General features: G+C 44.4%; 59 protein-coding genes and 3 pseudogenes (1 of these 62 cut by a window edge). 24 read left to right on the plus strand and 38 right to left on the minus strand.

The window, feature by feature from the left end; all coding sequences use genetic code 11:
• The 15 genes from M1B78_RS06055 to M1B78_RS06125 form a co-directional block, all read left to right on the plus strand.
• A partial coding sequence (locus M1B78_RS06055; RefSeq protein ID WP_257940181.1) for a UpxZ family transcription anti-terminator antagonist occupies window positions 1-312 on the plus strand: 312 nt, incomplete at its 5' end.
• Window positions 313-508: 196 nt separating this feature from the next.
• The gene (locus M1B78_RS06060; RefSeq protein ID WP_148356368.1) at window positions 509-874 is read left to right on the plus strand and encodes a hypothetical protein; all 366 of its coding nucleotides are present in this window, start codon (window positions 509-511) and stop codon (window positions 872-874) included.
• Window positions 875-1,586: 712 nt separating this feature from the next.
• On the plus strand, window positions 1,587-2,243 hold the full coding sequence (gene ispD / locus M1B78_RS06065) for a 2-C-methyl-D-erythritol 4-phosphate cytidylyltransferase (protein WP_136011437.1): 657 nt from the start codon (window positions 1,587-1,589) through the stop codon (window positions 2,241-2,243).
• 7 nt (window positions 2,244-2,250) lie between these two features.
• Window positions 2,251-2,943, plus strand: a complete 693-nt coding sequence (locus M1B78_RS06070) for an SDR family NAD(P)-dependent oxidoreductase (RefSeq protein ID WP_257930579.1) — start codon at window positions 2,251-2,253, stop codon at window positions 2,941-2,943.
• Window positions 2,930-4,225 (plus strand): CDP-glycerol glycerophosphotransferase family protein, encoded by a 1,296-nt coding sequence (locus M1B78_RS18745; RefSeq protein WP_136011435.1) that lies wholly within the window; start codon window positions 2,930-2,932, stop codon window positions 4,223-4,225. The genes M1B78_RS06070 and M1B78_RS18745 overlap by 14 nt, the downstream gene beginning before the upstream one ends.
• Window positions 4,226-4,227: 2 nt before the next feature.
• Window positions 4,228-5,658, plus strand: coding sequence for a lipopolysaccharide biosynthesis protein (locus M1B78_RS06080; RefSeq protein WP_257940182.1), 1,431 nt, complete (start codon window positions 4,228-4,230; stop codon window positions 5,656-5,658).
• A 75-nt stretch (window positions 5,659-5,733) separates the two neighbouring features.
• A complete protein-coding gene (locus tag M1B78_RS06085; RefSeq protein WP_257930577.1) occupies window positions 5,734-6,711 on the plus strand; it encodes a glycosyltransferase family 2 protein in 978 nt (325 codons plus the stop codon).
• Window positions 6,711-7,928 (plus strand): hypothetical protein, encoded by a 1,218-nt coding sequence (locus M1B78_RS06090; RefSeq protein ID WP_257930576.1) that lies wholly within the window; start codon window positions 6,711-6,713, stop codon window positions 7,926-7,928. Before M1B78_RS06085 ends, M1B78_RS06090 begins: the two co-directional genes overlap by 1 nt.
• Window positions 7,925-8,962 carry a glycosyltransferase gene (locus M1B78_RS06095; protein ID WP_257930575.1) on the plus strand — a complete coding sequence of 346 codons (1,038 nt, stop codon included), beginning with the start codon at window positions 7,925-7,927 and terminating at the stop codon, window positions 8,960-8,962. Before M1B78_RS06090 ends, M1B78_RS06095 begins: the two co-directional genes overlap by 4 nt.
• Before the next feature lie 17 nt (window positions 8,963-8,979).
• Entirely contained in the window at window positions 8,980-9,822 is an 843-nt protein-coding gene (locus tag M1B78_RS06100; protein ID WP_257940183.1) for a glycosyltransferase family 2 protein, read from the plus strand.
• 122 nt (window positions 9,823-9,944) lie between these two features.
• Window positions 9,945-10,841 carry an NAD-dependent epimerase/dehydratase family protein gene (locus M1B78_RS06105; protein ID WP_257930573.1) on the plus strand — a complete coding sequence of 299 codons (897 nt, stop codon included), beginning with the start codon at window positions 9,945-9,947 and terminating at the stop codon, window positions 10,839-10,841.
• Between the two features lie 97 nt (window positions 10,842-10,938).
• Window positions 10,939-11,889, plus strand: coding sequence for an MraY family glycosyltransferase (locus tag M1B78_RS06110; protein ID WP_257930656.1), 951 nt, complete (start codon window positions 10,939-10,941; stop codon window positions 11,887-11,889).
• Window positions 11,890-12,235: 346 nt separating this feature from the next.
• On the plus strand, window positions 12,236-13,798 hold the full coding sequence (locus tag M1B78_RS06115; protein WP_136010736.1) for an ATP-binding protein: 1,563 nt from the start codon (window positions 12,236-12,238) through the stop codon (window positions 13,796-13,798).
• Window positions 13,799-13,977: 179 nt separating this feature from the next.
• A complete protein-coding gene (locus M1B78_RS06120) occupies window positions 13,978-14,478 on the plus strand; it encodes an HU family DNA-binding protein (RefSeq protein ID WP_136010735.1) in 501 nt (166 codons plus the stop codon).
• Between the two features lie 32 nt (window positions 14,479-14,510).
• Entirely contained in the window at window positions 14,511-14,606 is a 96-nt protein-coding gene (locus tag M1B78_RS06125; protein WP_168354333.1) for a smalltalk protein, read from the plus strand.
• Window positions 14,607-14,693: 87 nt separating this feature from the next.
• Here M1B78_RS06125 and M1B78_RS06130 read toward each other — a convergent pair whose 3' ends face one another.
• Both M1B78_RS06130 and M1B78_RS06135 read right to left on the minus strand, forming a co-directional pair.
• A complete protein-coding gene (locus M1B78_RS06130; RefSeq protein WP_176469147.1) occupies window positions 14,694-15,308 on the minus strand; it encodes a LuxR C-terminal-related transcriptional regulator in 615 nt (204 codons plus the stop codon).
• A complete protein-coding gene (locus M1B78_RS06135; protein ID WP_136010733.1) occupies window positions 15,298-16,002 on the minus strand; it encodes a hemerythrin domain-containing protein in 705 nt (234 codons plus the stop codon). Before M1B78_RS06135 ends, M1B78_RS06130 begins: the two co-directional genes overlap by 11 nt.
• A 211-nt stretch (window positions 16,003-16,213) precedes the next feature.
• On the opposite strand from M1B78_RS06135, the gene M1B78_RS06140 reads away from it, so the two are divergent.
• The 3 genes from M1B78_RS06140 to M1B78_RS06150 all read left to right on the plus strand — a co-directional run bounded on the left by M1B78_RS06140 (window position 16,214) and on the right by M1B78_RS06150 (window position 19,415).
• Window positions 16,214-16,576 carry a BlaI/MecI/CopY family transcriptional regulator gene (locus M1B78_RS06140; protein ID WP_136010732.1) on the plus strand — a complete coding sequence of 121 codons (363 nt, stop codon included), beginning with the start codon at window positions 16,214-16,216 and terminating at the stop codon, window positions 16,574-16,576.
• A 256-nt stretch (window positions 16,577-16,832) separates the two neighbouring features.
• A complete protein-coding gene (locus M1B78_RS06145; protein WP_257940184.1) occupies window positions 16,833-18,914 on the plus strand; it encodes a M56 family metallopeptidase in 2,082 nt (693 codons plus the stop codon).
• A 12-nt stretch (window positions 18,915-18,926) separates the two neighbouring features.
• The gene (locus M1B78_RS06150; protein WP_257940185.1) at window positions 18,927-19,415 is read left to right on the plus strand and encodes a TlpA family protein disulfide reductase; all 489 of its coding nucleotides are present in this window, start codon (window positions 18,927-18,929) and stop codon (window positions 19,413-19,415) included.
• 30 nt (window positions 19,416-19,445) lie between these two features.
• Here the strand turns inward: M1B78_RS06150 and miaA are convergent, their stop codons facing one another.
• The 6 genes and pseudogenes from miaA to M1B78_RS06180 all read right to left on the minus strand — a co-directional run.
• The gene (miaA, locus tag M1B78_RS06155; protein WP_257940186.1) at window positions 19,446-20,330 is read right to left on the minus strand and encodes a tRNA (adenosine(37)-N6)-dimethylallyltransferase MiaA; all 885 of its coding nucleotides are present in this window, start codon (window positions 20,328-20,330) and stop codon (window positions 19,446-19,448) included.
• 111 nt (window positions 20,331-20,441) lie between these two features.
• Window positions 20,442-20,996: a plasmid pRiA4b ORF-3 family protein gene (locus tag M1B78_RS06160; protein ID WP_136010728.1), complete on the minus strand. Its 555-nt coding sequence runs from the start codon at window positions 20,994-20,996 to the stop codon at window positions 20,442-20,444.
• A 56-nt stretch (window positions 20,997-21,052) separates the two neighbouring features.
• The gene (gene lpxA, locus M1B78_RS06165) at window positions 21,053-21,829 is read right to left on the minus strand and encodes an acyl-ACP--UDP-N-acetylglucosamine O-acyltransferase (RefSeq protein ID WP_257940187.1); all 777 of its coding nucleotides are present in this window, start codon (window positions 21,827-21,829) and stop codon (window positions 21,053-21,055) included.
• 130 nt (window positions 21,830-21,959) lie between these two features.
• Window positions 21,960-23,345, minus strand: a complete 1,386-nt coding sequence (locus M1B78_RS06170) for a bifunctional UDP-3-O-[3-hydroxymyristoyl] N-acetylglucosamine deacetylase/3-hydroxyacyl-ACP dehydratase (protein WP_136010726.1) — start codon at window positions 23,343-23,345, stop codon at window positions 21,960-21,962.
• A gap of 3 nt (window positions 23,346-23,348) precedes the next feature.
• Window positions 23,349-24,389: a UDP-3-O-(3-hydroxymyristoyl)glucosamine N-acyltransferase gene (gene lpxD, locus M1B78_RS06175; protein ID WP_257940188.1), complete on the minus strand. Its 1,041-nt coding sequence runs from the start codon at window positions 24,387-24,389 to the stop codon at window positions 23,349-23,351.
• A gap of 84 nt (window positions 24,390-24,473) precedes the next feature.
• Window positions 24,474-24,638: pseudogene (locus M1B78_RS06180) on the minus strand (HD domain-containing protein); the annotation flags it as partial.
• Between the two features lie 233 nt (window positions 24,639-24,871).
• On the opposite strand from M1B78_RS06180, the gene M1B78_RS06185 reads away from it, so the two are divergent.
• Complete coding sequence (locus M1B78_RS06185) at window positions 24,872-25,927, plus strand: DUF7309 domain-containing protein (RefSeq protein WP_257940189.1); 1,056 nt, start codon at window positions 24,872-24,874, stop codon at window positions 25,925-25,927.
• Window positions 25,928-26,165: 238 nt separating this feature from the next.
• Here M1B78_RS06185 and M1B78_RS06190 read toward each other — a convergent pair whose 3' ends face one another.
• From M1B78_RS06190 to M1B78_RS06305, 24 genes and pseudogenes are all read right to left on the minus strand, one after another.
• The gene (locus M1B78_RS06190; RefSeq protein ID WP_136010722.1) at window positions 26,166-26,624 is read right to left on the minus strand and encodes a DUF6078 family protein; all 459 of its coding nucleotides are present in this window, start codon (window positions 26,622-26,624) and stop codon (window positions 26,166-26,168) included.
• A gap of 9 nt (window positions 26,625-26,633) precedes the next feature.
• Complete coding sequence (pyrF, locus tag M1B78_RS06195; RefSeq protein ID WP_136010721.1) at window positions 26,634-27,458, minus strand: orotidine-5'-phosphate decarboxylase; 825 nt, start codon at window positions 27,456-27,458, stop codon at window positions 26,634-26,636.
• A gap of 95 nt (window positions 27,459-27,553) precedes the next feature.
• A pseudogene (prfA, locus tag M1B78_RS06200) lies at window positions 27,554-28,456 on the minus strand (peptide chain release factor 1); the annotation flags it as partial.
• A 1-nt stretch (window position 28,457) separates the two neighbouring features.
• Window positions 28,458-28,850 (minus strand): annotated as a pseudogene (gene pyrF / locus M1B78_RS06205) (orotidine-5'-phosphate decarboxylase); the annotation flags it as partial.
• A gap of 95 nt (window positions 28,851-28,945) precedes the next feature.
• A complete protein-coding gene (prfA, locus tag M1B78_RS06210) occupies window positions 28,946-30,058 on the minus strand; it encodes a peptide chain release factor 1 (protein WP_257940190.1) in 1,113 nt (370 codons plus the stop codon).
• Entirely contained in the window at window positions 30,045-30,326 is a 282-nt protein-coding gene (locus tag M1B78_RS06215) for a hypothetical protein (protein ID WP_257930566.1), read from the minus strand. Before M1B78_RS06215 ends, prfA (M1B78_RS06210) begins: the two co-directional genes overlap by 14 nt.
• Window positions 30,327-30,328: 2 nt before the next feature.
• Window positions 30,329-31,498, minus strand: coding sequence for an AIR synthase-related protein (locus M1B78_RS06220; protein ID WP_257940191.1), 1,170 nt, complete (start codon window positions 31,496-31,498; stop codon window positions 30,329-30,331).
• A gap of 86 nt (window positions 31,499-31,584) precedes the next feature.
• Window positions 31,585-32,829, minus strand: coding sequence for an acyloxyacyl hydrolase (locus M1B78_RS06225; RefSeq protein ID WP_430732562.1), 1,245 nt, complete (start codon window positions 32,827-32,829; stop codon window positions 31,585-31,587).
• A gap of 50 nt (window positions 32,830-32,879) precedes the next feature.
• On the minus strand, window positions 32,880-33,848 hold the full coding sequence (locus tag M1B78_RS06230) for a hypothetical protein (protein ID WP_257930564.1): 969 nt from the start codon (window positions 33,846-33,848) through the stop codon (window positions 32,880-32,882).
• Between the two features lie 176 nt (window positions 33,849-34,024).
• The gene (locus M1B78_RS06235; RefSeq protein ID WP_136010715.1) at window positions 34,025-34,606 is read right to left on the minus strand and encodes a LemA family protein; all 582 of its coding nucleotides are present in this window, start codon (window positions 34,604-34,606) and stop codon (window positions 34,025-34,027) included.
• A gap of 141 nt (window positions 34,607-34,747) precedes the next feature.
• Entirely contained in the window at window positions 34,748-35,647 is a 900-nt protein-coding gene (locus M1B78_RS06240) for a TPM domain-containing protein (protein WP_257940192.1), read from the minus strand.
• Window positions 35,648-35,687: 40 nt separating this feature from the next.
• The gene (locus M1B78_RS06245) at window positions 35,688-36,683 is read right to left on the minus strand and encodes an alpha/beta hydrolase (protein WP_257940193.1); all 996 of its coding nucleotides are present in this window, start codon (window positions 36,681-36,683) and stop codon (window positions 35,688-35,690) included.
• Complete coding sequence (locus tag M1B78_RS06250) at window positions 36,683-37,429, minus strand: shikimate dehydrogenase family protein (protein WP_257940194.1); 747 nt, start codon at window positions 37,427-37,429, stop codon at window positions 36,683-36,685. The genes M1B78_RS06245 and M1B78_RS06250 overlap by 1 nt, the downstream gene beginning before the upstream one ends.
• Before the next feature lie 64 nt (window positions 37,430-37,493).
• A complete protein-coding gene (locus tag M1B78_RS06255) occupies window positions 37,494-38,153 on the minus strand; it encodes a hypothetical protein (RefSeq protein WP_257940195.1) in 660 nt (219 codons plus the stop codon).
• 95 nt (window positions 38,154-38,248) lie between these two features.
• Entirely contained in the window at window positions 38,249-38,986 is a 738-nt protein-coding gene (gene ubiE, locus M1B78_RS06260) for a bifunctional demethylmenaquinone methyltransferase/2-methoxy-6-polyprenyl-1,4-benzoquinol methylase UbiE (RefSeq protein ID WP_257940196.1), read from the minus strand.
• A 70-nt stretch (window positions 38,987-39,056) separates the two neighbouring features.
• Window positions 39,057-40,001 carry a phosphoribosylaminoimidazolesuccinocarboxamide synthase gene (locus M1B78_RS06265; RefSeq protein ID WP_148356415.1) on the minus strand — a complete coding sequence of 315 codons (945 nt, stop codon included), beginning with the start codon at window positions 39,999-40,001 and terminating at the stop codon, window positions 39,057-39,059.
• Window positions 40,002-40,027: 26 nt separating this feature from the next.
• Window positions 40,028-41,029 (minus strand): PhoH family protein, encoded by a 1,002-nt coding sequence (locus tag M1B78_RS06270; RefSeq protein ID WP_257940197.1) that lies wholly within the window; start codon window positions 41,027-41,029, stop codon window positions 40,028-40,030.
• Window positions 41,030-41,038: 9 nt separating this feature from the next.
• The gene (locus M1B78_RS06275; RefSeq protein ID WP_176469164.1) at window positions 41,039-41,761 is read right to left on the minus strand and encodes a M23 family metallopeptidase; all 723 of its coding nucleotides are present in this window, start codon (window positions 41,759-41,761) and stop codon (window positions 41,039-41,041) included.
• 9 nt (window positions 41,762-41,770) lie between these two features.
• Window positions 41,771-42,436: a B3/B4 domain-containing protein gene (locus M1B78_RS06280; RefSeq protein WP_257940198.1), complete on the minus strand. Its 666-nt coding sequence runs from the start codon at window positions 42,434-42,436 to the stop codon at window positions 41,771-41,773.
• Window positions 42,436-43,263 (minus strand): peptidoglycan editing factor PgeF, encoded by an 828-nt coding sequence (gene pgeF, locus M1B78_RS06285; protein ID WP_257930556.1) that lies wholly within the window; start codon window positions 43,261-43,263, stop codon window positions 42,436-42,438. The genes M1B78_RS06280 and pgeF overlap by 1 nt, the downstream gene beginning before the upstream one ends.
• Entirely contained in the window at window positions 43,260-44,441 is a 1,182-nt protein-coding gene (gene obgE / locus M1B78_RS06290; RefSeq protein ID WP_136010705.1) for a GTPase ObgE, read from the minus strand. The genes pgeF and obgE overlap by 4 nt, the downstream gene beginning before the upstream one ends.
• A 14-nt stretch (window positions 44,442-44,455) precedes the next feature.
• Entirely contained in the window at window positions 44,456-45,028 is a 573-nt protein-coding gene (locus M1B78_RS06295; RefSeq protein WP_136010704.1) for an adenylate kinase, read from the minus strand.
• Between the two features lie 42 nt (window positions 45,029-45,070).
• On the minus strand, window positions 45,071-45,607 hold the full coding sequence (gene hpt / locus M1B78_RS06300; RefSeq protein ID WP_136010703.1) for a hypoxanthine phosphoribosyltransferase: 537 nt from the start codon (window positions 45,605-45,607) through the stop codon (window positions 45,071-45,073).
• A 41-nt stretch (window positions 45,608-45,648) separates the two neighbouring features.
• Window positions 45,649-47,187 carry a peptide MFS transporter gene (locus M1B78_RS06305; protein ID WP_257940199.1) on the minus strand — a complete coding sequence of 513 codons (1,539 nt, stop codon included), beginning with the start codon at window positions 47,185-47,187 and terminating at the stop codon, window positions 45,649-45,651.
• 368 nt (window positions 47,188-47,555) lie between these two features.
• Here M1B78_RS06305 and M1B78_RS06310 point away from each other — a divergent pair, with 368 nt between their 5' ends.
• Window positions 47,556-49,067, plus strand: coding sequence for an NAD(P)H-hydrate dehydratase (locus M1B78_RS06310; RefSeq protein ID WP_257940200.1), 1,512 nt, complete (start codon window positions 47,556-47,558; stop codon window positions 49,065-49,067).
• Window positions 49,068-49,095: 28 nt separating this feature from the next.
• On the opposite strand, the gene M1B78_RS06315 is transcribed toward M1B78_RS06310, so the two are convergent.
• Window positions 49,096-49,779, minus strand: a complete 684-nt coding sequence (locus M1B78_RS06315) for a DUF5715 family protein (protein ID WP_257940201.1) — start codon at window positions 49,777-49,779, stop codon at window positions 49,096-49,098.
• 204 nt (window positions 49,780-49,983) lie between these two features.
• Between M1B78_RS06315 and truA the strand changes: the two genes are divergently transcribed.
• The 4 genes from truA to M1B78_RS06335 all read left to right on the plus strand — a co-directional run bounded on the left by truA (window position 49,984) and on the right by M1B78_RS06335 (window position 52,905).
• Window positions 49,984-50,757 carry a tRNA pseudouridine(38-40) synthase TruA gene (truA, locus tag M1B78_RS06320; RefSeq protein ID WP_257940202.1) on the plus strand — a complete coding sequence of 258 codons (774 nt, stop codon included), beginning with the start codon at window positions 49,984-49,986 and terminating at the stop codon, window positions 50,755-50,757.
• Between the two features lie 110 nt (window positions 50,758-50,867).
• Window positions 50,868-51,767, plus strand: a complete 900-nt coding sequence (locus M1B78_RS06325; protein WP_257930551.1) for a DMT family transporter — start codon at window positions 50,868-50,870, stop codon at window positions 51,765-51,767.
• Between the two features lie 11 nt (window positions 51,768-51,778).
• Window positions 51,779-52,249 (plus strand): GAF domain-containing protein, encoded by a 471-nt coding sequence (locus M1B78_RS06330; RefSeq protein WP_257930550.1) that lies wholly within the window; start codon window positions 51,779-51,781, stop codon window positions 52,247-52,249.
• Window positions 52,246-52,905, plus strand: a complete 660-nt coding sequence (locus tag M1B78_RS06335; protein WP_257930549.1) for a DUF3256 family protein — start codon at window positions 52,246-52,248, stop codon at window positions 52,903-52,905. Before M1B78_RS06330 ends, M1B78_RS06335 begins: the two co-directional genes overlap by 4 nt.
• Here the strand turns inward: M1B78_RS06335 and M1B78_RS06340 are convergent.
• The 5 genes from M1B78_RS06340 to M1B78_RS06360 form a co-directional block, all read right to left on the minus strand.
• Entirely contained in the window at window positions 52,892-53,782 is an 891-nt protein-coding gene (locus M1B78_RS06340) for a YitT family protein (RefSeq protein ID WP_136010694.1), read from the minus strand. The genes M1B78_RS06335 and M1B78_RS06340 overlap by 14 nt on opposite strands.
• A gap of 168 nt (window positions 53,783-53,950) precedes the next feature.
• Complete coding sequence (locus M1B78_RS06345; RefSeq protein ID WP_257940203.1) at window positions 53,951-55,105, minus strand: acyltransferase family protein; 1,155 nt, start codon at window positions 55,103-55,105, stop codon at window positions 53,951-53,953.
• A gap of 99 nt (window positions 55,106-55,204) precedes the next feature.
• The gene (locus tag M1B78_RS06350) at window positions 55,205-55,768 is read right to left on the minus strand and encodes a Crp/Fnr family transcriptional regulator (RefSeq protein ID WP_257940204.1); all 564 of its coding nucleotides are present in this window, start codon (window positions 55,766-55,768) and stop codon (window positions 55,205-55,207) included.
• A gap of 333 nt (window positions 55,769-56,101) precedes the next feature.
• Entirely contained in the window at window positions 56,102-56,782 is a 681-nt protein-coding gene (locus tag M1B78_RS06355) for a hypothetical protein (RefSeq protein WP_257931419.1), read from the minus strand.
• A 75-nt stretch (window positions 56,783-56,857) separates the two neighbouring features.
• Window positions 56,858-56,932, minus strand: partial view of a site-specific integrase gene (locus M1B78_RS06360; RefSeq protein ID WP_257931418.1) — the 3' portion only. Its footprint extends 1,140 nt past the window's final position; the window shows 75 of its 1,215 coding nt (coding positions 1,141-1,215); its start codon lies beyond the right edge, outside the window; the stop codon is at window positions 56,858-56,860.

Consider the following 56,932-nt stretch of genomic DNA (forward strand, 5'->3'; position numbering starts at 1 on the left):
CAGGCCAATGTTTGTCTCGCTCTTTTGATGGGTTACAGCGCCTCGTTTGTCGACCACGGTGAGAAACAGCAGCATGTTCAGGAGGTTCTGAACCGTTGTTGGGATGTTCTTGATACTCTTCCCGCATCTTTGCTGAAACTTCGTCTGCTCACTGCTTGTTATGGAGAGGTTTTCGATGAGCCTTTGGCTGAGGAAGCCCGTTCCATCATTGCCTCTTGGGATGCTCCATTGCTGACTGCCGAACAGCAGGAGGCTGTTGATGAGTTTCAGAATGTGGTGGAGAATCCTTATCCGTGGGAGGAAGTGGAATAAAAATCTTCATGTAAGTATTCATTTTGTTTCTTTTCCAGAACGGTCTATCTGTCTTTACAATGATTATTTGGTAGTATAGTGATTTGTTTAGAGTAGAAAGCAAATGATAAGCACTTGTTTTAAGGCTAATAAATAAAAAATACTTTTTGGAACCTCATTCGTAAATTGAATACTTGCAAGTTTAAATATATTGAAAGTGATAAATGTAGTGAAAAATGAGCATGTTCGTGATTCTAATATGGAGTTATTGCGCATTATAGCAATGCTTTTGGTCATGGTAGTACATGCAGATTTTAGAGCATTGGGTATACCTGTTTTTGAAGAAGTACAAACGAATCCATTTTCTTCTAGCTTTCGTTTTTTAACGGAAAGCTTCTCTATTATAAGTGTTAATGTTTTTGTTTTACTTTCAGGTTGGTATGGTATTAAATTTAAATTGGATAGACTTTGGGAATTCTTGTTTCAAGTATTTTTCTTTTCAATCTTTCTTTTTGTCGTGTATTCGTTGGTTAATCCGGAAGAATGTCTGACATTGTCGGGGGGGCAAGCATATTGCTATTGAAACAATGGGACTATTGGTTCGTTAAAGCCTATATGGGATTATATTTATTTGCTCCCGTTATTAATTCTTTTATTGAAAATGCTTCAAAGAAACAAGTTCAAATATTTCTGATATCTTTTTATCTGTTTCAGACAGTTTATGCATGGATTTCTCCTAATGGTGCAGCTTTTTTTCAGACAGGATATTCATCAATTTCATTTATAGGATTGTATATGTTGGCACGTTATATACGATTATATCCTTTACCAATTTGGAGGTTGGCATATTATTGGGATTTGATGATATATATTATAATTGCATTGTTTACCACATTTGTAGTTTTGATACTTGTTTATTGTAATATCTCATTGGTAGGTCATTTGTATAATTATACTTCACCTTTGGTGATAATTTCTGCAATATATTTCTTTTTATTTTTTACGAAAATCCAGTTGAAAAGTCGGTTTGTGAATTGGATTGCATGTTCTTGTTTTGCTGTTTATTTGTTGCATTCTAATCGTTTTGGTGCGGCAACTTATGATGGTCTTATTTTTGAATGGTTTCATAATCTATCAACATGTTCCTTTCTATTACATGTTACATTGTTTATACTATTTGTTTTTTTTCTTGCTATTTTCTTAGATAAAGTGCGTATGTGTATTTGGTGTAGATTGTATAGAAAGAATGTTGAAAAACTATGATTTTCTAACAACTCTTATATAAAATGTAAATTATGGATGTAATTTTATTAGCTGCTGGTAATGGCACACGTACTAGATTAGGGTATCCCAAACAATTTATGAAAATTAAGGGAAAACCTATTTTTATCTATTCATTGGAAATCTTTTCTGCAATACCAGAAATTGATCAATTGATAATTACTTGCAATCCTGATTGTTTAGATGTATATAAGAAATATATTGATATGTATCATATACCTAATGTGGTTTATTCTATTGGTGGAGAAACCAGACAAGAATCTGTATCTAAGGCAATGAGTTATGTAAAAACTGATAGAGTATTGATTCATGAAGCAGCTCGCCCTCTTATATCTAAAGAGTTTGTGGCTGAAATATTGAATACGGAAATGGCAGATGCAATAATACCTACTATTCCTGTTAAGTTTACGGTAGTACAAGGAACAGATGTCATGACTGGAGAATTGAATCGTTCGTTTTTGCATAATGTTCAATTACCTCAATTATTTAAAACTTCAGTTTTGAAAGATGTGCATGAGAAGGCTATAGCTGATAATTATCAGGCAACAGAAGATGGAATGATGGCTTTTCATTATGGTTATGTGGTAAAATTAGTGAAAGGTCGGGAATCTAATATAAAGATAACTACGCAATTAGACATTGAAATGGTCAATAGACTTTTAAATTTATAAAGTAAAGATGGGTAAAAAAGTAATAGTGATTACAGGTGCCAGCTCTGGTATTGGATATCAAACTGCTTTGAAGTTGCAGCAAGAAGGCAATATTGTTGTTTGGACAAGCCGTACTATTGAGTGTAATCAAGCTGTCTTATCGGTATTGTCAGAACAATCTGTTTGCAAAAATGTAGATGTAAGTTCCGAAGAATCAGTAAAGGATTTATTGTGTTTTATTAATGAGAAATTCGGACATATTGATGCTTTGATTAATTGTGCAGGTTATGTTGACCCGGAGCCAATTTTTTCTACAACCTTAGAGAACTGGGAAAAGACGATTTCTATAAATCTGACAGGAACTTTCTTATGTGTAAAATATATGGGATTGTTAATGAAAAAAACAGGTGGTAAAATTGTAAATATTGCATCTACAGCTGGGCTTACCCCAAGACCGGGATGGAGTGCGTATGCTGCTGCTAAAAGTGGTGTAATTAATTTTTCATCGGCAATTGCTGAAGAGTTGGCTGAGTATAATATAAAAGTTTTTGTTATCGCTCCGGGAAGAACTGCTACTCCGTTAAGAAAAATATTGGCTCCAGATGAAAATCCTCGTTCAATAATGCAGCCTGATGTGGTTGCAAATATGATATCTTTCTGTTTGAAACCTGAAGCTGATTGTATTGAGGGGCAACCAATCTTAGTACGTGAGAGATTTTGAGGACATGAAACTGGGGTGTTTTTGGGAAAAGCTTCGTTTTTGCTGTAAAAAGCAATGTTATATCCTCTTTGGACGAATCATGGAATATAGGCATGAAGTTTGCGTGCGTCGTTTACAAAAGGAGAATCAAGTTACAGTTGTTTTTTTTGCAATGTGTCTTTCAATGTGGCGTTATCAGTCGCTTTATGAAAGAATGATGCAAAATCGTCATTTTCGTGTATATATAGTATTAGCTCCTTGCATATCGTTTACAGATGAACAACAAAGAAAAGATATCCAAGTATTAAGAGATTATTTTAAGAAACATGGAGTTTGTTATATAGATTATGATTTTGCATCAGAAAGGTGTATTGATATTCGTAAGGATTTGAGGCCGGATATTCTTTTTTACCCTCAACCGTACAAGAGCTTGTTTAGACCGGAATATGATAGTGCTAATTTTTATGATAAATTATTATGCTATTATCCATATGCCTTTTGGACTGTCTTGGGGGAATGGTCGTATAATATGGCTTTCCATAATTTTGCGTGGAAATTATATTATTCGACAGAATTACATCGGCAGGATGCAATACAATTGTCTTTTAATCGTGGTAGAAATGTGGTTGTTGTGGGGTATCCCAATGCGGATATATTTTTGAATGAACCGCCTATTGATGTCTGGAAACCGCAGAAGAGCAAGAAGAAGCGCCTTATCTGGGCACCTCATTTTACTATTTCTCAAGAACGTAGTTTTGTGTGCCATTCTAATTTTTTGTGGATGGCAGATTTAATGTTGGACATTGCGTTTCGTTATTCTGACTGTTTACAATTGGCGTTCAAACCACATCCTCGTTTGTTGACGGAATTATATTTGCATCCGGAATGGGGAAAAGAAAGAGCGGATGCATATTATTCAACTTGGCATACATTGGAAAACACCCAATTGGATGAAGATGAGTTTAAGGATCTTTTTATGACTTCTGATGCGATGATACACGATTGTGGATCTTTTGCTGTGGAATATCACTATTCTTTAAAACCTGTAATGTATGTGCTTCAAGACAAGCAGGCTTATACAGACACTTTATCACAATTTGGTAGGAAGGCAATTGAGGCTCATTATATAGGAAAATGCCAAGATGATATTATTAATTTCATAAAAGATATTGTACTTGATGGACAAGATGTGATGTTGTCTATGCGTCAGAAGTTTTATCAGGAATATCTTTTGCCTCCTAATGGAAAACAAGTTGCAGATAATACAATAGATGACCTTTTAAAATCTTTGGGGAGGATTTGAGTGTGAGTTTGAAATCACAAACTGTACATGGGGTTGTTTGGAGTTTTATTGAGCGTTTCTCAGTACAAATTGTTCAGTTTGTATTAGGAATTATTATAGCTCGCTTGTTGTCTCCTGATGAATATGGATTAATAGGGATGTTGGCCATATTCATTTCGATTTCTCAAGTATTCATTGATGGTGGTTTCTCAACGGCTCTTATTCAGAGGCAAGATAGAGATGAAGTCGATTTTTCTACTGTTTTCTATATTAATCTTGCTATCAGTTTTTTTTGCTATTTTTTGTTGTTTTGTGGAGCGCCTCTTATTGCTTCATTTTATAATCAGCCGTTGTTGATCGCTATTACGAGAGTTTATTCTATAACCTTAGTAATAAATTCTTTAGCTGCTGTGAATAAAGTAAAACTTGTAATAGCACTTGATTTTAAGACTCAGTCTAAAATTTCTTTTGGAGCAGCTTGTATTTCAGGGCTTATTGGAGCTTTATGTGCTTGGAAAGGATTAGGAGTTTGGGCTTTGGTTATCCAAATGTTTATTTCATCTTTGGTGAATGTTTTCTTGAGTTTTTATTATGTAAAATGGTTTCCTTCTTGGATCTTTTCACTCAGTTCTTTTAATAAACTATTTTCTTTTGGCTCTAAATTGCTGATTGCTTCATTAATCAGCAATGTATATACTAATCTTTATACATTGGTTATAGGAAAGAAATTTTCTACGTTTAGTTTAGGACTTTATTCAAGAGCAGATCAGTTTGCCCAGTTTACGAGTTCGAATATTGCAGGCATATTGTCAAGAGTTTCTTTTCCGATATTAAGTCAGATACAAAATGACGATGAGCGTTTGATTAATGTATATAAGAAATATATACAAATGTCTGCTTTAATAGTTTTTCCTCTAATTTTGGGACTATGTGGCATAGCTAAGCCATTGATATTATTATTGTTGACTGAGACTTGGATAGATTGTGTTTTACTGTTGCAAATTTTATGTTTTTCATATCTGTGGAATTGTGTCGTAACAGTGAATCTGAATTTGTTGAATGTGAAGGGACGTTCAGACTTGGTGTTGAAATTAGAAATAGTGAAAAAAAGTATTGCTTTTATAATCTTGGCAATATCGCTATTTTTTAATTTGGTGCTTATTTGTATAGGGCTAGTGGTTTATTCATTTATAGCTTTATATATGAACACTTATTACACAAAAAAACTTTTAAACTATGGTTTTAAAATGCAATTGAAAGAATTGTTGCCTTATTTATTGCTTGCATTACTTATTATGTGTGAAGCTTTATTCTTTAGTTGTTATGTTAGCAATTCACTGCTTTCTATTGTAATTTCTCTAATTGTTTGCCCTATAACGTATATTGTTATTTGTTATAAAACACGATTGGATGCATTTGTTGAGTTGGAAAATATGATTAAAAAGAGCAACTGAAGATTAGAGATGTTTTAATCTGATAATAGTAGAGTGTTATATCCTTTTTAATGAATTAATAAATAAAATTTGCCGATGACAAAACCGTTGGTCTCTATTATAATCCCAGTGTATAATGTTGAAAAATATCTTCAGAAATGCTTGGATAGTTGTTTTTCTCAGAGCTATGAGAATATTGAAGTAATTGCGGTAAATGATGGGAGTAAAGATGCATCGGAGGATGTGTTGATTAGATATACTCAAAAGGAACATCGTTTAAAATTTGTGACACAGATAAATCAGGGGGTAGTGATAGCTCGTAAAAAGGGGATAGAACTTTCAACAGGAAGTTGGATTATGTTCGTTGATGCAGATGACTATTTGATGAATGATGCTATTGAAACTCTTTATAATAGTGTAATAAAGTATACCGCTGATATCGCGGTTGCAAATTTTATAAATATTTCCAAAAGAGGATGTTTGACATATAGCCAACTTATGGATTTTAGTGTGAAGAGTTCTTCTGTGGAATTGGCATCTATGCTTTTAAATGAGAAACTTCCTTTTTCTTTGTGTGCCAAATTATTTTCAAAAGATTTATTTAAGAATGTAATACATCAAAATACATTAATGATGGGGGAAGATGCGTATGTGACATTACAATTAATAAATGAAGCTAAAAAGGTTGTTATTTTACCCCATATTGTTTATGGCTATTTACAACATTCATCTTCTGTAACTCATAGTCCGTCTCAAATGGCTTTAGAATCAAGAATTGATTTTATAAATAGAACGATTGAATATTATAAAAGACAACAATACTATGGAAATGAGAATTTTATCCATTGTCTGAATTATTTTATAATGAAGGAATATTTTACATATTTGCGTTTTGGAGGAAATTATTCTTATAATAAAATTCATAATTTAGTAAATATAGTGTGTTTGCAAGATAAAGTAGCTTGTTCATTAATGCCTTTTTGGAGAATAATGATGCTTAGAGCGTATCGTACAAATGTTAAACTCGGCAATCTTATTCGTGATTTAATAGTCTTTTTGAGAAAGTTCAAGTGATGAAAGTAAGAGTTGCCCCACATACGTTTTTTTTTCTGCTATTATCATTCTCATATGGCATTCCTGTGATTTTGACTTTATTTTATAATATCAATAAGGAATATACTTATGTAAGTGATAATATTTTGGCAGAATATAGCCATACTGCTTGGACTTTGCTATCTATATATGTAATAGCTATTGTTAGCTTTTTATTAGGAAGTAAGTTGACTCACGATTCGATAAAACGTGTAAAAATATCAAGTATCTCCCAAGATTTAATTGGCAATTCCTCATCTTTATTACCACTAAACTTTTGGCAAAAAAATGTAATGTATGGTTTTATATGCCTTGGTCTTGCAATGCTTTTTAAAATGTTCCGAGCTGGTACTTTTTCATCAGACTATATTGAATCTTTTGGGGCAGGATTTGAATCTCAGAATGTATATACGATGCTTTGTGATGTTTTTTTCTTCTTTTTTCTCTATTTGTATTTAAATTATCAAAATAGTTACAATAAAAGTAAGTTGCTTTTGTTGGTAATGATTTTTGTAACTTTACTTAGAGGTTCTCGTATGTTTACCATTCCACTTATTTTCTTTTTATTATATAAAATGGTGTATATTGATGGTCTGACTAGAAAAAAAATTGGATTTATTTTATTAGGTGGAGTGGTGGTTTTATTAGGTCTATGCTTAGTTTTCTTTTTAAGGCATGGGGCATCGTTTGAAAATGTGGATATATTAGGAATGATTTTTTTATTAATTCAATATGAATCATGCGGTGTACATGTACCATTGATGAAAGAAATAATGATGGGGTGGCATCTTTCTTTTGCTCCAATGTTTACTTATGTAACAGACACCTTTCTTTTTGTGATACCTCGAATTGTTTTTCCAGAGAAAAATGAATATCTTTTTTTTGATAGAGTGGTAAGTGAGTATAATTTGAGTCCATTTGGTGGAATCAATGGAGAGGCCTCTGTTATTTTATATTTTGGAATATTGTTTCCTTTCTTTTTCTTTTTAGTAGGAGGCTTTCTGTCTTATCTTTATAATCTTGTTAAAGAATCTTCTAATACTTCGATAAAAGTTCTATATACTTTTATTTGTTGTTCATTAATGTTTACATTTTTGAGAAATGGCATTTTGATTGCAACTAAAAGTATGATTGTAGTTTGGATTATATTGGCTTTTTTCGTTTTTGTTCGCCGCATATCATTGAGTTTGAAAGGATGAAAGTTGCATTTATTGTCCCATCGCTTCAAAATTTGGGACCTACTATTGTTGTTAATACTATAATTAAGCATTTGTGCTATAATGGAGTAGAAACGTCAGTGTATTATTTCGATGAATCGGAAGCAATGGATTTTATTTGTCCTGTCTATAAAATCGTTAATAATTCCCCTATTGATTTTGATTCTTTTGATATTATTCACTCAAATATGTATCGTCCGGATAAATATGTTTATCATTGGAAGCATAGAATAAGAAAAGCCAAAATAGTAACAACAATACATCAAGATATATTTAGAAATTTGAGGTATAATTATAATTGTATCATATCGGTTTGTTTCACTCCTTTATGGATAAAATATATAAAAAAATTTGATAGGAAAATCTTTATTTCTAATACAATAAAGAATCTGTATTCTTTTGAGAACTCTTTAGTTATTCATAATGGAATTGACATTGAATATGATTCTCAATCGGCTGACCAATTGTATGTAGAAAAAATTTGGAAGTTAAAGCAGCATGGTTATACACTATTGGGGACTTATGCTGCAATAAATAGAGGTAAGGGCATAGATCAACTAATAGAGTTAGCAAGAATAAGAAAAGATTTAGGAATAGTAATTATTGGTAATGGCAAAGAAAAGCATGCATTGCAGTTGTTAGCAAGACGCTATAATGTTAATGAACAAATATTGTTTCTTCCATATCTTCAGTCCCCATATAATTACTTGCAACACATTGATATATATGTTATGCCAAGTCGTAATGAAGGTTTTGGACTAGCTATGATTGAGGCTGCAATGGTTGGTGTTCCTGTTATTTGTTCTAATATTCCAATTTTTCATGAAATATTTAATGAAAATCAAGCCGTTTTTTTTGATTTAGAAAACATTGGTTCGTTAAGTGAAGCAGTTAATATCATTTTGAGTAAGTATAAATACTATAAGGATAGTATTTATTCGTATGTGATGAATCATTTTACAGGTGAAATTATGGCAAAGAAATATCTGAATTTATATAATTCAATTGTTGATTAATATTTTGTTATGAGCCTATGGACATATTAAAAAGAAAACATGAAGTTTCAGTTTCCATTGTCGTGTATGAAAATGATAAAAATTTATTGCTCAGAGTTGTTTCTTGTGTGTTAGAATCTCAATTATTGACTTCTTTATATATAATAGATAATTCTTCTACAAATAGGCTCAGAGAAATATTCCCACAAGATTCTCGTCTTGAATATATTTTTATGAATTCCAATAATGGTTTTGGTGCTGGTCATAATGTGATATTAAGACATCCGGAAAAAATGGGCAAATATCATTTGGTGTTAAATCCTGATGTTTCTTTTGCTCCTGGAACTTTGGAAAAACTTTATGATTATATGGAAAACAATTCTGATGTAGGAAATGTGATGCCTAAAATTATCTATCCTAATGGGGATTTACAATATTTGTGTAAACTATTGCCCACACCTATGGATTGGATAGGACGTATGTTTATTCCCTTTAAAAGCATAAAAAGGAGGATAAATGATAAATTTGAAATGCGTTTTGCTGATTATGAAAGTGAAATGAATGTTCCTTATTTGTCCGGATGTTTCATGTTTCTCCGTAAGTCTGTTATTGAAGAAGTTGGAGTGTTTGATGAAGGAATATTCATGTATGGCGAAGATACGGATTTGAATCGCCGTATTTATCAGAAAAACAGAACGATGTATTATCCGGAAGTGACTATTACTCATGCTTTTGAAAAAGGATCACACAAGAGTTTTCGTTTGTTTTGGATACACGTAAAGGCGGCTATTTATTATCTGAATAAATGGGGATGGTTTTTTGATAAGGAACGACGTGGCATAAATAAAAAAACAAAATTGGCATATACAAGTTTGAAGTAATCTGTTCTTGTCTATTACATATTTTTACGAAAATGTAGTAAAGGAAGTAATTTTGTTATGACTCCGGAACAGCGTTTTAATATTACTTTTCTTTTGAATTAATTTTTTCTACTTGATTATTCATGAAACTTTTATTCACAGGGGCCTCCGGGTTCTTGGGTAACAACGTGCGTCCTCTTTTGGAAGCTATGTATGAGGTTACCACTGTAGGTCTGTTGCCACAGGATGACTATACTGTGAATATCGCACAGGAAGTACCAGAGTTACGTGAGCGGTATGATATAGTTCTTCATGCAGCTGGAAAAGCACATGTTGTACCCAAGACGGAAGCAGAGAAACAAGCTTTCTTTGATGTAAACCTGCAAGGTACAAAGAATCTTTGTGCGGCATTGGAAAGGAGAGGGTTTCCCCGGGCTTTTATCTTTATTTCTACAGTGGCCGTGTATGGTTGCGAGTATGGAGAAGAGATTACAGAAGGGCATCCTTTGGATGGGACAACTCCGTATGCCATGAGCAAACGTCTGGCCGAAGAGTTCTTGCAGAAATGGTGCTACAAACACAACGTTATTTTGGGTATTATTCGTCCTTCCTTGATTGCTGGGTGTAATCCTCCGGGAAATTTAGGAGCGATGATTCAAGGCATACGCAATGGAAGATATTTAGGTATTGCCGGAAGTCGTGCGCGGAAGAGTGTGTTGATGGTACAGGATATAGCAAGTCTGGTTCCTTTGTTGGCAGAAAAAGGAGGTGTCTATAATGTGTGTGACAGTTACCATCCTTCTTTCAGAGAGTTGGAAGCGGTTATTTGCAAACAGCTGAATAAAAAAATGCCTTTCTCAATACCTTATTGGGCAGCTAAATGTATGGCTTTGGTAGGAGATTGCTTAGGGAAGAGAGCGCCTGTCAATTCTTTGAAACTGAAGAAAATCACAGAATCGCTTACCTTTAGTAACGAAAAGGCGATGCGTGAATTGGGATGGAAACCGACCCATGTATTGGAAAACTTCAAGATAGAATGAATGTATATTTAGATGTCATATCGATAGGGCTGGGTATTGTATCTTTAGGATTTACATGTATTCAGCTTTGGTTTTACTGGATAATCAAAAACGGATGATGTATTATTTGATGGTTTTGGTTCTGCTGTTTTTGGCAGAACTTTTTTATTTTGGGGTGGCTGACAGGTGCAATATCATCGACAAGCCCAATGAACGGAGTTCCCATACGAAAGTGACTTTGCGCGGTGGTGGGATTATCTTCTATTTCGGGGCGTTGGCCTATTTCCTGACGAGTGGCTTTGAATATCCCTGGTTCCTGCTTGCCTTGACACTGGTGACGTCCATCAGCTTCGTGGACGATATAAGATCCACCGGGCAGATGACACGGCTGCTTTTTCATTTCTCTGCCATGGCTATGATGTTTTATCAGTGGGGACTGTTCTCCTTGTCGTGGTGGTGGATAGTCATAGCCTTGATAGTCTGTACGGGCATCATCAATGCCTACAACTTTATGGACGGGATTAACGGCATAACCGGCGGTTATTCTCTGGTCATTCTTGCTGCTTTGGCTTATGTCAATAAGGAGGTGGTTACTTTTGTGGAAGCGGATTTCATCTATACCGTTATCTGCTCCGTTCTTGTCTTCTGTTTCTTCAACTTCCGCAAACGTGCCAAGTGCTTTGCGGGTGATGTGGGTTCGGTGAGCATTGCCTTCATCCTTCTTTTCCTGATAGGCAGGCTCATCATCCGGACGGAAGATTTCAGCTGGATAGTCCTTTTATCCGTTTACGGTGTGGATAGTGTGCTGACTATCATTCATCGCCTGATGCTTCATGAGAATATCGGGCTACCGCATCGCAAGCATATGTATCAGATTATGGCGAATGAGCTGAAGGTTCCTCATGTAATGGTTTCTTCTATTTACATGACAGTGCAGGCAATCATTGTCGTAGGATATATAATGTGTCTGGATTCAGGCTACTGGTATCTGCTATGTACCATCCTTTTGTTAAGTCTTATTTATGTCTGTTTCATGAAGAGGTATTTTGGATTACATCAATCAATTTGAAATAGGCTTTCCTTTTCTTGATTAAATTGGCTTGCCTAATCTGTCGACTTGTAAATCAATACTTTATGAACTTATCTCAGAAAACAGCTTCAGCGAGGCTGTTTTCTTTGTTTAGAGGCATATATATTCACTTTTGCATTGTTGAACAACAAAACAAGATTAACAAACCATGTTGAATTGAAAATGTAAAAAGAAGCTTCGAAGGAGGTGATTCCGGCTGCTTTTATATTTGTTCTTGTATCTGGAAAATTGAAATTAGTGAGTGATAATTAGGGCATCTTAAAATATAAAAGTATCTTTGTAAAAAAGATTGCTACTTATTATCACACTCCAAGACCATACTAAAATGGAACAGATACGTAAATTGCCGATAGGCATACAGACTTTTGAGGATATTCGGAAAGATGGTTACCTTTATGTGGATAAGACAGCGTTTGTTTATCAGATGGTTCATACAGGGAAACCTTATTTTTTGAGCCGTCCCCGTCGCTTTGGGAAAAGCTTACTTATTTCAACTTTTGAAGCATACTTTCAAGGTCGCAAAGACTTGTTTACAGGACTTGCCATTGAGCAATTAGAAAAGGAGTGGATTGAATATCCGGTGTTGCATTTGGACTTGAATGCGGAAAAATATGATTCCATCTCCCGCTTAGACTCTATGCTTGCCCGGTATCTGAGTTTGTGGGAGGATGTTTGGGGACAAGAAGAACGTGAGGTAACACTTTCCGACCGTTTCTCCGGTATTATCCGCCGTGCCTATGAACAAACGGGTAGACAAGTAGTGGTCTTGATTGATGAGTATGACAAACCTTTGATACAAACTTTGCTTGACGAAACACTGCTTGATGAGTACAGACGTATTTTGAAAGCCTTTTATGGAGTACTGAAAAGTGCCGACCGCTATCTGCGTTTTGTCTTTTTGACGGGAGTTACCAAGTTTGCTCAAGTCAGTGTGTTCAGCGACCTGAATCACTTGCAGGATATCAGTTCATGGCCCGATTATTCTTCTCTTTGTGGTATTACCAAAGAAGAATTGGTTCGTACATTTACTCCGGAAATAGAACGTTTGGGAGCTGACAATGGAATGGACTTTGACACAATACTGGATAAGATGACCAAGCAGTATGACGGTTATCATTTCTATCCGCATTGTGAAGGAGTTTTCAATCCCTTTAGCGTATTGAATGCATGTAAAGCAAAGGTTTTGGATAATTTTTGGTTTCAGACAGGTACTCCTACCTATTTGGTGGATTTGTTGAAGCAGAGTGATTATGATTTGCGTCTCTTGATTGATGGTGTTGAAGTAACGGCTTCCGCTTTTTTCGAGTATCGTGCTGAGGTGAAGAATCCTCTTCCGATGATTTATCAAAGCGGATATCTTACTATTAAGGATTATGACAAAGATGTTTTACTTTATACTTTAGGTTTCCCCAATGATGAAGTCCGCTATGGTTTTTTGAATTTCTTAGTACCTTATTATACTGATGTCACGGACGATGAGACCGGTTTTCACATCGCTAAGTTTATGCGTGAACTCAGTTTCGGTGATGTCGACGCATTCATGGAGCGTTTGAAAGTATTCTTTGCTGGTATTCCCTATGAACTGAGTAACGGTACCGAGCGGCATTATCAAGCGGTCTTCTATATAGTGTTCACTCTGATGGGGCAGTTTGTAGAAACTGAAGTACGCAGTGCCCGTGGACGTGCCGATGCAGTGGTGAAGACTGGAGATTATATCTATGTATTTGAATTTAAACTGAATGGTAGTGCTGAAGAGGCTCTGAAACAAATAGATGAGAAAGGTTATCTGATTCCTTATGCGTTGGAAGGAAGAAAGCTGCTGAAAGTAGGAGTCAATTTCAGCAAAGAGATGCGGAATGTTGATAAATATATAGTGATAGAGGAATAATTCTGATATCTGTTTGCAAGTCTGTAAATCAATGCTTTATAAACTTATCTCAGAAAACAGCTTCGGCGAGGCTGTTTTCTTTGTTTGCAGGCATATATATCCCCATCTTTGCATTGTTGATCAACAAAACGAGATTAAAAACCATGTTGAATTAAAAATGTAAAAAGGAGAAAGAAAGTATGCCTTTATTTTATTATGCAAGACAGTCGTCTCTGGCGACGAAAGAGGGTGCCAAACTTTGGCATCTGAGTTTGAAGAAAGTGGGAAGGGCCGTGGATGCGCAACAGCTGGCTGAGGTGATTGCCGAGAAGTCTTCCCTGACTCCGGGTGACGTACATAATGTAATCCGTAACCTGATGACGGTGATGAGGAGCCAGCTGCTGAACAGTCGTACGGTGCGTCTGGATGGTTTGGGCACATTCACCATGAAGGCCCGTACGCGAGGTAAGGGAGTGGCTCAATCTGAAGACGTGAATCCCAATCAGGTGACTGCTCTACGCTGCCAGTTTACTCCGGAATACACGCGCCCGGCTGCCATTGGCACTACGCGTGCCCTGCTTCAGGGGGTGGAGTTTGAGAAATGGACGGGACCAGTTACTGACGGTAAGGATGATGCCGGTGACGGTGGCAATTCCGGTGGCGGTTCCGACGGTGACCAGGGAGAGAACCCGTTAGGATAAGATGTATTTACTAATTTTGAAAGATTGAGACTATGAAAAAGAACGTTTGGGACAAGATTTTGAAGGTAGTGATAGCTGTTGCTTCCGCCGTATTGGGAGCTTTAGGTGCCAATGCAATGAACTTGTAGCAGAGTTGCTGAAGACCATATTCTTACAAGCACGGTGAGAATGGTAAAAAGAATCCCGACAGAATGGAAAACATCTGTCGGGATTTTTTATAGGGAGTCTTTGATATCGCTCAATTCTACCAGTTTGTTTACAATAGCGTAGATGGTGAGCCCTGCCGGAGAATGTATCTGCAATTTGCGTGCAATGTTGCGGCGATGGGTAATGACGGTATGGATGGAGAGGTAGAGCTTGTCGGCGATGGCTTTGTTGGTCATGCCCTTCACAACGCAGGTGATGATTTCCTTTTCGCGCTGGCTCAGGGTTTCTTGTTCGCCGTCTTTCTCCTCTTCCTCCTCGGTGTGCAGCAAGTGGTTGATTTTGGAGGTGATGACATCTACGTCATCGCACATGGCGAAGTTCTCGTCATATTCCTTCAATATGTTATTGTCGATGACGGAGCATACCATAGCAATGAACTTGACGCCTGATTTTCCGTGTTCTGCCTTGAAGGCGGGCAGGTCGAACCAGCCACCGAAAGTGGGGTTGATGATGATAATGTCTGCCGGTTGCATGTGAATGTAGTTCTGCAGTGATTCTGGCGAAGAAACCTCAATGGGGTGTGCATTCAAGTTGGGAATACGCCTTAAAACAGCCGTCAGTCCACTCCGTAGGATGACCGAGGTTTCTGCAATGACAATCTTCAATGAAGTGTTATGGTTCATTTTTCAACTTCCTTTCTATGTGTGCTACGGCGGGAACAAACATATAATCTTCTACTTGGCAGTGGGTGGCAAGGTCTTGTTCGCAGTTGAATATATCGAACAGAACGGCATTCAGGAGGTTATTGTTCCCCTTTTCCGGATAGTATTTGATGATGATGTTCTTCAGTTCCTTCAGTTTGGTGTCTATCTGGTTATGTTTGCTGGCAAAAGTGGCGATGTCGTATTCGTCCGATAGCCTGCCTTGGAGCAGTTGCTCTACATAGGTGAATACGGCCTGGTTTTCATATTCCATGTGGCGGCGTACTTCCTTGGCATATTCATCGAAGAACTTCAGGATAAGGTAGGCTACATCGTTTGTACTGGAACAATCGATGGCTTCGATGAGTTTGCGGCGGATGGCCGGCAGGTTGAAGTCGAGGAAATATGTGTGGGCACGCTTCAGATAATCCATAAGGGCGGGAATGGAAAAATCGCTTTCATTGCCTCTGTAAGAGTATTGCTCTTCGCTGATAAAGTTGGCTACGGCAAGGAATGTAGGGCAATCGACGCCTTGCGCTTCGCAGACGTCCTTCACACTTTTGTCTCCGAATCCTAATGACAGTCCGAAACGGCTCATTACCATCAATAAAGAGTAATTGTCGCAGATGAGGTCGCTCATCTTGTCCGTGGAGCGGTATTTATGTTGCTCATTCATTGTGCGTTATTGTTTTTTAATTCTCTAATTCGTATGCAAAGTAACGGCTTTTATCCGAGAACTGCAATCACTATTACTAGGTATTTTGCTTGTCGGGAGATGGTTGGAGAGTGGGTTTTGCCGGATAAACTAAAAGCTTTAGTTTTATTTAACGAAGGAAATTAGTTTTTGAACTAAATAATTTAGTTCTTTGCAGAAAACAAAGAATGTTATGAAAGGATTGACTGCAAAAGAAGAAGAAATCATGGGCTTTTTCTGGGAAAAGGGGCCGTTGTTTGTGAAGGAAATGCTGGCATTCTATGAAGAGCCGAAACCGCATTTCAATACTTTGTCCACCATTGTGAGAGGATTGGAGGATAAGGGATTTCTGAGCCATCATACGTATGGCAACACGTATCAGTATTATGCGGTGGTCAGCGAGGAGGATTTCCGCAAGCGGACACTGAAGAATGTCATCAGCAAATATTTCAATAATTCTTATCTCGGCGCGGTGTCGTCTTTGGTAAAGGAAGAGGATATATCGCTGGAAGAGCTGAAACAGTTGATACAAGAGGTGGAAAAGGGAAAGGAATGAGGTAATTGAAAATTTGATAACTCTTGCTTATGAAAAACATCGGATTGGTTTGTTGGTTGCTGGTGACTATTTGCTACGGATTGCAAGCATCCGGAAAGTACTGTCTCTGAAAAAACTCCCATGCAAACTTTTATCGAAGAAGTCGCTGTGGCAAGAAAGTATCAACTGCAAAATCAGGAAATGAGAAAACCGAATAGTAAATGGACTGTCAGAACAAGTCTTGACTATTACAAATCATCAAATAGCAAATAACTCCATGGGTCTGTTTCTTGTTTATATACTCAAATCATCCGTTTGTCTGGCGGTATTCTATCTGTTTTACCGCTTGCTGCTGGCACGTGAGACTTTTCATCGTTTCAACCGGTTCGCTTTACTGGGCATTTTGTTGTTGTCGTGCCTGCTGCCTTGGGTTGAGGTAAGTGTAAGGCAAGAGACTGAAGTGCATCAGACCATGCTGACATTGGAACAGTTGTTGATGATGGCAGATGCAATGAATGCCACTGAAACCGGAATAACGGCTGAGGCGGCAACGGTCACCTGGATACAAGTGGCGCTGTTGGTCTATCTGGCAGGAATCGTTTTCTTTGCTTTCCGCAATGCCTGTTCGCTGGTGCGGTTGCTGATGTTGCTGAAAGCGGGTAGGAGAGAAGACATCGGCAATTACTTGCCGGGCAGGAAAGAGCGCGTTACTTTGATTGTACACAACCGTGACATCTCCCCGTTCAGTTGGATGGGATATATTGTCATTTCACGGAAAGACTTGGAGGAGAACGGACGGGAAATCCTTATCCATGAGCTTGCCCATATCCATAACCGCCATTCCTGGGACTTGCTGGTGACTGATGTCTGCATTTTCTTCCAGTGGTTCAATCCGGCATCGTGGTTGCTGAAGCAGGAACTGCAGAATATCCATGAGTTTGAAGCCGATGAGACGGTGATAAAGGAGGGCGTGGACGCAAAACAATATCAACTATTATTAATAAAAAAAGCTGTCGGCACAAGGCTCTACTCTATGGCCAACAGCTTTAATCACAGTAAACTTAAAAAACGTATCACTATGATGTTAAAAGAAAAATCAAGTCCGTGGGCACGTTTGAAGTATCTTTATGTACTTCCGGTGGCTGCCATTGCAGTGACAGCTTTTGCCCGTCCCGAAGTTTCCGATAAAGTTGAGGAAATTTCAAGCGTCAAAGTTAACGATTTGGCTGCAATTGTAGAAACAAAAGTGGCGGAAAATGCAGGTGACACTACGAAACCTGCCGATGTGAAGTATGTACCGTCGGAAGTCCGAAAGCAGTTGAAGGGAACTCCGGTCTTCGAGGTGGTAGAGGAGATGCCGGAATTTCCCGGCAGCGGAATGAGTGCTTTCATGGATTATATCAAGACGAATATGCGTTATCCGGCATCTGCCAAAGAGAAAGGTATACAGGGATGCGTGACTGTCCGGTTTGTAGTGGATAAAGATGGAAGTATCAAGGACTCCAAGGTGCTCCGTTCTGTAGATAAGGATATGGATGCTGAGGCGTTACGTTTGATAAACACTATGCCGAAGTGGAAACCTGGAAGACAGAAGGGGCAGCCGGTGGCGGTGAAATATACGGCTCCGGTGATGTTCAGGCTGGATGACGACAAACTTGAAAAAACTTCTTCTGCCAATGGTATTACAGTTGAAGGGTATGCAGGTAATGGGAAAGAACCACTGTATATTGTGGATGGAAAAGAGGTGACACCATCTGTTATGAGTGCATTGAATTCTGATAAGATAGAACGTATAACGGTTTTAAAAGACAAATCTGCCACGGAATTATATGGAGAAAAGGGACAGGATGGTGTTATTCTGATAACCCTGAAACAAGGAACTCCGGGTATGGTTATCCGCCGGGGTAATGAGGTGGCAGAGAATGCTAAAGTACAGCATAAGGGCAGTCTTGATTTAATAAAGACTGTCTATATTGATGGAGAAAAGGTTGACTTGGGTACTAAAACTATCGATGATTTAATACCTGCCGAGAATATTGAGGGTATTGAGGTGAAGAAAGAGGCAGATGGAAAAGGTGAGATTTACATCACTACTAAAAAAACTAAAGCCGTAGAAAAGACCATTGCCAAAGGCAATATGAAAGTGGAAGGCAAAGTGGTGGATGAGCAGGGGAAACCTGTTATCGGCGCGACTGTTCTGATAGAAGGTACCACTACGGGAAGCGTTACCGATGTCAATGGTAATTTTGTCCTTTCTGTACCTTCTAAGGATGCTGTATTGGTTGTTTCGTATATTGGCATGGCTACCGGCAAAGTGAAGGCGCAATCCAAGCTTACGATTGCGCTAAAAAATGAATAGTCTCTAACAACTATGATAAGGAAAATTTTCTCTTTGTTTCTAATTCTGCTAGCTGTGGGGGCAGGGCTTTGCTCTGCCCCCACAGCCGGTAAGAAATATTATTTGGTGGACGGGCTTTTCTTCGAAGGCATGCCGCCTGGTGTGGGTTTGGACAACGTGGCGGGACGTCCTATGGTCTTGAACTTCTGGTATACCGGCTGTGGCCCTTGTATCCGTGAAATGCCGGAGCTGAACAAATGGATGGAAGTCTATCCTGATGTAACCTATCTTGCTACGACTTTTGACAGTGCTGCACAAATAAGGAAAATTGTAGAGAGCCGTCCTTTCCTCTTTGCCCAGATAGCCGATGACTCGTTTTTCTTCGAGACCTTTCATGTGAGTGGTATGCCGGTCACTATACTGGTGGATAAGAAAGGCATTATCCGCCCTATAGAACAAGGTACTGGAACTGCGAAACTTCGGTATATGCAGGATAAGTTGCAGGAACTTGTCAGCGAATAATTCTTTCTTGATGAATAGGGGATAAGGATTTCAGAGGATTTTCAGTATTTCCGTTTCTTGCTCCGGGTGGAACCAGTGGATTTCCTCGTCCCGTTTGAACCAGGTCATTTGCTTACGGGAATAGATGCGTGAGTTCTGCTTTATCTTTTCAATGGCAAAGGGTAATGTCCATTCGCCGTCCAGATACTTGAATATTTCTTTGTAGCCTACTGTATTCAGGGAATTTAGACTTTTATACGGATAGACCGTGCGCGCTTCTTCCACCAAGCCGTCTTCCACCATTTGGTCTACCCGGCAGTTGATGCGTTCATAAAGCTCTTCCCGGTCACGAGTCAATCCTATTTTGATAATACGGAAGGGACGTTCCTTCTTTTGCCGGGTGCGGAAGGAAGTGTAGGTCTTTCCCGTCATGTAGCAGATTTCCAACGCATGGACTACACGTTTGGGATTTTTCAAATCTACTATTTTGTAATATTCCGGGTCCAGCAGCTTAAGTTCCGCACAAAGTCTTTCCAGACCTTCTGTTTCGTATTTGTGCAGCATGAGCCGGCGTGTATCGGCATCTACGGTCGGAATGTCGTCAATTCCTTTACAGACTGCATCTACATACATCATTGAGCCTCCGGTCAGCAGTACGGTGTCATGCTTTGTAAACAAGCTTTCCAGCAGCCTCATCACTTCCGCTTCGTATTGGGCGGCACTGTAATAGTCTGTCAGCTTCAGGGTGCCGACGAAGTAGTGCTGTACCCGTTTCAGTTGCTCCGGTGTAGGGGCAGCTGTGCCTATCTTTATATCTGCGTAGAGTTGTCTCGAATCGGCTGAGACGATACAAGTATGGAAATGTTCTGCCAATCGGAGGCTTAGCTCTGTTTTGCCTACTCCGGTGGGACCGATAAGTACAATTAAAGTGTGCATGCGGATAAAAACATTAAGCGCGGATTACGCGGATTACACGGGGAATATTCAATAATAGCCGTGCGTTTCCGTGTAATCCGCGCTTAAAAGAAATCTGTATGGTATGTCTGTTTAATATTTCTCTTCTTCAAAAGAGCTTCCGGCTTCGTCCAAACCGCCGAAGCCCTCTTTGTCGAAATCTTCCATATCGAAGTCCTGGTCGCCGTAAAAGTTTTCGTCTAAATCCAGAGAACCGCCGGCAGCTGCCATCTCTTCAAAGTCAACGGTCTGCTTGGGAGCTTCACCCGCCTTCTTGGTGCATTTGGCGCCTTTCATTTCTTTTCCGGTAATGATTTCAGAAAGCTCGATGAAGAAGCAACGTTCAGTCATATAATCGAATACATAGAGAAGTTTCTGTTTCTCGTCTTCAACCAGTTCACTCAGTTGGGTCTCTTTCATTACCCAACTGTCCATTTCCGGATTGTCGTCCATTTCTTCCAGCGTAATTTCCTTTTCTTTCTCCCAGTCATCATCGCAAATGAAGAAAGAGGTCATCTGGTCGTTGGCGTAGCCGGCCGACTTTAGGATTGCTTCATGGAAGTCATAAAAGGTAGCTTCCGGGTCTATCTGTATTTCTCTGATAAAATCGTCCACTTCGTCAGAGATGATTGTAAATCTGTAGATCATGATGAATTATAATTTATGATTTCTGACTTCTGATTTTGTGTAAATCATACGTCTTTTTATTTCCCTGCGGGGATAATGCCGCGGGCTGATTCACGTATAAAGTTTACGATATAACTTATTTCCGGTGTCATTTCCATTTCATCCTCGATTTTCTTCAAGGCATCCGTATTGTTCAGACCGCTTTGATAGATGATGCGATAGGCATCGTGGATTTTCTCGATGGTCTCGTTGGAGAATCCACGGCGGCGTAACCCTACCACATTGATTCCCGCATAGCAGATAGGCTCGCGTCCGGCAATGATGTACGGTGGGATGTCCTTGCTGAAACGGCAACCGCCTTGTATCATACCGTAACCGCCTACATGGCAGAATTGGTGCATCAGTACATTGGCACTGATGATGGAATAATCGTCGATGACAATTTCACCCGCCATTTTTGTAGAGTTGCCAATGATACAGCCGTTGCCTATCAGGGCATCGTGGGCCACGTGTACGCTTTCCATCAGGAGGTTGTTGTTGCCGACGATGGTTCTGCCTTTGGCAGCTGTGCCGCGGTTGATAGTTACGTTTTCACGTATGATATTGTTGTCTCCGATTTCAGCAGTGCTTTCTTCCCCTCTGAATTTTAAATCCTGGGGAATGGCACCGATAACGGCTCCCGGGAAAATGGTGTTTCCATTGCCGATGCGTGCACCGTACAGAATGTTGGCGTTTGCCATAATCTTGTTGTTATCACCGATTACCACATTCTTGTCAATGAAAACAAAAGGAGCAATCTCTACGTTCTCCCCGATTTTGGCTTCGGGATGAATATACGCTAAGGGACTTATCATATTATTTACGATTTAGCAATTTACGATTGAGGTTATTTGCGATTTACAGTATATACGATTTTACCTGAAAGTGATAATTCTTATGGGTAATATGAATCGTAAAACGTAAATCGTCTAATCGTAAATCTATTTATTTGTTCTTAACTATTTGTGCCATAAACTCCGCTTCGCAGACCACTTTCTCGCCTACGAACACATAACCTTTCATGGTAGAAATGCCGCGGCGTATGGGAGCCATCAGCTCTACACGGAAGATGAGCGTATCTCCCGGTACCACTTTTTGGCGGAACTTCACACCGTCAATCTTCATGAAGTAGGTAGAGTAGCGTTCCGGTTCATCCACCGAATTCAGTACAAGCAGACCTCCCGTCTGCGCCATTGCCTCTATCTGCAACACACCGGGCATTACCGGTTCCTGCGGGAAGTGTCCCTGGAAGAAAGGCTCGTTGGAAGTTGCGTTCTTGATACCTACAATGTAGTTGGCACCTATTTCTATTACTTTGTCCACCAATTGCATCGGGTAACGGTGAGGCAGAAGTTCGCGGATGCGGTTTACATCCATAATCGGTTCGCGGTTGCAGTCGTAGGCAGGAGCCTGGATTTCGTGCAGGCGGATTTCCTTGCGCATCTGGCGGGCGAACTTGTTGTTGATAGTGTGTCCTGGGCGGGTAGCGATGATGCGGCCCTTGATGGGCTTGCCTATCAAAGCCAGGTCGCCGATGACATCGAGCAACTTGTGACGGGCGCATTCATTGGGCCACACCAAAGGTTTGTGGTTGATATATCCCAATTGTTTGGCGTCCATGTGAGGAACTCCCATCACATCGGCCAGTTTGTCATAGTTCTCCTGAGACATTTCGCGTTCGTAAATAACAATCGCATTGTCAAGGTCGCCGCCCTTGATAAGACCGGCCTGCAGCAATGGCTCAATTTCGCGCACAAACACGAAAGTACGGCTTGCTGCGATTTCATCCTTGAATTTTGTCATGTCCTCCAATGTTGCAAACTGGTTTGGGAGGATGTTGGAGTCGTACGATACCAGTACATTCAAGCTGAAGTTCTCGTCCGGCAACACGATGATGGAAGAGCCGGTGGTTTCGTCACGGAATTCAATTTTGGACTTGATGATATAGAAATCTTTTACGGCATTTTGTTCTACAGTGCCTACGCGCTCTATTTCGTTGACATAATATTGGGCGCTTCCGTCCAGAATGGGAAATTCCGGTCCGTTTACCTGTATCAGGCAGTTGTCGATTCCCAATGCATAGAGGGCTGCCATACCATGCTCCACTGTGCTCACCTTTACTCCGTTTTTGGAGAGTACGGTACCACGGGTAGTTTCGATTACATTGTCTGCAACGGCATCGAAGGTAGGCTGTCCTTCTAGGTCGACACGTTGGATTTTGTATCCATGATTATCCGGAGCAGGATTGAAAGTAACGGTTAGGTCAAGTCCCGTATGAAGACCTTTTCCGCTGAGCGAAAAGCTATCTTTTAGAGTCTTTTGTTTTAACATTGGTTACTTATTTAATTGTTGTTTAAGTTCATTCAATTCTTTGCGGAGCTGGCGCAGTTCCACTTGCATTTCCGGCAAACTTCTTTGTGCGATGGATGCCTTGAAATATTGTTTCAGCTCCATAGGAGGGGTGCCGATAAGCTGGCTACCGTCCTTTAGGCTACTGGGAACACCGGACTGTGCGCCAAGGTTCACTTTATTGCCTATATGGATATGGCCTGCAATGCCTACTTGCCCGCCGAACATGCACCATTCTCCTATCTTGGTAGAACCTGCTACACCTGCTTGCGCAGCCATTACGGTGTGGGAGCCTATTTCATCATTGTGTGCCACCTGGATTAAATTATCCAGTTTCACGCCGCTATGTACGATGGTAGCTCCCATAGTAGCGCGGTCCACACACGTGTTGGCACCGATTTCCACATGGTCTTCCAAGATGGTTATACCTATTTGCGGGATTTTTTCATAACCCTCGGAAGTGGGGGCGAAGCCGAAACCATCTGCACCGATAACGCAACCGGAGTGCAGGATGCAGTGATTTCCTACCCGGCAATCGTGATAGATGGTTGAGTTAGCGTAAATAATACAGTCATTGCCCACTTTGGCACCGTTGCCAATCGTGACGTGAGGATGAATGACCGTATTGTCTCCCACTTCTGCATATTCGCCAATGCAAGCAAAAGGCGCAATGTAAACATCCTTGCCTATTCTAGCTGTCTCGGCAACAAAGGCCAGAGAGTCAATTCCCACCCGCTTTGGCTTACTTTGCTCATAAAGATTCAGCAATTTGGCAAGACTTTCATACGCATTGTCCACTTTAATCAAGGTAGCTTTTACTTCTTGTTCCGGAACAAAGTCCTTGTTTACCAGAATAATGCTTGATTGGGTTTCGTATATATAGGGGGTGTATTTGGGGTTGGATAGGAAGGATATGGCTCCCGGTATTCCCTCTTCGATTTTCGCAAAGGTATGAACGGTAGCATTCTCGTCTCCAACAATTTCTCCTTGGATAAATGTTGCAATTTGTTTAGCAGAGAACTCCATGTCTTATTCTTGTTAGATGGTTTCAAAACGCAAATAACGGACTTTTTTTTTATATTTCCTTATTCTAAGGTGAATATTTTATACTTATCTATGCAAACGTTGGTAGCATAAGTCGTACTTTTTTACTTTCTTAGATAGAAGAGAAATGTTGAGCATGTCCGATGCTTCGGCAATATTCTTGGTGCTGCCGTCGTTGTAGAGGATGTCAATACTGTCATCTGCCTTGTTGTACATGTTCTTCGCTGTCGAAGATGAAATCTGAAACAATTCGCTCATTTGCGCCTGTGTAAGCCACACCGTGTCCTGCTCCAATTTCACATCAATAGAAGTCTTTCCGTCTTGGGTTTGATAGATAACAAACTTGTTTTGGAAAAGTAGGTGCTTTGCTTCGCTATGGATGACAGTTTTTTATAATTAAATAGATAAGGAAGCATGTTTGTTCGAAATAAGTCGTAGCTTTGCATCTAAAAAAAAGATGTAGTATGATATTGACAGATGATATGCTTGCGGTGGCATTTCAATACCGCGATACGGAACTGTGGAATATATTGACGGACAGTGATGTGTTTGCATTCCGCCTTTCTGATGGAGAGACAGGTTATTGTTGCGTGATGGGGAATGGAGGCGAACATTTAGCCTTGGGCTTCTATAGGGGACAGAAAGGGTTCGCTTCTTATTTGAAGAGTCTCGGTTTCGGCAGTATGCGGCTTTCTGAAGTGGATATGCTTGAGATGGCAGCGACTTTTGACTGCATCAATTGTGACTTCATACAGGCATCTGCCGTGCAGAATAAGACGAAGAAGATAATCCGCGACTATGTCAATGCCCATGGGCTGAAGGTGCGCCGTCCCAAAGGGTGGCCTGACTTTACCCGGCATCTGCCTTTCAAAGTGCCCTTGGGCATTACTTGCGAGAAAGATGCCGCCGATATTGTCGAAGCACTCCGTGCGGCGATTGCCGTTGCGGGAGAGTTGGCGTGCCGGAGTCTGACTGAACTGGGCTTTGACGAAAAAGGAGATTACCCTACGATGGAGGGAGGAAAACCGGTGCCTTACCTTGTTCCCAACGCTGAGGGGACTTACGACTGGGGGATGATAGAGCTTCCTGCTCTCCTGCCCGACGAATGGCCGGCACCGGAGTTTACCAATGATATACTTATAAGAAGGGTGAAGAAACTCCGTACTTCCGGCACATTGCAGATGAAGCTCATCCACATGCCTGCACCCGTGGATGAATCAGCAGATGGAATACCTTTCCTGCCGTCTGTATTGCTTTGCCTGGATGCCGGAGAAGATGGGCTGTTCCCCGTCTTCTGTATGGAGGATGGAGAAGAGGCGCCTCGGCAGATGCTTGTTGAACTTGTCGATAACTTGTGCCGCTTGGACAACAAACCGGATATGATTGAGGTGGAGGATGGCAGAACGGAATCGCTCTTGAAAGATTTCTGCAACCGGTGCGGCATCCGTCTGTCTCGCAAAGAAGAACTTTCGGAACTTGAGGACGCTTGCAGTTTCCTGATTGCTAATCTCATGCAGTAAGACAGACGCTGCTCATCAACTGGTGGATGAGAACTGTCTTGTCTGTATCTTCTTTTCCGTATACTGTTGCTTCAGTGACAATCGAGTTTTGTCTTATCTCTGCCAGAGCGCCACTTTATTGCTGTTAAAGTAACGCTTTATTGCTGTTGAAGTGGCGCTTTATTGGGAATAAAGTGTCACTTTGTTGGAGATAAAAATAAATAAATCCGTAAGATGCTGATTGATAGAATAGTTATATCTATCCTTCCCACGCCAAACTGTACTGAAAGCCATCGAACTTAGGTTCGCTTGTCACGCCTGACGCACGGAATACACGGCGAATGGCTTCTTGTTCGTCAGGAGTAATGAGCCGTTCTCCTTTGCGGCTTTGGTAGAAATAGCTTTCGCACGAAAAGCATTGCATTACCCGTAGGCGGACCACGCGTGATTGCTTTAAGGGGAGGTCTTCGAAGAGCTGGGTCATACCCTTGGCATAGCGCACGGGTTTATTGTTGCGGTAATACCGGCAACTGTCGGCAGGCGAAAGACGCTGCACATAAACGGGATTTATGCAGTACAGTATATTCTTCCCTTCTTCCTCGCTTTCCGCGAGGGTTTGCGCTGCAATGGCTCGCAGGCAGGTGGCTGCTTTGGGGCAAAGGTCTTTGCCCGCAAAGCAGTATGCATAATATTGTGGTATGTCTTGCAGGAGTATCATGGCATATTCTTACAAGATTGCTTTCAATTGTTCTTCCATCTGTGCCTGCACTTCTTGGGCAGCCTTGCGACTGGCAGCAGCGAAATTTTCCGTCTTGTCCACATAGATGATGCCGCGGCTGGAGTTGACAATCAGTCCGCAAGTCTTCGTCATGCCATACTTGCAGACTTCTTCCAGCGAACCGCCTTGGGCACCTACGCCGGGGACAAGCAGGAAGTGTTCGGGCACAATCTTGCGGATATCCTCGAAGGCACGGCCCTGGGTGGCGCCTACCACATACATCATCTGTTCGTCGCTAGCCCACTCCTGTGATTTGCGGAGCACCTTCTCGAAGAGGCGTTCGCCTTGCGGGTCTTCCGTCAGTTGGAAGTCGTGCGAGCCTTTGTTGCTGGTCAGTGCAAGCAAAATTACCCATTTGCCCTCATAGGTGAGGAACGGCGTAACGCTGTCTTCGCCCATATAGGGGGCAACGGTTACGGAATCTATATCCAGCTCTTCGAAGAACGTGCGTGCATACATGGCAGAGGTGTTTCCGATGTCTCCGCGTTTGGCGTCGGCGATGATGAATTGGTCGGGATAGTTCTGCTTGATGTAGTTCACGGTCTTCTCGAAAGCTATCCAGCCTTTCACGCCCATGCTTTCGTAAAAAGCAAGGTTGGGCTTGTAGGCGATGCAGAGGTCGGCCGTTGCGTCGATGATAGCTTTGTTGAAAGCGAAGATAGGGTCTTCTTCTTTCAGCAGATGTTCGGGGATTTTCTTGATGTCGGTATCAAGACCTACGCAAAGAAATGATTTCTTGCGCTTTATGTTTTCAAATAATTCTTGTTTGTTCATTTTTATATTTACGATTTAATGATTGGGATTGCTTGGTTAATGAACTATCATCTCGTCACTCTATAACCTTGTCACTTTATCACTTTGCCACCTTGTCACAATTCGCTTTCCTTCAGTCTTTCTGCATTTTCCGCTACGATGAGGTGGTCGATGCAGTCCTGGATGTCTCCATCCATAAAAGCGGAGAGATTATAAATGGTGTAGTTGATGCGATGGTCTGTGATACGTCCTTGCGGATAATTGTAGGTACGTATCTTGGCAGAGCGGTCGCCGGTGCTGACCATTGTCTTGCGTTTGCTGGCAATGTCGTCGATGTACTTCTGGTGTTCCTTGTCGTAGATGAAGGTACGCAGGCGCGAGAGGGCGCGTTCCTTGTTCTTGGGCTGGTCGCGCGTCTCGGTACACTCGATGAGGATTTCTTCGACTACGCCCGTGTTGGGGTTCTTCCAGTTGTAGCGCAGGCGCACGCCGGATTCCACCTTGTTCACGTTCTGACCGCCTGCACCGCCGCTTCGGAAGGTGTCCCACTTGATTTCGCCTTCGTTGATGACTACATCGAACTCTTCGGCTTCGGGAAGCACGGCTACGGAGGCGGCAGAGGTGTGTACGCGTCCTTGTGTTTCGGTGGCAGGCACACGCTGCACGCGGTGTACGCCCGATTCATATTTCAGCGTGCCGTATACGTTGTCGCCCGTCACGGAGCATACTATTTCCTTGAAACCGCCGGCTGCACCTTCGTTGGCGCTGGATATTTCCAGCTTCCAGCCTTTGGCTTCACAGAATTTGGTGTACATGCGGAAGAGGTCGCCTGCAAAGATGGCGGCTTCATCGCCGCCCGTACCGCCACGTATCTCCAGAATGGCGTTGCGTCCGTCCTGCGGGTCGGCGGGAACGAGGAGCAGCTTTATCTGTTCTTCCAGTTCCGGTTGGCGGGTCTGGCAGGCATCCAGCTCTTCGCGTGCCATTTCGCGCATCTCCTGGTCTGTTTCGTTGGCAATGAACGCTGTCTTCGCCCATATAGGGGGCAACGGTTACGGAATCTATATCCAGCTCTTCGAAGAACGTGCGTGCATACATGGCAGAGGTGTTTCCGATGTCTCCGCGTTTGGCGTCGGCGATGATGAATTGGTCGGGATAGTTCTGCTTGATGTAGTTCACGGTCTTCTCGAAAGCTATCCAGCCTTTCACGCCCATGCTTTCGTAAAAAGCAAGGTTGGGCTTGTAGGCGATGCAGAGGTCGGCCGTTGCGTCGATGATAGCTTTGTTGAAAGCGAAGATAGGGTCTTCTTCTTTCAGCAGATGTTCGGGGATTTTCTTGATGTCGGTATCAAGACCTACGCAAAGAAATGATTTCTTGCGCTTTATGTTTTCAAATAATTCTTGTTTGTTCATTTTTATATTTACGATTTAATGATTGGGATTGCTTGGTTAATGAACTATCATCTCGTCACTCTATAACCTTGTCACTTTATCACTTTGCCACCTTGTCACAATTCGCTTTCCTTCAGTCTTTCTGCATTTTCCGCTACGATGAGGTGGTCGATGCAGTCCTGGATGTCTCCATCCATAAACGCGGAGAGATTATAAATGGTGTAGTTGATGCGATGGTCTGTGATACGTCCTTGCGGATAATTGTAGGTACGTATCTTGGCAGAGCGGTCGCCGGTGCTGACCATTGTCTTGCGTTTGCTGGCAATGTCGTCGATGTACTTCTGGTGTTCCTTGTCGTAGATGAAGGTACGCAGGCGCGAGAGGGCGCGTTCCTTGTTCTTGGGCTGGTCGCGCGTCTCGGTACACTCGATGGGGATTTCTTCGACTACGCCCGTGTTGGGGTTCTTCCAGTTGTAGCGCAGGCGCACGCCGGATTCCACCTTGTTCACGTTCTGACCGCCTGCACCGCCGCTTCGGAAGGTGTCCCACTTGATTTCGCCTTCGTTGATGACTACATCGAACTCTTCGGCTTCGGGAAGCACGGCTACGGAGGCGGCAGAGGTGTGTACGCGTCCTTGTGTTTCGGTGGCAGGCACACGCTGCACGCGGTGTACGCCCGATTCATATTTCAGCGTGCCGTATACGTTGTCGCCCGTCACGGAGCATACTATTTCCTTGAAACCGCCGGCTGCACCTTCGTTGGCGCTGGATATTTCCAGCTTCCAGCCTTTGGCTTCACAGAATTTGGTGTACATGCGGAAGAGGTCGCCTGCAAAGATGGCGGCTTCATCGCCGCCCGTACCGCCACGTATCTCCAGAATGGCGTTGCGTCCGTCCTGCGGGTCGGCGGGAACGAGGAGCAGCTTTATCTGTTCTTCCAGTTCCGGTTGGCGGGTCTGGCAGGCATCCAGCTCTTCGCGTGCCATTTCGCGCATCTCCTGGTCTGTTTCGTTGGCAATGATTTCTTTGGCTTCTTCGATGCCGCTCAACACTTGCATGTATTCTTTGCGGGCGTTCATCAAGTCGCCCAGTTCCTTGTACTCTTTGGTGAGCTTCACGTAGCGCTTCTGGTCGGCAATCACTGCCGGGTCTGTAATCAGAGTCGATACCTCCTCGAAGCGGGCTACGAGGCCTTCCAGTTTCTCAAGTATGGTGTTATTTTCTGCCATTTGATTCTAAAAATACGGTAAGTAGAGCCGTTATTATTAATATTAAAATGAAGAAAACCACCCATTGCCATGCAGGTGTTTTCTTCTTTTTGACGTTGATATAGTTGCTTCCCACAAAAGAGCCTACAAAACCTCCCATCATGATGCCAAGGTTTTTGATATATGGGCAATCAAGCCACATTCCGATGCAAATGCCCAGACAACATAATGAGATGCCAGCTAATAGGAATAGACATCCTTTGCCGGAGTCTTGCTTTGCTACCTTCATGTTTAGTATCTGAACTCTCCGAATTCGCTTTTGATAATCAACTCTTTCTTGTCACTTTCCTCGATGCGGCCTACAATCTGTGCGTCGATGTTGAAACTCTTCGAGATGGCAATCACCTCTTCTGCATGTTCGGGAGAGAGGTACACTTCCAGACGGTGTCCCATGTTGAATACCTTGTACATTTCGCTCCAGTCCGTATCGCTTTGTTCCTTGATGGTCTTGAACAACGGTGGAACGGGGAAGAGATTGTCTTTGATGACGCGGCAGTTGTTACCTACAAAGTGCAGCACCTTGGTCTGTGCGCCGCCTGAGCAGTGGACCATACCGTGAATCTCGGGACGGAGTGCGTCGAGCAGCTTCTTTACTACCGGTGCATACGTACGGGTAGGAGAGAGTACCAGCTTTCCTGCATCTATCGGACTGCCTTCGACGCTGTCCGTCAGCTTCAGCTTGCCGCTGTAAACCAATTCTTCGGGCACTGCCTTGTCGTAGCTTTCGGGATAGTTCTCTGCCAGATATTTGGCGAACACGTCGTGGCGTGCGCTGGTCAGACCATTGCTGCCCATACCGCCGTTGTATTCTTTCTCATATGTGGCCTGTCCGTAGGATGCCAGACCTACAATCACGTCTCCCGGGCGGATGTTGGCATTGTCAATGACATCGCTGCGCTTCATGCGGCAAGTCACCGTAGAGTCTACGATAATGGTGCGTACAAGGTCGCCCACATCGGCAGTCTCGCCTCCGGTGGCATAAACGCCTACGCCCATTTCACGGAGCTCGGCAAGCAGTTCGTCCGTACCGTTGATGATGGCGGAGATTACTTCACCGGGAATGAGCAGTTTGTTGCGCCCGATGGTGGAAGATACCAGAATGTTGTCCACGGCACCCACACAAAGCAGGTCGTCTATGTTCATGATAAGTGCATCCTGTGCGATGCCTTTCCATACACTGAGGTCACCGGTTTCCTTCCAGTACATGTAGGCAAGACTGGACTTGGTGCCTGCACCGTCGGCGTGCATGATGTTGCAATATTCCGGGTCGCCGCCCAAAATGTCGGGAATAATTTTGCAGAAAGCCTGCGGGAAGATACCTTTGTCGATATTCTTTATGGCGTTGTGCACATCTTCCTTGGATGCGCTGACGCCTCGCATCATGTATCGTTGATTGCTCATGAGATAATAAGTTAGTTCAATTGAATGCGCAAAAGTAGTGATTATTTCGGTTACAACCTTGGCTTTGTGCGAGAAAAGTAATCTGCTTAGAACATTCCGGTTCTCCGGTTGTTGAATCTCCATCCCAATCCCAGCATCAAGTGGTTCGGGTCGTGGAAATTCTGCAACTGATAGCCGGTATGGAGGTAGAGGTTCCTCGTTAGTGACGTTTTCAGTGCCAGTACTTGGTAGCATCCTTTGGTGTCACTGCCCTTGTGCAGGAAGTGGTAACCTACGCCAAGGTTGATGGAGAACACCGGCATCACGAACTCGATGCGTGCCGACAGTCCCGCATTGAATTGCTCCTTGAATGGTGGGCGGTAGAACTTGAGGTCACCCTTCTCGTTCGTTCCCGCCTGATGGTCGCGTAGGTTGGCGCTTTCGTCGTATTGAGCGTCTATCGATATGCCTGCCCGCAATACCCGGTGGAAATTATACATCGGGTTGAAGTTGATGCCCGCTACACCGAATGAACCCGGCACCAGCACACTGTTGTACTCTTCTACCCAACCGCGTATTTTCGTGGCTCCGTACACCACTAAGTCGTAACTGATATGCGGGACAAATGTCCTTCCCTGAGGAGGACGGGCTGCTTGTGCCGGCATCAGTGTCCGTGCATCGCCGAAGTTCCGTGTGATGCCTATCCGTGCTCCTATCGTGTTGACTCCTGAATTGGGATAGTGGGAGTTTCCGTTCGAGAAGTGGGTTCCTTCCACCCCTGCCGTGAAGTTCCAGCAGGGAGAAAGCTGCCAGTTCAGGAAGAAGCCCAGGTTGATGTAGGCATTTATCTTGGAACTTGTCACTGTATTGTACGGATTCGTCTCCTCGTCATACTTCTTCCAGCCGAACGATGCGCCGAAGTTCCACTCATAGTCCAGCGACAACCGGGACGATAGGCTTGCGATGCGCGAAGTCTGAAAGGCATAGATTGCCACCGGTGTTCCTATTTCCGTGTCATTGAATAGCGTATTGACCGCCAAACCGATGCCCTGTGTGGTGTGTGGATACATTACTCCTAGAGGCGATTCGGGGTTGAACTGCAAACCGTATTTCAGATGCCCCGACAAGAACTTGTTCATCCGTTGTTGGTTTGCATTGTCACCTTTGAAGAAGCTGTTGGTAGGAGTCAGGTAGGCGGGGCGCATGTCCAGCGAGATTTTGTGGATGGGACGGTGCAGGGGATGAGGCACGGTGTCTGTATGTGCGGGCATCGCATCGCCCTGCGCCCATAGCCCGTTGACAGATTGTCCTGCAAGGAGCAGGGCCGTCAGTAGTTTATGGATGGTTTTCATGAATGTATAGGCTTGTTTTCTTACTTGTATATTGTATTTTGTTCTTGGTGTCACTTATCATTCTCCTGATGATTTAGATAGAAACCAATTGTTCTTGTCGGAGTTTTGCTGCGCAAGGTACCTTGCACGGTATAGGGCTTTCCTGTTTTGGCATTGCGCAGATAGAGGGTGTAGCCGGCGGAATAAACCTGATATTCGGCTATGCGTCTGATTTCTGTGATACCCGGTTGCAGGGTCATGGTCTTCATGAAGGGCGGCTGCACACTCATTTCGACAAGTGCGTTTCCGTTTTGGAAGTACTCTATACGGTCGTTGCCGGGTTTCAGTCCCTGCGAGATGTCGGCAGATGGGAGCTCGATGGAGGGCAGACCGTCATCTGTTTGTGCAAAGTGTATGGAGGTGGCGCAGGAGAGGTATATGTGACGGCGCATCCATTCGTTCAGGTTGTAGGTGCGCACTTCCGGTTCGCCGGAGCTGTTGAGGCATAGCAGATAATTGTCTTCAAAAATTTCGGTACCCACGGATTCGGGGATGAGGTTGTATTCTATCCGGTCTATCACGTAACCGCTGCCCGGAGATTGGGTGAAGCGTATCTCTTGTTCCTTGCCGTAATGGTTCTTATTGCCTATCAACACGGAGAAAAGAAAAGGATTGCCGGTGGGGTTGTCGCCGATGTACACTTGCAGTTCCCTGTCGTTGGGGCGGACAAGGATTAACTCTTGGCCGAGGTCTTTTACTACGATTTTTCCTTTGTCTTCCAAATGGCACTTGGTGATACCCATGTCCGTGCCGTCCAGTGTATAGAATTGTCCGTAAAGCCCGTAAATCTCTTCGCCTTTATAGGCATTAATCAGCGACCACTCTGGAGTATTGAATCGGAGAGTCAGCGTGTCGCCGTCGCCGCTGAGCGTGGCTTCGGTGAGGGGGAGTTTGACTTCGTCCACAAAAACGTCACCGTTGCAGGCATACAAGCCGGACAGTATAAGGAGGGTGAAGATGTATTTCAACGCATGTTTCATTGTTTGTATCGGGTTAAAAGGAATGGATAACGGGAGCAAATGTATAAAATAAAAGGTACGTCCGGTTATACGGGCATACCTTTTTAGCTTTTATTAGATTATTTATGTTGATATACAGTTGCTTATGAATATGTGATGCGGGCTGTATTATTCAATTCATGCTTTTGCGTCCATTCTTAGAACTCTACTTTCGGTGCCTGTTCCGCACCTTCGGCAGCTTCAAAGTAAGCGCGTTTCTCAAAGCCGAACAGTCCGGCAAGGATATTCTTGGGGAAGCGGCGGATGCTGGTATTGAATTCCTTCGCCGTGTTGTTGAAGTTGGTACGTGCCACGTTGATGCGGTTTTCGGTACCTTCCAGTTGGGCTTGCAGTTCCAGGAAATTCTGGTTGGCCTTCAGCTCGGGATAGTTCTCCGTGATGGCAAGCAGTTTGCCGAGGGCAGAAGTCACGGCACCTTGCGCCTTTTGATACTCGGCCAGCTTTTCGGGCGTCAGGTCCTCGGCATTCACTGTGATTCGGGTGGCCTTGCTGCGGGCCTCTATCACACCTTCCAAGGTTTCCCGTTCGTGAGAAGCGTAGCCTTTTACTGTATTTACAAGGTTGGGAATCAGGTCGGCACGGCGTTGGTACTGAGTTTCCACGTTCGACCATTGTCCGTTGACATTTTCTTCCATTGCTACGAGTCCGTTGTAACCCGTTACTGCCCAAATGGCAAGGAGTGCTAAAACTGCAATAATGATAATGGTTGATTTCTTCATACTTTTCATTTTTAAGCCTCGCCCCCGCCCTCTCTTCCGTAGAGAGGGGAGGAGGAAAGTGCGGTTATTAATCATTTAATTATATTCTATGAAATTTTTTTTCATTCCTTTTCTCCTCTCTGCGGGAGAGAGGATGAGGTTTTAGAATCTGGAACCGGCTCCACCGCCGCCGCCCATACCACCTCCGAAGCTGCCACCGCTGAAGCCTCCGCCTCCGAAGAGATCTCCTCCACCAAAAATGACCGGACCGCTGCCTCCGCCTCCCCGGTAATTCTCATCGTATGACTGCTGGCGGCGCACTACTTTGTGTCCGCAATTGCGGCAGGTGTAGGTCACGTCTTCGGTTTTCACTCCATTGCGGCGTGAGATGAGTACGCTTCCGCTTCTCTGCAATTTATGTTGTCCGCAGTTGGGGCATTTGTTGGCTGCACGTTGGGCAAGGAAACCTGTTATCAGTGCTACTCCAAAGATACCTAAAATCCCCAACAGAATACCTCCCGTAGAGAGGTCTTCCTCCTCTTCCGTGTCATTTTCCATACTGCCGTCAAGACGTGCGCAGACAGCCTTTACGCCCGCTACCATTCCGGCATCCCAATTACTGTCTTTCAGATAGGGAATCATGTACCTGGTTTGTATGCGTTTGCAGATGGCATCGGGCAAGTCTCCTTCCAGACCGTATCCCGTGTAAAACTGGATGCAGCGTTGGTCGGTTACCAGCAGAATGACCAAACCGTTGTTTTTCTTTTTCTTGCCCACTCCCCATTCATTGAGCAGCCGGTGTGAAAAGTCGAAACAATCTTCTTGTCCGATGGACGGGACAACGGCGACTACCGTTTCGATGCCCGTCTGCTGTTCCAGTGCGTAGAGCATGCGGTCTATGTCGTCACATGCCTCTGCAGACAGGATACCGGCAGGGTTGCAGACATAACGTGTCTTGTCCTGAAGGTGTACTTTAGGGATGTTCTTAGTGGTGTAGACTTCTTGTGCCTGCAAGGATACGACCAGGCACAAGAAGAATGCTATGGAAATAAATCGTTTCATACTACTAATATTTGTTGTGGCCAAGATAGGCAAAATCACATCAATGAATGTGTTTCCCTACGAATTTCTTTACATGCTCGGTGTATTCCTGCGGATAATCCTTGTAAGACATGGCATGCGTGGCACCGGGTACAATCCATAATTCTTTGGGTTCAGGCTTGGCTTCGTAGAGGGGATAAACCATCCACGTCGGCACAAAGGTGTCGGCATCACCGTGGATGAAGAGCATGGGCAAAGTGCATTTCTTTACTTGCTCCAAGGCAGAAGCTTCACGGAAGTCCCATCCGTACTCCTGCCGAGAGAGCCAGCTTGCAGTATGCAGTAGGGGGAAAGGAGGCAGTCCGAACTGTTCTTTCAATTCTCCGCGAAACTCGTCCCATACGCTTGTATAGCCGCAGTCTTCCACAAAACACTTGATGAAAGGCTGTTGGTATTGGCCATGTTCTACTTCGCCGGATACCATCATGGTGGTGGCGGCTCCCATGGAGATGCCGTGTACTACCATCTTTGTACTGCGGGATGATATGCTGTCTGCATGGCTGCGCCCGAAAAGCTCATCGGCGGTTTCAGTCCATTGCAACACGTCAAGTCGGTCTTTCCAACCCATCTGTACATGGGTTCCTTCGCTCATTCCGTGTCCGTAAAGGTCGGGAAGCAGGATATTGAAACCCATCTCCTTGCTGTACAAATAGCCTATCATCAGCATGCGTACGGCATTGTCCGTATATCCATGTACGATGACTGCCGTTTTGTCGGTGGGGAGGGCGGCTGCAACATAGAGCGCATGTAGTGTCTCTCCACGGTCGTTCTCGATGTAGAAGTCCTTCAGTGCTCCTACGGTCATCAGGCTGTCCATCCACGGTTGCAGTTCGGGATAGTGTTCGTACATGAGTTCGTAGGATGAGGCGATGTCGCGGCTTCGTGTCGCCAGTTCTTCGGGCTTCAGGGCATATCCTAGCATATAGTACCCTCCGCACAACAGCAAGGTGCAGAGGGCAGCCAGACCGAGAATTGAATATTTGATGGTTTTCTTCATTATCTATTCCAAATTTCCCATGCAGCAAAGGCTTGCAGCAGCAACATCTCCAGTCCGTTTTTAGTGACGGCTCCTTGTGTCTGGCCTTTCTTCATGAAGAGTGTTTCGTTTGGATTATATAACAAATCGTAGAGCAAATGGTTTGGGGTCAGTTGTTCATAAGGGATGTTGGGGCAGAAATCTACTTTGGGATACATGCCTACAGGCGTACAGTTTACGATGACTGTATATTCCTGCATGATTTCCGGTGTCAGTTCGTCATAAGTGAGGTAAGAGGATTCCTTTTTCGTGCGCGATACGAATACGCTTTCGATGCCTAGGTTGGCCAGTCCGCGATAGACGGCTTTGGATGCACCGCCTGTACCCAGAATCAGCGCCTTCTTGTGATGGGGTTGCAGCAAAGGCTCAATAGACTGTGTAAATCCTATGATATCCGAGTTGTAGCCGACAAGCTTTACTTTTCCCCTCGGCAGGCGGATGATTTTGATGACGTTCACTGCACCGATCTTTGCGGTGTCTTTGTCCAGTTCGTCAAGAAAGGGAATGACCTGCTCCTTGTACGGGATGGTCACATTAAGTCCGCAGAGGTCGGGATTTTCCTCTATGACTTCCATAAAGTCATTGATACCGGGTATCTCAAAGTTTACATATTCAGCGTCGATATTCTCCGATTTGAACTTTTCATTGAAATATCCGATGGAAAACGAATGTCTCAGCGGATAGCCTATTAAACCGTATTTCTGCATAATAATTAATTGTTAGAGGTTAGAGCTCTGTGATAAACAACAATCCGAAGTTCGCTAATTTACATTAGTCATTATAGTCGTCAGGATTAAATTTTTTGCGATAGAGATTAGACATCTTCTGGTCTATTTCTCCAATCATTTTTAGGTATTCTTCAAAATCACGGATGTCATACATCATTTTTAGATGGCTACAAGTAAAAGAAAAATTATCAACTATGTCATCAAATACATCTGGGTAAACTCCTTTTGGTACAGCCATTTCTATTGATTTTTTTATTTGGGAAAATACCTTTTTCAGATAGCTACTGAATGGATTATAAAATTCATCAATGAAAACGAGTTCCGAAGAATTAATGTATTTCATGTTATAAGGGTCATAACAGCCAGCATCAGTAAACTTTAATTTTTTTATCGCTATAGTCTCATATTCTATCATGCTTTCTTTATTATTTTTATTGAATATGCCTATAAACTTAAAATGCACATTAGTAAACCCACAATAGTAACTTTTGTACTTCAAAAGGAGAACTATTCTATCGAATCTTTCTTGTATTTCATTGTCTATATCTTCTTCCTCTACTATGATGTATTTTTTATTGCTTGAATTTACAAGAATCAATACTATTCCGTGTTCACAATTACTATATTCTTTTTTATATTGCTCCTTTAAGCGTGATATTCTATATAAGAAATCATCACTTACCATATCTGCAAATTTTTTCATATTTGATTGATTTAATTAATATCTTATTTCTATAATTAAAGGTCAGTGATTGATAATGAATCATGTGTAGCTCATTAATCTCTAAATATTAGTTTTTATTTTTTGGCTGTGTATAGCGTGCATGTACCAAAGGTCAGCCGTTTGAAGCGTACTTCGCTGAAACCTGCTTTGCGAATAACTTCCTGCATCACTTCGCCTTGCGGGAAAGCACGGATGCTTTGGGGCAGGTAGGTGTAAGCACTATTGTCCTTTGACAGGCATTTGCCAAGTAGGGGGATGACTACTTTGGAGTAGATGGTGAAAAGTTGTTTCATAGGAAAACGGTCCGGTGTAGAGAGTTCCAGAATGACGAGATGTCCTCCGGTTTTCAGCACGCGGCACATTTCTGCCAACCCTTTGTCCAGCCCTTCGAAGTTGCGGATACCGAACGCTACGGTTACAGCATCGAACGTGTCATCGGCAAATGAGAGAGAGGTGCAATCTTCCCGGGCAAAGGTGATTCGGTCCGAGAGGTGCGCCTGTTTTACTTTATTACGTCCCACGTCCATCATTCCCTCTGAGATGTCGGTGCCTATCAGCTCGTCAGGTTGCAACTCGCGGCAGGCCAGAATGGCAAAGTCACCTGTACCGGTGGCTACGTCCATGATGCGCTTCGGCTGGAAAGGCTTTAACCAATTGATCGCTTTCCGGCGCCAACTGCGGTCGATGCCTAATGAAAGGGTATGGTTCAGCTTGTCATAAGCAGGGGCAATGTTGTCGAACATTTCCTCTATCTGTTCACTCTTCTTTCCATCCTCACCGTAGGGCTTGATATGTTCCTGGGGATAATCCATGTTGATAGAGTTTAGTGATAAGTGACAAGTGATTAATAAATCTATTAATCACTTGTCACTAGGATATTTATCACTTATTTAAGTATTCTGTTACATTCTTTTCAATGCGTTCGGCAATGTTGCTGGTATCTTCCTTTACGAACTTCTCGCCGGTGATATGCTCGTACAGTTCGATATAACGTTCGCTGATTGAAGTAACGATTTCGTCTGTCATTTCCGGTACCTGCTGTCCTTCCTTACCCTGGAAGCCGTTTTCCATCAGCCATTCGCGTACGAATTCCTTGGAAAGTTGCTTCTGCGGTTCGCCGTTGGCAAAACGTTCTTCGTAGCCTTCGGAGTAGAAGTAGCGGCTGGAGTCGGGCGTATGGATTTCGTCCATCAGGTAAATCTTGCCGTCGTGCTTGCCGAATTCGTATTTGGTGTCTACCAGAATCAATCCGCGTTCCGCTGCAATCTCGGTGCCGCGTTTGAAGAGGGCCATGGTATATTTTTCCAATACGTCATATTCTTCGGGAGTAGCCAGCCCTTGTGCCAGGATTTCTTCTTTGGAGATGTCGGCATCATGCTCACCGATTTCCGCTTTGGTAGTCGGGGTGATGATGGGCTCGGGGAATTTCTGGTTTTCCTTCATTCCTTCGGGAAGCTTCACACCACAGATTTCACGCACGCCGCTTTTGTAAGCACGCCATGCACTGCCACAGAGGTAACCGCGTACAATCATTTCTACGGGGAAACCTTCGCACATCACACCTACCGTCACCATCGGATCGGGAGTAGCCATTTTCCAGTTGGGACAGATGTCGGTAGTGGCATCCAGGAACTTGGCTGCAATCTGGTTCAGCATTTGTCCCTTGAAGGGAATGCCTTTGGGTAATACTACGTCGAAGGCTGAGATACGGTCGGTAGCTACCATGACCAGTTTTTCACCGTTGATGTTGTACACATCGCGAACTTTTCCGTGGTACACGCTTTTCTGTCCGGGAAAGTTAAATTCAGTTGCTGTTAATGCTTTCATCTTTGTAATATTTACGATTTGAGAATTTACTGTTTCTGTTCAATCCTTTTGTCGGCTTGTTCGGCCTTGCGTCTTTCGCGCTCCGCTTTCGTTTCTTTGTCGAACTTCTCGTAGGCCTCCACAATTTGAGTTACCAGCTTGTGGCGCACAATGTCCTTCTTGTTCAGTTCCACAAAGCTGATGCCTTTTACGCCTTTCAGAATCTTCAGTGCCTGTACCAGACCCGAAGTCTGGGAAGAAGGCAAGTCAATCTGCGTCATGTCTCCCGTTACAATCATTTTGGTGTTCATACCCATGCGGGTGAGGAACATCTTGATCTGCTGGGTAGTGGTGTTCTGCGCTTCGTCCAGAATGACGACGGCATCGTTCAGTGTACGTCCGCGCATAAAGGCGAGGGGGGCAATCTGGATGATGTTCAGTTCCATGTATTCTTTCAGCTTGGCGGCAGGTATCATGTCCTGCAGGGCATCGTAGAGGGGTTGCAGATACGGGTCTATCTTGTCCTTCATGTCACCGGGCAAGAAACCGAGTTTCTCTCCGGCTTCTACGGCAGGGCGGCTGAGGATGATTTTCTTGATTTCTTTATTTTTCAGTGCCCGCACGGCAAGTGCGATGGCAGTATAGGTCTTTCCGGAACCGGCAGGACCGATGGCAAACAGCATGTCGTTTTTGGCAAAGGCTTCCACCAGTTTCAGCTGGTTTTCGCTACGTGGTATAATAGGCTTTCCGGTTACGCTGAATACGATGACATTGCCCGATTTCTCGGCCTGCGGGGCATTGCCTTTGATGATGTCGATAATGGCCTCTTCTTTCAGAGAGTTGTATTCGGCACAATATTTTTCCAGTTTGGTGATGTTCTCCTCGAATGCACACATTTCCTCCTCATCACCCAATACTTTGATGACATTGCCGCGGGCAACGATACGGAGTTTGGGGTACAAAGCTTTTATCAGTTGCATGTTGGCGTTGTTTACGCCGTAGAATATTACCGGATCAATATCTTCAAGAACAATCAGTTTTTCTATCATTGATATGCTTTAAAGTTCAATTCGTTCTTTTAGTGAAACGTTTTGCAAATGTAGTGAAACGTTTGGATACTTAAATAGTTCCATTGGGTATTTTTTTTCCAAGGGCTTCGGGTAGATGGTGGGCAATGGTTTCACGACGATCTTGTTTCCGGTTTTCAGGCAGCTGATGCGTTGCCTGTGAAGGGTTTGTTTCTTCATGTCGAAGATGAAGTTGGGGTCGAAGTGCTGGCCATTGACGCGAGTCTCAAAGTGGAGGTGTTCGGTGGTGGCGCGTCCCGTACGTCCAAGCAGGGCGATGGGTTGTCCGGCTTTGACGGTATCTCCGCTGTGTACCAGGTTTTTGGAGTTGTGGCTGTAGATGGTTTCCAGCCCGAAGGAGTGGCGCACGACTATCACGTTGCCGTATGCGCTGTAGTGCTTGGACATGCGTACCACTCCGTTGAAAGCGCTCCGTATGGTGTCTTTGGCGTGGGTCTTGATGTCGATGCCGCTGTGCCTTCCCCTTCCCCGTCCGTAGGGGGAGATGACTTTTCCGCCGGGCAGGGGGAAGGAGTATTCGCTATCCAATATGGTTTCCAAGGGGAGTTCTATTTCGTTTCGTTGCGAGAACAGTCCGGGGGTGGTGACGCGGACGTGGTTGATTTCCATGGCGGAAAAGCTGTTTTTCTTTTCTTGTGCCGTGGCATCGAGAGGGAGCAGCAGCAGACAGCAGGCAAGAATATGGTTTCTCATGGGATGGTCTTATTCAAAATATTGTATGGTTCCACCGGTGGCGGAAGCGTATTTCTCTAATAGGTGCAGTATCATTTCGGCGGCTTCTGCCAGTCCTTCCTGACCGTTGTAACCGTTGACAATGGCAAGGATATGACGGGTTTCCAGTCCCATCTTGGTGCGTTCGTGGTCGCTGGTCGGGGTACCGATACCGCCTATACGGTCGCGGTAGACGGGTAGCCCTTCTATGTTCAGCATGCCGCGGCCTATACCCTCGAACGATTCCTCGGCACGTCCTATACCCAGCTCAAGGTCGGTTCCTTGTATCTTGTCGGCATCAAATCCGCCGATAGAGTGGCCCGTACGTAGAGAGGCGAGGTTGATGAGGTCTACCAGAGTGTCAATCTGATAAAGTTCCAGTCCGCGCAGCAACCGTCTGCGCAGGGCTTCGGCAGAGGGACGGTAGCGGCTGGGGTCCTTTCCGCAACGCTTGTAGGCCTCGCGTGTGGCGGCAATGACGGGTTGATACTTGATGCTGTCCGTTGTTTCACGTGCTCTTAGCTCATGGGTGAAAGTTGCGATTTCCTGCCACAACCCTTCACAATATGCGGTATTTGTCACTTCTGCAAATACGGCTGCACCGCGGAATTCGGGGCAATTTTGCTTGATATCTTTAGAAAGTGTGATATGATACATTAATACAATCCGTTTGAATAGGTCAACATGATTCCCGACAACATCCTTCCGGATCTGATACCCATCCGGCGTGCCGAGAAAAACTCTTCATATTGGGTAAAAGTACATATATTGGCTGTCTCTACTTGTGCGGCAGGTACTCCGAAGTCCAGCAATTGCAGTCGGTTGGCGGCCCATAGGTCGATATGGTATTTGTGGGTGTCGGGTTTCCATTCGGAGATGTAATCCATCTGAAAACCGTTCTTACGGAATGCTTCATAGACTTCGTCGCCTATCTCGAAGGCAGAAAGAGAGATGCCGGGGCCGATGCAGGCTATCACTTCTTTACCCTCTGTGCCATAGCAGGCACGCATCTTGTCGAGCGTGTGGCCGAGGATATAATTCACTGTGCCCCGCCATCCGGCATGAACAGCAGCTATCACGGCATTCTTCCGGTCGTAGAGCAGGATGGGAATGCAGTCTGCCGTAGAGATACAGATGCAGTAACCCGGTTCATGGGTTATCAGTGCATCAATGCCTTGCAACATGGAGTGGCGTTCTTCTGCTGTTGCTTGCAGATAGGTTTCATCAATGACAAGTGCCTCTGTCCCGTGGGTTTGAAACGGGATGACCAGTTCTTTGGGACGCCGGGGCAGCGAAGAACATACTATTTCCTGATTGCGGCGCACAGCTTCAGCATCATCTCCGGTATAAGGCGTACAGTTGAGGGAGGCATAGTTGCCCTCACTGCATCCTCCGCGGCGGGTGGTTACAAAACAAGAAATGCCGGGATATGAGGCAAGCAGCTCATATCCCAACATTCTCCTATCTTCAGTAAGAGGAATCATTTTTTGTCTTCCTCCCAATCTTCTTCGTATTCAAAGTCCTCGAGGTCTTCTATGTCCTCATCATCGTTGACGTATTCATAGCTGAGGTCTTCGTCCTCACCCTCTTCCTTCAATTCTTCTTGCAGGTGGCTGAGGTCTTTGGCGCGGTGGGCAATGCTGTCTACTTTGCCTTCTATCTTATTGCTTTCCTTGTTCAGCTCTTCCCAAAGGATGTCTTTCAGCACCGGGATGCCCATGCCGGAGACAGCAGAGATGAATATATGCGGAATTCCTTCGGGGAGTGTCGGTTCTATTTCATCCATCAGTTCCTGGTCGAGCATGTCGCATTTGGTGACGGCAAGCACCCTCTGTTTGTCCAGCATTTCGGGGTTGAAGGTGCGAAGCTCGTTCAAGAGTATGTCGTACTCCTTGCGGATGTCGTCGCTGTCGGCAGGTACCATGAACAGCAACAAGGAGTTGCGCTCGATGTGTCGCAAGAAGCGCAATCCCAATCCTTTGCCCGCACTGGCCCCTTCGATGATGCCGGGAATGTCCGCCATTACAAACGATTTGCTGTCGCGATAGGACACGATGCCCAGATTAGGCTCCAGTGTCGTAAACGGATAATTGGCGATTTTGGGCTTTGCCGCAGAAACGGATGCCAGTAAAGTGGATTTTCCTGCATTGGGGAAACCTACCAGACCGACGTCTGCCAGCAACTTCAGTTCCATGATTACCGTCAGCTCCTGCATCGGTTCGCCGGGTTGTGCAAAACGGGGAGCCTGGCGTGTGGCGGTTTTGAAGTGCCAGTTGCCCAGACCTCCGCGTCCGCCTTTCAGCAAGATGACTTCTTGTTCGTGCTCGGTGACGTCGCAGATATATTCACCCGTTTCGGCGTTGTACACCACCGTGCCGCAGGGCACTTCAATCACCTTGTCTGCTCCGTCCTTGCCGAAGCTTCGGTTTTTGGAGCCGGATTCTCCGTGACCTGCCAGGATGTGGCGGTCATACTTCAGATGGAGTAGCGTCCAGTAGTTGCGGTTACCGCGCAAGATGACATGGCCTCCTCGTCCTCCGTCACCTCCGTCGGGGCCTCCGTTGGGTATGTATTTCTCACGCCGCATATGCGTAGAACCTCGTCCGCCCTTTCCGGAGCGGCAATATATTTTTACGTAGTCAACAAAATTCGATTCAGCCATATTCAGTTTTATTGTTATTTTACTGCGTCAATAGCCTTGCAAACATCGGCAAAGATTTCTTCCAATACGCCGAGGCCCTGGATGTGTTGATATTTGCCTTCTTGCTTGTACCAGTCAATCAGCGGAGCTGTCTGCGAGTGATACACCACCAGACGCTTCTTGATTGTCTCTTCGTTGTCGTCTGCACGTCCTGATTCTTGTCCGCGTTTGATGAGGCGTTTCATCAGTTCTTCCTCGGGCACGTCGAGGTCGAGCATTACGCTGACTTCTTGTCCGCGTTCGGCGAGCATCTTCTTCAATGCTTCGGCCTGGGCGATTGTTCTGGGGAAGCCATCGAAAATCACACCTTTACTATCCTTGAAACTGTCGAATACGCTTGCCAGGATATCAATCATCAACTCATCGGGAATCAGTTGACCCTGGTCGATGTAGCCTTTGGCAGTCTTGCCCAGTTCTGTACCATTCTTCATTTCAGCACGGAGCACGTCTCCGGTGGAGATGTGGTTGATGCCATACTTTTCTACAATCTTTTCACTTTGCGTTCCCTTACCTGAACCGGGAGCACCGAAAATTACAATGTTCAACATTTGCTTAGTTATTATTTAATGATTTACTATATTATGTATGTATCAGTCTACTACTGTATAAATGTCTGGATAGTTACGTCCGAAGCCGTCATAATCCAACCCGTAACCCACGATGAAGTCGTTCGGAATATTCATGGCCACATATTCTATGTTCAAATCAACTTTCAGCTTATCCGGTTTCACCAGCAGGGAGGCAATATGAATCTCCTTGGGACTGCGGGTACCAAGGGTGTCCAGTAGGCGCTGCATAGTGAGACCCGTATCTACGATGTCTTCTACAATGACCACTGTGCGGTCTGTGAGGTCTTCATTGATGCCTATTACTTCCTTAATTACCCCGGTAGAGGATACTCCTTGATAGGATGCCAATTTGACAAACGAAATTTCGCAGGGTATTGTGATTCGTTTCAACAAATCGGCGGTAAACATGAATGAACCGTTCAGTACGCTGAGGAATAGAGGATTCTTTCCCGCCAGGTCGCGGTTGATTTCGTTCGCTACACGGGTTACTTCTTTCAGTATGTCCTGCTCTTTGATAGAGACTGTGAACATTTTGTCTTTTATTTGTATGGTATCCATAGATGGGATGTTTTTAGAAAGTTGGGGCAAAAATACGATTTTTATTCCACTCCATGCATCATCTTCTGCAATTTCTTTGAAAGCAGGAAGAGGATAAGCGATGCTGTGGCAGACATGACGACAAACACCATGAAGAAATCGTACATCGTCTCGATGTGATAGCCCAGCAGTGTCTTTACCTTTCCGGCTTCGGGATAGAGCCCGCTCAGCGTGCCTGCAAACTTATTGGCAGTGGCAGTGGAGAGATACCATATCCCCATCATCAGCGAGGCGAAGCGGATGGGGGTGAGTTTATTCACCATAGAGAGCCCGATGGGCGAGAGACAGATTTCGCCCATGGTGTGGATAAAGTAGAGCCCCGTCAGCCAGATGAGGCTCACTTTGATGCCCGGCTGCACATCTTTCACCCCAAAGCAGATGACGAGATAGCCCAGTGAAAGTAGTAGCAGACCGATGGCTTGCTTGGTAGGCGAGGCGGGCTCCATGCCCCGCTTGCCCAAAGCACCCCATACACCCGGCATGATGGCGGCAAGTATCACCACAAAGAAGGGATTGAAGGACTGAATCCAGGAGGCGGGCATTTCCCACCCCAGGATGACGCGGTCGGTCTGTTCGGAGGCGAAAAGCGTGAGCGAGGCACCTGCCTGTTCGTAGGCTGCCCAGAAGAAAATGACGAAGAAGGCGATGATGTAGATGACAAAGATGCGGTCGCGCTCCGTCTTGGTGAGCGAGCCTTCCAGCAGGATGCTGACGGGAAACACGATGCAGGCGGTGAAGATGCCGATGCTTATCCAGTCGCCCCCGAAGCACCAGTAGAAGAAACCGGCAAGCGCGATGGCGAGTAGGGAAAGCAGTAGGTAGTTGCGTGCAGTCCGGCCGTTGGCGTGGGCACTCTTCCGGGCGGTGTTGTCTGCCTGAGGCTGCTCCTTGCGGGCATCGGGGATGATGCCGAGAGGTTGGCCGTCGGGGCCGATGAGGTACTTGTTCTTTTGGGTTTCGAAGAGGGCAATCGTCAGCACGGTGACGATGGCGGCAATGAGGAATCCCCATCGGAAGTCATGAGGGTTGCCCGTCTCGCCAAAGTAGCCGCAGACCAGCGGGGCGAGGAAGGAACCCACGTTGACACCCATATAGAAGATGGTGTAGGCGGAATCCAGCCGTTTGTCACCCGGCTCGTAGAGCTGCCCCACCAGGGAGGAGACGGTGGGCTTGAAGCAGCCGTTGCCCAATATAAGGAAAGTCAGTCCGCCGTACATCAGCCAATGCGAAAGCTCACGTGCCTCCAGCATCGAGGCGCTGGCAAACATCAGGAACTGGCCGATTGCCATCATCATCGCTCCCCAGAAGACGGAACGGCGGATGCCCCAGTATTTGTCGGCAATGTAGCCGCCAATCAAAGATGTCAGATAGACCAGTCCGGTGTAGCTGCCGTAGATGGAGGCGGCGTGCTCCTTGTCGAAAAGAAGTGCCTGGGTGAGAAACAGGATGAAGATGGCACGCATGCCGTAGTAACTGAAACGCTCTGCCGTGCTGGTGGCGAAGATAAGGTAAAGACCTTTGGGATGTCGGGATGTACTCATAGTGTATGTTCTTATTGTTTTTCGTTTTTATGATATTGAAAGTGCAAAAATAGTCATTATTTTCTTAAATTGGCGGAGATAATTAATTTATCAAATCCGATAGGGAACACAAGTTTGTGCCACTATGTTGGCACAGCTTTGCCAATGCGATGGCACAACTTTGCCAATGCGATGGCACAACTTTGCCAATGCGATGGCACAACTTTGCCAATGCGATGGCACAAACATAGGATTAATGGCTTCCTGATAATGCGGAGAACCCTTCTCCGTGACAGCACAAATAACTTGATAAAAAACGCCTTCTCTTTGTATAGTTGAAATCAAAGCTCTATCTTTGCTCTATAATTTAAAACTCAGATAATTCTGTTATGAAGATATTTCCTACTGCAAGCATCAAGCAACTGGATGCAAATACCATAGAGAATGAACCGATTTCTTCCATCGACTTGATGGAACGTGCCTCACACGCATTGGCGGAAGCCATTGAGGAACGCTGGGAGCCGGACACGCCGTTTACGGTCTTTGCCGGACCGGGGAACAACGGTGGCGACGCGCTTGCCCTCTCGCGGCTGTTGGCAGCGAAGGGATACCGGCTCGAGGTGTATCTCTTCAATACGAAAGGGACACTTTCGCAGGACTGTGAAACGAACAAGGAACGGTTGTGCGGCATGACGGGTGTGGAGTTTCACGAAGTGACGACCCAGTTCGTGCCTCCCACATTGACAGCAGGGCACGTGGTGATAGACGGCCTTTTCGGAAGTGGTCTGGACAAGGCTCTGAGTGGCGGTTTTGCAGCCGTAGTGAAGTACATCAATGCCTCGCCCGCCACGGTAGTAGCCATTGATATCCCGTCGGGACTGATGGGCGAGGACAATACCTATAATATACAGACGAATATCGTCCACGCCCATCTGACGCTAAGCCTACAACTCCCGAAACTGGCATTTCTCTTTGCCGAGAATGAACCGTATGTGGGCGAATGGCAGTTGCTGGACATCGGGCTCAGCAAGGATGCCATACATGACATGGAAACGGACTTCTGTCTGCTAGAGCATGAAGACGTGTCTGCTTTGCTGAAGCCGCGCAGTCGGTTTGCCCATAAAGGGAACTTCGGACGCGCATTGCTGATAGCCGGTTCGCAGGGAATGGCGGGGGCCTCGGTGCTTGCCGCACGCGCCTGCCTGCGTTCGGGTGTGGGGGTGCTGACGGTGCATGTTCCGTTCTGCAACAACTTCATTGTGCAGACTTCCGTGCCCGAAGCCATGACGGAGCTGGACATCAGCGACACTTGCTTTGCCGCCGCCACCGATACGGATGATTATCAGGCCATAGGGATAGGCCCGGGACTGGGAAAGGCGGCAGAAACCGAAGCGGCTCTGTTGGAGCAGATAGATATATGCCAGACTCCGATGGTGGTAGATGCTGATGCCTTGAACTTGCTGGGCGAGAAGCGCAACTATATAGGGCGTCTGCCCAAAGGGAGCATTCTGACTCCGCACCCCAAGGAACTGGAGCGTCTTGTAGGCAAATGCCAGAATTCGTACGAACGCCTGGTGAAGGCTCGCGAGCTGGCGAAGAGTGCCGGAGTGCACATCATCTTGAAAGGTGCTTATTCTGCCATTGTCACTTCTGCCGGGAAATGCTTTTTCAACCCTACCGGCAATCCGGGTATGGCAACGGGAGGTAGCGGTGATGTGCTGACGGGAGTAGTGCTTGCACTGCTTGCCCAAGGCTATGAGCCGGAAAAGGCAGCCTGCCTGGCCACGTATGTGCACGGACTGGCAGGAGATATTGCCTGCAAGAAGCAGGGGGCAGTGGCGATGACGGCAGGGGATATGGTTGCCTGCCTGCCGCTGGCGTGGAAGATGTTGGAAGAATAAAGAGATAGGTGCAATAACACTTATCCGCTTATTTCCCTCTTGTCGTAATGTGGAAGCATCCTTGCTTCAACTCGTACTTGATGTAGCATTTGTCGGCTTTCCGCAGGTCACGAAGCACTTCCGAAAGAACCAGTTTTAAGGTATCTGCGCTGACATCCTGCAAAGGACGCCCATCCTCGTCTTCTATTTTCTGAAAGCGCTTCCAGCTGACATCGAATGTCGTTCCGTAGAAATGTGCCGAGTTTGGAGAAGCATTGCGGTTGCGGCTGCGCAGGCGTTTTACATCGTTCTGGGTGCGAAGTACGGAAGTCACAATTATCTTGTTTGGATTCAGCCCTTTGGAGGTCAGTGAATCAAGGAAGTTGTGTCCGATGGTGTCCAGCAGGCTGGCGGCGCCCGGAATGAGATAAGGGATGGAATGCGTCAGTGAATCCACGGCATAGAGCTCGTTCGTCGTGATAGGTTGCAGTTGCTCCTTCATCTTTTCTGCTTCCTCGCGAGAGGAAAGCACACGTATGCCGATGGCTTGGGCTGCATTGAGATGTTTCTCATTCAAGTCTCCGAACGAGCGTTTGTAACTGACAACGCCCCGAATGTTGCGTGGTTCGTTCAACTTGAGCGACATGTCCTTCTTCTTACAGCCGGCAAAGGTGAATGTTGCGGCAGCTGCGGCAATTATCAGTATAGGTAGGATTCTGGAAGAATATCTCATCTTATAAATGTACTACGTCTGTGAAAAAACTGCGTTAATCTGTGTAATCCGTGGTGAAAACCTTGCAAAGATAATTCAAACGTTTTTAAATTGGCACTATCTTTGCTGAAAAAGCGAATATAGGCTGCACTTCAGCATAACTTTTTCATGCGAGCATGAAAGTTCTGTATTCGGTTTGCACTATCTTTGCACACAAAAAAGACCGTGCAACGATATTTTATATACTTGGCTTATGATGGTACCGCTTATCACGGCTGGCAAATCCAGCCGAATGGTGCAAGTGTGCAGGAGTGTTTGATGAAGGCGCTGAGTACCTTGCTGCGTCGCGAGGTGGAAGTAGTGGGAGCGGGGCGTACCGACGCCGGGGTGCATGCCTCACTGATGGTAGCTCACTTTGACAGCGATTCTCCTCTGGACACTGTTTTTATGACGGATAAGCTGAATCGCCTGCTTCCTCCCGATATTTCTGTGTATCGCTTGCGGGCGGTGATACCGGAGGCACATGCACGCTTTGATGCAACTGCACGTATGTATAAGTATTATGTCACTACCGCCAAGTCTCCTTTCAATCGCCAATATCGTTGTCGTCTGTTCCAAACACCGGACTTTGAGCGGATGAATGAGGCGGCCCAAACCTTGTTTGACTATACGGACTTTACCAGCTTCAGCAAACTCCATACCGATGTCAAAACCAATAATTGCAAGATTATGTATGCTTCCTGGACTCGGGTAGACGATGTGACCTGGGTTTTTACCATCCAGGCCGACCGTTTCCTGCGCAACATGGTACGTGCTATTGTTGGCACTTTGCTCGAGGTGGGTCGTGGAAAACTTTCTGTCGAAGGGTTCCGACGCGTCATCGAGCAGAAGAACCGTTGCCGCGCAGGAACTTCCGTTTCTGGAAATGCATTGTTTTTGGTGGACGTAGCCTATCCGGAAGGGCTGTTCTTAAATGAAGAACGGGAAATGAAGGATTGAGGATTAAATATTGCATATATCTTCCCGTTCTTCATTTTCAACTATCAACTATCAACTATCAACTCTCAACTATCAACTCTCAACTATTAACTATCAATTTCCAATTAAAAATGTGGTTATTACTTGCTTTCCTCTCTGCCGCCTTACTGGGATTTTACGATGTCTTCAAGAAGAAGTCGCTGCGTGACAATGCCGTACTGCCGGTGCTTTTTCTGAACACGTTATTCTCAAGCCTTATATTTCTTCCTTTCATTTTGGTATCTGCCTTTGCGCCGTCGGTGTTGGGAGGCACGATGTTTGATGTCCCCGTGGTGGGGTGGGAGGTACATAAGTTTATTGTTGTCAAGTCGCTCATCGTGCTTTCTTCCTGGATATTAGGCTATTTCGGGATGAAGCATCTGCCGCTGACTATCGTGGGACCGATTAATGCGACGCGGCCCGTAATGGTGCTGTTAGGTGCCATGCTTGTGTTTGGCGAACGCTTGAACCTTTATCAATGGATTGGCGTGCTGCTTGCCATAGCGTCCTTCTTCATGTTGAGCCGTTCAGGCAAGAAAGAGGGAATAGATTTCAAGCATAACAAATGGATTCTTTTCATCGTGCTGGCGGCCGTTGCCGGAGCTGTCAGCGGGCTGTATGACAAATACCTGATGAAGCAGCTCAATCCGATGCTGGTGCAGTCGTGGTATAATGTCTACCAAGTCTTTATCATGTGCCCCATTATCCTGCTGTTGTGGTACCCCAAACGAAAAGAAAGCACTCCGTTTCGTTGGGACTGGACCATTATCTGCATCTCCATTTTCCTCTGTGCGGCAGACTTTGTCTATTTTTATGCCCTGAGCTATGAGGACTCCATGATTTCCATCGTTTCGATGGTGCGCCGTGGTAGCGTTGTGGTTTCCTTCCTTTTCGGTGCGCTTTTCTTCCGTGAAAAGAATTTAAAAAGCAAGGCTGTCGACCTCATTTTGGTGTTGATTGGAATGTTCTTCCTATATTTGGGGAGTAAATAGACAAGAAATATATGGCAGAAGACTTATATATAAATGCTGGTAGCAAGACAGAGAAATATCAGACCCTGCTTCCTCAATTGAAAAACTTGCTGGCAGGTGAAGATGACTTGATAGCTAATCTGGCAAATGTTTCGGCGGCGCTGAAAGAGACTTTCCGTTTCTTCTGGGTAGGATTCTATCTGGTGAAAGGGGAGGAACTGGTGTTGGGACCTTTTCAGGGACCGATAGCTTGTACACGCATCAGGAAAGGTCGCGGTGTTTGCGGAACGGCATGGGATAGAGCCGAGACATTGGTTGTGCCCGATGTGGATGCATTTCCCGGACATATAGCCTGCAGCTCGCTGTCGCGTTCGGAGATTGTGGTTCCGCTGAAGCGTGAGGACGGTGAAGTGTGGGGGGTATTGGATATTGACAGTGACGATTTGGGCAGTTTTGATAAAACAGATGCCCGTTTCCTTGAAGAAATGATTAAAATGTTATGATAAGAAAACTGAGTGCTTTTTTGTTTTTGGCTTTCATCGGATGGGGATGTTTGCAGGCCCAGGAAGCCAAGACGTGTTTTAAGAATATGCCGGATTCTATATGTCCGTTGCTTAGTGCCGTGAACCGTGCGGATTTTATAGACTTTCTGGAAAGTAAGATGAAAGCCGAGGTGACCAACAGCCTTGGTGGTAAATCGGAAATGACGAAGCTTTCTCCAGACTATATACATGTGAAGATGACGCCTCAGAGCTCATGGCAGATGAAGCTCTTGCCCGTTAACGACAGTACGAAGGTGATTTGTGTGGTTGCTACGGTTTGTGCTCCGGCCTGCGACAGCCATGTCAAGTTCTATAAGACAGACTGGAAGGAGCTGACAGCTTCGTCCTATTTGCCGGCATTGCCCGTTCTGGATGATTTTATCGCTGAGGCCTCGGATACAGTGGATGTCTATGAGTATCAGGACGCCCGTCGCCAGGCCGACATGTTGCTGATGAAAGCAGACCTTTCTGCGGAAGACGCCACGTTGACATTTACTTTTACCACGACCGATTATATGGGTAAAGAAGCGGCGGAGAAACTGAAACCGTTTGTCCGCCGTTTTATTGTTTATACTTGGAATCAAGGGAAGTTTGAGAAGTCCTCTACTTCACTTTGATTTTGTCGAATCCTTCTCCATAGACTCCGATGACTGCACTTTGTGATACAAAAGCATTGGGGTCTATGTCTTTTATGAGCCGGAAGATGATGGTGGACTCCCGTTTCTTGGCCAGCACGAATAGCATTTTTATCTCTTTTCCTGTATAGAAACCCGAAGCGTTGATGACCGTTGCACCTCTATGGGGATATACCTGGATGTGCTTGGCTATCTCTTCATATTTATCGCTGATGATGAAGAATTGTACGGACTGGCGGGCACTATTCACCACTTGGTCGAGCACGAAGCTGCATATGTATAGAGTAACGTAGCCGTACACCACCTTTTCCCAATCTTTCAGAACAAAGTAGCTGGACGAGATGATGATAAGGTCACATATCAGCATGACTCTGCCCAGCGTGATGTCGCGGTATTTGTTGATTACGGCGGCAATGATGTCCGTGCCGCCGGTACTGCCGTTGTTGGAAAAGGCGATGCCGATGCCGCTACCGCAGAAGGAGGCACCGATGACACAAGCCATGAAGGGCTGGTCGTGTAGGAGGACAACACCCTCGGTCAGTTTCTGGATAATGGAAAGGAAAAAGGTCAGGGTGAATACGGCAAAGATTGTCTTTACGCTGAACTTCCATCCCAACACACGTAGGGCAAGCAATAGAAGTATAAAGTTGATGGCGAAGTACGTATATTGGACGGGAAATCCAGTGGCAAAATATACGATGGATGCAATGCCCGGTACGCCACCGGTAGTAATATCGTTGGGAAGCAGGAAGACTGTCCAACCGATACCATATAAGACCATACCCAGAGCAATCATCAGATAATCCCGCAGTTCACGCATGGTGTTCTGTCGGGAGGGAACATGTACTATTGTTTTCATTATAATTTTATGTGGTTGTAAAAAATGCGGGGACAAAGATACTGCTTATTGGGGATATAATGTAGGAAAAAAATGCAGATTTTTGCAATCAACCTTCATATTTCCGCGTCTAATAAGTAAAAAGAGGAGATTATGAATATGAAAATGTGACGGAAGCAGGAAGCCATTTTACCGTTTCTTGTTCAAGAAGCGTTTAGCCAGATATTTCCGCACCGGTTCATCATAGAATTTCAGGCATAGAGAAGCCAATAATATGTTCCATGCGTAAACACACAAGGCAACCTGCCAGGTCTGTTCCAATGTGAAGAGCTGGTTCTTGATGAGCCATGCATAGAATAAGTACATGAATGGATAATGTATCACATAGATTGGATAGGATATATCTCCCAGGAATTTGCATATCCGGGTTGATTTCTTGTCTGTTGTGGTACCGGAAGCTCCTAACCAGACGAGAACCGGAAAAGCGATGATTACACAGAACGCTTCATAAATGCCATTTGTACAGACCGGTGTTGCACCTTCCAGGTAGGGCACTGAAAACAAGGCGACCAATGCGATGGCACATATCCAGAAAGCACCTTTCACCTTGATAGGCTTGAAGTTGCGTGACAAAAGCATGCCCATGGAGAAAGGAAAAAGCATCCTCAGTAATCCGCCGCCAAAGTTTATTCCGTCCAGTGTCCAGCCCACTCCCATATTTCCGTATCCGGAGACATCGAAAATGGCGAATGATGCCAATGCCACTCCCAGCAATATTGTCAGTACGGTTAGGGCTTTGTTTGATAAGCGGTGGATAAATAAAGCATAAAGGATGTTGCCTATATATTCAAAGAACAAGGACCAGCATGGACCATTCAAAGGAAACATTTCGCCATTGCCACGGACTTCATAACCTGCACCCGGCATTGTGGGAATAAAAAATATTGTGCAAAGAAGGGACAGCATAATCATGGAGAGGGCAATATGTGTTCCGTCCCATTGTACACATCCTTGAAGACAGAAGGTAATGGTGCCTAGGACGGCCCCCATAATGGCCATCGGATGGAGACGTATCAGGCGCCGTTTAAAGAAGTTTCTCATTGTGAGGCTCCTGCCCCAACGGTCATCATAGGCATACCCGATAACGAATCCCGATAGTATAAAGAAGAAATCTACAGCTAAATAACCGTGGTTGAAGGTGTCGATAATGCCACCACCGGCAAAAGCATAGCCTTCGAATATATGATACCATATAACCATTAAGGCTGCTACGCCACGGAGCCCGTCGAGAAGGTCATAGTGTGCTTTGGTGTCTGAGAAGGCAGAAGATGAAATGTGCGACATCTGTTTTTTCTGTTGTTTGGTTAATGTTTTCGGATGCCAAAGATACGCCATGCGAAACGAAGTTCTTTTGCTTAAAAGCAAAAAAAGAACGACGAGTTTCTATTTTTTTGCGCGTATCCGGCTGAGGGTGTAAATGGAAATACCCAGAAAGGCTGCCACATATTTTAGCTTCACCCGGTTTATCAGTCCGGGGTAACGGTGGTTAAATTGTTCGTACCGCTCTTTGGGAGGCAGTTGGAGTCTTTCCGCAAACATGTGACTGAGCTCTTTGTTTACGTTCTGATGCAATATTCTGCCCCAGTTGGCTATATCGATATATGTTGCGTAGAGAGCGTTTAACTTGTTTATGTGGATAGTATAGATTTTGCAGTCCGAAAGAGTCTCAATACTTTCTATTGACGGCTGTTGATAATATAGTGAATCCATTCCGAAGGTTACATCACCTTCCTGGCTGAACCAAGTGGTGGTATCTTGTCCGTCGTGATGAAATACGGAACGGGTGACTCCTTCCTCAATGAAATATACCAGTCGGTCTGTCACTCCCGCTCGTACTATATAAGTACCTTTAGGGTAGTACCTTACTTGCATATTTGTCAGAAGCGCCTGCAGTGCCTCATCAGAAACCGGGTAAATCTGCCTGATTTTATGAATGATATTGTTCATGGAAAGGGAACTTTTTATTCGTTTGCAAACTTACATAATTTGATTAGAGCCTGTTTAAATTTTCTTCAAAAAGTTTTTTCAGCTTCTTCCCAAGCTTCTTTCCGGTCTGTTTTTCTGTTTCTATTCGTCACATAGCCCGCTATGCTCTTCATTAAAACAGAAAAACATCCTCAAAAAGAACTCTTAAAAGAATGCTGAATAAAATTTAAACAGGCTCTTACACTATTTATAAATTCCTCCTTATCATATCCCCATAATTCCACTTCGTTTTTTACTGATTTATAAACAATGTTAATGAATTGGTATATTGATTCAAACTTATATTCTTCCATGCTATATTTTATTTAAGTCGTTGCGCATTTGCTGAATTAAATGTTCTTTAATATTGAGTGCAGAATGTGATATTTCAGTAAGAATTTCCACATGCTTTTGTAGAACTATTTGATTGTTTTTCATTATATTATTGGGTAGCATGTTTATAATTTGGGCGGAAGTATCAAACATATAATCGTAAGTCCTTTCCATTAAGTTTAACAATTCAATAACCTCTTGACTTGCGATTAACCTTATAGTATTGGTTTCCTGTTTTACCTTCATTAGCTCTGTATTATTCTCATTCATTAGATTTTGTATTTTTTCCATATATACTGTACATACTTTATTTTGTTCAGTCTTATCATCTATTGTAGCAAGAAACCCAGCATAAAACTCTGTTATTATTGGAGTCATTTTGTTGATACATGAAAGGTTTTGTTTTCCTGTAAAGGAATCAATTAATTGAAAGAACTTTAAGTATTGTTCTTTCTTGCTTTCGTATTGGTATTTTCTTTTTGCTATATCTAATTCGTGTCTCTTTTTTATATCTTCTATTTGTTGTGTTAATGTAAGGTTCTCATTCCTTAAAGCTTTGTTTTTGGCTTTTTGACTTATATATGTTTTTAAATATAAGAAAAGAAGTCCAATGATAATTATTGCCATTAGACTGAAATAAGATATTTGATTAGATGTGTCCATATATTAGTTCTTAAATTTTCCATAAAGGTATAAAAATAATCCCACTCATAATTATTATGAGTGGGATTATTTAATTTAAAGAAGATTCTTCATAGCTTCATCCACTTGCTCATTATCGAAACTATCCAAGTATATTTGAGTGGTGGCTAA

The organism is Bacteroides muris (ex Fokt et al. 2023), from assembly GCF_024704895.1.
Lineage (GTDB): Bacteria > Bacteroidota > Bacteroidia > Bacteroidales > Bacteroidaceae > Bacteroides > Bacteroides muris.

Excerpts from the sequence above, each read along its gene's own strand:
- ispD (WP_136011437.1), top strand. The coding sequence starts at position 1,587 with ATGGATGTAATTTTATTAGCTGCTGGTAATGGCACACGTACTAGATTA.
- M1B78_RS06070 (WP_257930579.1), top strand. The coding sequence starts at position 2,251 with ATGGGTAAAAAAGTAATAGTGATTACAGGTGCCAGCTCTGGTATTGGA.
- M1B78_RS06085 (WP_257930577.1), top strand. The coding sequence starts at position 5,734 with ATGACAAAACCGTTGGTCTCTATTATAATCCCAGTGTATAATGTTGAA.
- M1B78_RS06090 (WP_257930576.1), top strand. The coding sequence starts at position 6,711 with ATGAAAGTAAGAGTTGCCCCACATACGTTTTTTTTTCTGCTATTATCA.
- M1B78_RS06095 (WP_257930575.1), top strand. The coding sequence starts at position 7,925 with ATGAAAGTTGCATTTATTGTCCCATCGCTTCAAAATTTGGGACCTACT.
- M1B78_RS06100 (WP_257940183.1), top strand. The coding sequence starts at position 8,980 with ATGGACATATTAAAAAGAAAACATGAAGTTTCAGTTTCCATTGTCGTG.
- M1B78_RS06105 (WP_257930573.1), top strand. The coding sequence starts at position 9,945 with ATGAAACTTTTATTCACAGGGGCCTCCGGGTTCTTGGGTAACAACGTG.
- M1B78_RS06110 (WP_257930656.1), top strand. The coding sequence starts at position 10,939 with ATGTATTATTTGATGGTTTTGGTTCTGCTGTTTTTGGCAGAACTTTTT.
- M1B78_RS06115 (WP_136010736.1), top strand. The coding sequence starts at position 12,236 with ATGGAACAGATACGTAAATTGCCGATAGGCATACAGACTTTTGAGGAT.
- M1B78_RS06120 (WP_136010735.1), top strand. The coding sequence starts at position 13,978 with ATGCCTTTATTTTATTATGCAAGACAGTCGTCTCTGGCGACGAAAGAG.
- M1B78_RS06125 (WP_168354333.1), top strand. The coding sequence starts at position 14,511 with ATGAAAAAGAACGTTTGGGACAAGATTTTGAAGGTAGTGATAGCTGTT.
- M1B78_RS06130 (WP_176469147.1), bottom strand. The coding sequence starts at position 15,308 with ATGAACCATAACACTTCATTGAAGATTGTCATTGCAGAAACCTCGGTC.
- M1B78_RS06135 (WP_136010733.1), bottom strand. The coding sequence starts at position 16,002 with ATGAATGAGCAACATAAATACCGCTCCACGGACAAGATGAGCGACCTC.
- M1B78_RS06140 (WP_136010732.1), top strand. The coding sequence starts at position 16,214 with ATGAAAGGATTGACTGCAAAAGAAGAAGAAATCATGGGCTTTTTCTGG.
- M1B78_RS06145 (WP_257940184.1), top strand. The coding sequence starts at position 16,833 with ATGGGTCTGTTTCTTGTTTATATACTCAAATCATCCGTTTGTCTGGCG.
- M1B78_RS06150 (WP_257940185.1), top strand. The coding sequence starts at position 18,927 with ATGATAAGGAAAATTTTCTCTTTGTTTCTAATTCTGCTAGCTGTGGGG.
- miaA (WP_257940186.1), bottom strand. The coding sequence starts at position 20,330 with ATGCACACTTTAATTGTACTTATCGGTCCCACCGGAGTAGGCAAAACA.
- M1B78_RS06160 (WP_136010728.1), bottom strand. The coding sequence starts at position 20,996 with ATGATCTACAGATTTACAATCATCTCTGACGAAGTGGACGATTTTATC.
- lpxA (WP_257940187.1), bottom strand. The coding sequence starts at position 21,829 with ATGATAAGTCCCTTAGCGTATATTCATCCCGAAGCCAAAATCGGGGAG.
- M1B78_RS06170 (WP_136010726.1), bottom strand. The coding sequence starts at position 23,345 with ATGTTAAAACAAAAGACTCTAAAAGATAGCTTTTCGCTCAGCGGAAAA.
- lpxD (WP_257940188.1), bottom strand. The coding sequence starts at position 24,389 with ATGGAGTTCTCTGCTAAACAAATTGCAACATTTATCCAAGGAGAAATT.
- M1B78_RS06185 (WP_257940189.1), top strand. The coding sequence starts at position 24,872 with ATGATATTGACAGATGATATGCTTGCGGTGGCATTTCAATACCGCGAT.
- M1B78_RS06190 (WP_136010722.1), bottom strand. The coding sequence starts at position 26,624 with ATGATACTCCTGCAAGACATACCACAATATTATGCATACTGCTTTGCG.
- pyrF (WP_136010721.1), bottom strand. The coding sequence starts at position 27,458 with ATGAACAAACAAGAATTATTTGAAAACATAAAGCGCAAGAAATCATTT.
- prfA (WP_257940190.1), bottom strand. The coding sequence starts at position 30,058 with ATGGCAGAAAATAACACCATACTTGAGAAACTGGAAGGCCTCGTAGCC.
- M1B78_RS06215 (WP_257930566.1), bottom strand. The coding sequence starts at position 30,326 with ATGAAGGTAGCAAAGCAAGACTCCGGCAAAGGATGTCTATTCCTATTA.
- M1B78_RS06220 (WP_257940191.1), bottom strand. The coding sequence starts at position 31,498 with ATGAGCAATCAACGATACATGATGCGAGGCGTCAGCGCATCCAAGGAA.
- M1B78_RS06225 (WP_430732562.1), bottom strand. The coding sequence starts at position 32,829 with ATGAAAACCATCCATAAACTACTGACGGCCCTGCTCCTTGCAGGACAA.
- M1B78_RS06230 (WP_257930564.1), bottom strand. The coding sequence starts at position 33,848 with ATGAAACATGCGTTGAAATACATCTTCACCCTCCTTATACTGTCCGGC.
- M1B78_RS06235 (WP_136010715.1), bottom strand. The coding sequence starts at position 34,606 with ATGAAGAAATCAACCATTATCATTATTGCAGTTTTAGCACTCCTTGCC.
- M1B78_RS06240 (WP_257940192.1), bottom strand. The coding sequence starts at position 35,647 with ATGAAACGATTTATTTCCATAGCATTCTTCTTGTGCCTGGTCGTATCC.
- M1B78_RS06245 (WP_257940193.1), bottom strand. The coding sequence starts at position 36,683 with ATGAAGAAAACCATCAAATATTCAATTCTCGGTCTGGCTGCCCTCTGC.
- M1B78_RS06250 (WP_257940194.1), bottom strand. The coding sequence starts at position 37,429 with ATGCAGAAATACGGTTTAATAGGCTATCCGCTGAGACATTCGTTTTCC.
- M1B78_RS06255 (WP_257940195.1), bottom strand. The coding sequence starts at position 38,153 with ATGAAAAAATTTGCAGATATGGTAAGTGATGATTTCTTATATAGAATA.
- ubiE (WP_257940196.1), bottom strand. The coding sequence starts at position 38,986 with ATGGATTATCCCCAGGAACATATCAAGCCCTACGGTGAGGATGGAAAG.
- M1B78_RS06265 (WP_148356415.1), bottom strand. The coding sequence starts at position 40,001 with ATGAAAGCATTAACAGCAACTGAATTTAACTTTCCCGGACAGAAAAGC.
- M1B78_RS06270 (WP_257940197.1), bottom strand. The coding sequence starts at position 41,029 with ATGATAGAAAAACTGATTGTTCTTGAAGATATTGATCCGGTAATATTC.
- M1B78_RS06275 (WP_176469164.1), bottom strand. The coding sequence starts at position 41,761 with ATGAGAAACCATATTCTTGCCTGCTGTCTGCTGCTGCTCCCTCTCGAT.
- M1B78_RS06280 (WP_257940198.1), bottom strand. The coding sequence starts at position 42,436 with ATGTATCATATCACACTTTCTAAAGATATCAAGCAAAATTGCCCCGAA.
- pgeF (WP_257930556.1), bottom strand. The coding sequence starts at position 43,263 with ATGATTCCTCTTACTGAAGATAGGAGAATGTTGGGATATGAGCTGCTT.
- obgE (WP_136010705.1), bottom strand. The coding sequence starts at position 44,441 with ATGGCTGAATCGAATTTTGTTGACTACGTAAAAATATATTGCCGCTCC.
- M1B78_RS06295 (WP_136010704.1), bottom strand. The coding sequence starts at position 45,028 with ATGTTGAACATTGTAATTTTCGGTGCTCCCGGTTCAGGTAAGGGAACG.
- hpt (WP_136010703.1), bottom strand. The coding sequence starts at position 45,607 with ATGGATACCATACAAATAAAAGACAAAATGTTCACAGTCTCTATCAAA.
- M1B78_RS06305 (WP_257940199.1), bottom strand. The coding sequence starts at position 47,187 with ATGAGTACATCCCGACATCCCAAAGGTCTTTACCTTATCTTCGCCACC.
- M1B78_RS06310 (WP_257940200.1), top strand. The coding sequence starts at position 47,556 with ATGAAGATATTTCCTACTGCAAGCATCAAGCAACTGGATGCAAATACC.
- M1B78_RS06315 (WP_257940201.1), bottom strand. The coding sequence starts at position 49,779 with ATGAGATATTCTTCCAGAATCCTACCTATACTGATAATTGCCGCAGCT.
- M1B78_RS06325 (WP_257930551.1), top strand. The coding sequence starts at position 50,868 with ATGTGGTTATTACTTGCTTTCCTCTCTGCCGCCTTACTGGGATTTTAC.
- M1B78_RS06330 (WP_257930550.1), top strand. The coding sequence starts at position 51,779 with ATGGCAGAAGACTTATATATAAATGCTGGTAGCAAGACAGAGAAATAT.
- M1B78_RS06335 (WP_257930549.1), top strand. The coding sequence starts at position 52,246 with ATGATAAGAAAACTGAGTGCTTTTTTGTTTTTGGCTTTCATCGGATGG.
- M1B78_RS06340 (WP_136010694.1), bottom strand. The coding sequence starts at position 53,782 with ATGAAAACAATAGTACATGTTCCCTCCCGACAGAACACCATGCGTGAA.
- M1B78_RS06345 (WP_257940203.1), bottom strand. The coding sequence starts at position 55,105 with ATGTCGCACATTTCATCTTCTGCCTTCTCAGACACCAAAGCACACTAT.
- M1B78_RS06350 (WP_257940204.1), bottom strand. The coding sequence starts at position 55,768 with ATGAACAATATCATTCATAAAATCAGGCAGATTTACCCGGTTTCTGAT.
- M1B78_RS06355 (WP_257931419.1), bottom strand. The coding sequence starts at position 56,782 with ATGGACACATCTAATCAAATATCTTATTTCAGTCTAATGGCAATAATT.